Below are 56053 nucleotides of genomic sequence, written 5' to 3'. Positions count from 1 at the left end.
ACTCCGGCATCCGTCCATTGTGCCGTCCGGTACCTCTGTGGCCACCCGTTTCTCACGAACCGGGCGCGTCCGGGAGAGCGGCCGAGGTGGTGCGCGCCGGGCGTCGGTACGCCCACCGGCTCATGTCCTGACAATGTGACCTCTGGACTTCCCGTCATGGGCGCGGGCGGATACCCTCACCAGCGTGGGGAAACAAGATGCAGTCACCGAGGGCGCCGAGGGCCCTGTCCAGTTCAGCGTCGACCGGAGCAGCCCGGTCCCGCTGTACTTCCAGCTGTCCCAGCAGCTGGAGGCCGCGATCGAGACCGGCAAGCTGGCCCCGGGCAGTCTGCTCGGCAACGAGATCGAGCTGGCGGGCCGGCTGGGCCTGTCCCGGCCGACCGTCCGGCAGGCCATCCAGTCGCTGGTGGACAAGGGGCTGCTCGTCCGCCGCCGCGGCATCGGCACCCAGGTCGTGCACAGTCAGGTCAAGCGTCCGCTGGAGCTGAGCAGCCTCTACGACGACCTGGAGGCGGCCGGCCAGAAGCCCGCCACGAAGGTGCTGCTGAACACCACCACCGAGGCCACCGCCGAGGTCGCCGCCGCGCTCGGCGTCGCCGAGGGCGCGGAGGTCGCGCTCGTCGAACGGCTCCGCCTCACCCACGGCGAGCCCATGGCCCACCTGCGCAACCACCTCCCCCTCGGGCTGATCGACCTGGAGACCGAGCAGCTGGAGAGCACCGGCCTGTACCGCCTGATGCGCAACGCCGGAATCACCCTGCACAGCGCCCGCCAGGCGGTCGGCGCCCGGGTCGCCGACGCGGCCGAGGCCGAGCGCCTGGCCGAGGAGGAGGGCGCCCCGCTGCTCACCATGCAGCGCACGACCTTCGACGACACCGGCCGCCCCGTCGAATTCGGCTCCCACGTCTACCGCGCCTCGCGGTACGCCTTCGAGTTCCAGCTCCTCGTCCGCCCCTGAGCATGACGCACCGTCGGGTAAGGATGTTCTGACAAACCATTGACGTGGTGTGTCGTACGCCGCTAGAACTCCTCCTGCCGCACTCGGGCGGCGGGAGACCGGAGGCGGTTCACGATGCGTACCGTGCGCAGGGCCCGTACGACCCACCGGAGAGCACGCGCCGCCGCGGCCGTACTCTCCGCGCTCGCCCTCGCCGCCGGCTGCAGCGGCTCCGGTGGCAAGCGGTCCGAGGACGCCGCGGCCGGCTCTTCCGGCAAGGCCGCGAACACGCCCCGCATGACCATCGGGATGGTCAGCCACTCCGGGGAGGGCGACACCTTCTGGGACATCGTCCAGACCGGCGCCGAGCAGGCGGCGAAGAAGGACAATGTGAAATTTCTCTACGCCAACGACAAGGAAGGGTCGCGCCAGGCCGAGCTGGTCCGCAGCATGATCGACCAGAAGGTCGACGGGCTGATCGTGACGCTCGCCAAGCCGCAGGCCCTGAAGGCGTCGGTACGGGCCGCCGTCCGGGCCGGCATACCGGTGATCACCATCAACTCCGGCGGCGAGTTCTCGACGGCGTACGGCGCGCTCACGCACATCGGCCAGGACGAGTCCGTCGCGGGCCGGGCGGTCGGTGACGAGCTGAACGAGCGGCAGCGGAAGAAGGCCCTGTGCGTGATCCACGAGCAGGGGAACGTCTCCCTGGAGGACCGTTGCGCCGGAGTGAAGAAAGCATTCCGCGGTACGGTCGAGAATCTGAACGTCGACGGGACGAACGCACCGTCCTCCCAGTCGTCGGTCGAGGCCGAGCTCCAGTCGGACAAGGGCATCGACGCGATCGTCACGCTCGGCGCCCCCATGGCCGCGATCTCGGTCAAGGCCCGGGAGCAGGCCGGCAGCGCCGCGCAGATCGCGACCTTCGACCTGAACGCCGCCGTGGTGAAGAGCCTCAAGGCGAAGGACATCGCCTTCGCCGTCGACCAGCAGCCCTACCTCCAGGGGTACGAAGCGGTCGATCTGCTCTGGCTGAACCGGACCAATGCGAACGTACTGGGCGGCGGCCGTCCGGTGCTGACCGGCCCCGCCGTCGTCACCGGCACGGACGTACCGGCGCTGGAGAAGTACACCGCTCGCGGGACCCGCTGACCCCGGGGCGAACAGGCATAACGGATACTTGGCGGTTGGGTCCGACCCGTCGGACCCGGGAAATGACTACGGACAGTGAGATCCGCGGGATCCCATCGATTCAGCGGTCCAACGAGAAGGGCACGACCTCGTGGCAAGGGTTCGGACAGGGGCACGCGCGCTCGGCGCGGTGCTGGCAGGGGTGCTCGGCCTGGCCCTGGCGGGCTGCAGCGCCACCGGCGGCAAGCGGGCCGAGGAGGCCCGTAATGCCCAGGTGGCCGGCGGCAAGGCGGCCGTGAACACCCCCAAGTGGACCTTCGCCATGGTCAGCCACTCGGGCGACGGCGACACCTTCTGGGACATCGTGCAGAACGGCGCCAAGCAGGCCGCCGCCAAGGACAACATCAAGTTCGTCTACGGGCACGACGAGGAGGGCAGCCGCCAGGCGCAGCTCGTGCAGTCCTACATCGACCAGAAGGTCGACGGGCTGATCGTCACGCTCGCCAAGCCGGACGCCATGAAGGGCGCGCTCGCCAAGGCCGAGAAGGCCGGCATCCCGGTGATCACCGTGAACTCCGGCTCCGAGGTCTCCGAGAAGTACGGCGCGCTGTCGCACATCGGCCAGGACGAGTCGATCGCCGGCGAGGCGGTCGGCGAGGAGCTGAACAAGCGCCATCGGAAGAAGGCGCTGTGCGTCCTGCACGAGCAGGGCAACGTCGGCCACGAGCAGCGCTGCGACGGCGCCGAGAAGACCTTCGACGGCAAGCTGAAGCGGCTGTACGTCGAGGGCACCAACATGCCCGACGTGCAGTCCTCCATCGAGTCCCAGCTCCAGGCCGACCCGAAGATCGACTCCGTGGTCACGCTGGGCGCCCCCTTCGCGCCCACCGCCGTGAAGGCCAAGGAACAGGCGAACAGCAAGGCCGAGATCGACACCTTCGACCTGAACGCGCAGGTCGCCGACGGTCTCAAGGACGGCTCCCTGGGCTTCGCCGTCGACCAGCAGCCCTACCTCCAGGGTTACCAGGCGGTGGACCTGCTCTGGCTGTACAAGTACAACTCCGACGTCCTCGGCGGCGGCCGTCCCGTGCTCACCGGACCCCAGGTGGTCACCAAGAAGGACGCCGGCGCGCTGGCCGAATACACGAAGCGGGGGACCCGATGAGCACCGCAGCGCCACCCGCGGAACCGCACGACACGAAGCCGGCCGGCGGCCCGGACGAGCGCCTCGTGCACCGCTCGCTCGCCCGCCGCCTGATGGGCCGCCCCGAGCTGGGCGCGGTGGTCGGCGCGATCGCCGTCTTCGTGTTCTTCTCGTTCGCGGCGAACACCTTCCTGCAGGCCGACAGCCTCTCGACGGTGCTGTACGCGTCCTCGACGATCGGCATCATGGCCGTACCGGTCGCGCTGCTGATGATCGGCGGCGAGTTCGACCTGTCGGCCGGCGTGATGGTCGTCAGCTCCGCGCTGGTCTCGTCGATGTTCAGCTACCAGATGACCGCCAACACCTGGGTGGGCGTCGGGGTGTCCCTGCTGGTCACCCTCGCCATCGGCGTCTTCAACGGCTTCCTGCTGACGCGCACGAAGCTGCCCAGCTTCATCATCACGCTCGGCACGTTCTTCATGCTGACCGGCCTGAACCTCGGCTTCACCAAGCTGATCAGCGGCACGGTCTCCACGAAGACCATCGCCGACATGGAGGGCTTCGAGTCGGCGCGGGTGCTCTTCGCCTCCCACCTCACCATCGGCGGCGTGGACATCCAGGTCACGATCATCTGGTGGCTCGCGCTGATCGCGCTCGCCACCTGGGTTCTGCTGCGCACCCGCGTCGGCAACTGGATCTTCGCGGTGGGCGGCAACGCGGACGCGGCCCGCGCGGTCGGCGTCCCGGTCACCAAGACCAAGATCGGCCTGTACATGGGCGTCGCCTTCGCCGCCTGGATCTCGGGGCAGCACCTGCTGTTCTCCTACGACGCGATCCAGTCGGGCGACGGCGTCGGCAACGAATTCCTCTACATCATCGCGGCGGCCGTCGGCGGCTGCCTGATGACCGGCGGCTACGGCTCGGCCATCGGCGCCGCGGTCGGCGCCTTCATCTTCGGCATGACCAGCAAGGGCATCGTGTACGCCCAGTGGAACCCGGACTGGTACAAGTTCTTCCTCGGGGCGATGCTGCTGCTCGCCACGCTGCTGAACGCCTGGGTCCGCAAGCGCGCGGAGGCGAGCAAATGAGTACCGCGACCGACCGTGACCCCGGCACGGAATCCCGTACGCCGCTCGTCGAGCTGCGCGACGTCAGCAAGTTCTACGGCAACGTCAAGGCCCTCGAAGGCGTCTCGCTGGAGGTGCACCCGGGGGAGATCTCCTGTGTTCTCGGCGACAACGGCGCCGGCAAGTCCACCCTCATCAAGATCATCGCGGGGCTGCACCAGCACGACGCCGGCGCCTTCACCATCGAGGGCGAGGACGCCCGGCTCTCCTCCCCGCGCGAGGCCCTGGACCGCGGCATCGCCACCGTCTACCAGGACCTCGCCGTCGTCCCCCTGATGCCCGTCTGGCGGAACTTCTTCCTCGGCTCCGAGCCGACCAAGGGCTTCGGCCCCTTCAAGCACCTCGACGCCCGCGCGATGCGCGAGATCACCCGGTCCGAGCTGCTGCGGATGGGCATCGACCTGCGCGACGTGGACCAGCCCATCGGCACCCTCTCCGGCGGCGAGCGGCAGTGCGTGGCCATCGCCCGCGCCGTCTACTTCGGCGCCAAGGTCCTCGTCCTGGACGAGCCGACCGCCGCGCTCGGCGTCAAGCAGTCCGGCGTGGTCCTCAAGTACGTCGCCGCCGCCCGGGATGCGGGCCTCGGCGTCGTCCTGATCACCCACAACCCGCACCACGCCTACCTCGTCGGCGACCGCTTCGTCCTCCTCAAGCGCGGCACCATGGCGGGCAGCCACCTGAAGTCGGAGATCGCGCTGGAGGAGCTGACCCGCCAGATGGCGGGCGGCAGCGAGCTGGAACAGCTCAGCCACGAACTGGAGCGCGCCCCCGCCCCGGAGCATCTGGGCGGTCACCCCCGGCACTGAGCGGTTCCCGGACCCGGAGCGCGGTGGGAGAACGCGGTACGGGAGCGGCGCGCGGGGCGGCTTCCGCGGGGGCACCGGTTCCCGGCGGTAGCTTCACGGTGCGGGCGGTCGCACGTCGCGGCGCCCGCCCCGTACCGCCCACGCACAGGAGGCCCGAGATGACCAGCGCCCCGAGCGGCGAGAACACCATGCGCGCGATCAGCCAGGACGCACTCGGCGGGCCCGATGTGCTGCGGATGACCGAGGTGCCGCGGCCCGCGCCGCTGCCGACCGAGGTGCTCGTACGCGTGCACGCCGCGGGCGTGAACCCGGTGGACTGGAAGACCCGTCAGGGCGGCGGCATGGCGGCCGTGCTCGGGGACCCGCCGTTCACCGTGGGCTGGGACGTCTCCGGCGTGGTCGAGGAGGTCGGGTTCGGCGTGCACACCCTCGCCGTGGGCGACGAGGTGTACGGCATGCCGTGGTTCCCGCGCGAGGCCGCCGCGTACGCGGAGTACGTCACGGCCCCCTCCCGGCACTTCGCCCGCAAGCCCGCGCTGCTGGACCACGAGCACGCCGCGGCCGTTCCGCTCGCCGCGCTCACCGCCTGGCAGACGCTGGTCGACACGGCGCAGGTGACGGCCGGGCAGCGGGTGCTGATCCACGCGGCCGCCGGCGGCGTCGGCCACTTCGCCGTGCAGTTCGCCAAGTACCTCGGGGCCCATGTCATCGGCACGGCGAGCGCCGCCAAGCACGACTGGCTGCGCGGCCTGGGCGCCGACGAACTGGTCGACTACACCTCCGTCCGCTTCGAGGAGGTGGTGAGCGAGGCCGACGTCGTCATCGACCTGGTCGGCGACGACAAGGACGACACCAGCACCCGGTCGCTGGGCACGCTCCGCTCCGGCGGCCTGCTGATCGCCGTGCCCTCCGGCGTCGCGCCCGAACTGGTGGACACCGCCCGCCAGCTGGGGCTGCAGGCGTGCGGCTTCCTCGTGGAGCCGGACGGCGCAGCGCTCACCCGGATCGCCGAGCTGATCGACGAGGGCGTGGTGAAGGCCGAGGTGGAGGACGTGCTCCCGCTGGAGCACGCGGCCGAGGCGCACCGCCGCGGCGAGGCGGGCCATACCCGCGGCAAGCTCGTCCTGCGCGTCAGCGGCTGAGCGCCCGGCGTCCGGCCGGGGCGGCGGCCGCGCGGTGCGTCAGCGGGGTGTGCGTCCGCGCTTCGACAGCTCCAGCTCCCTGGCGTGCCGCGCCGCCGCCGCGGCCTCGCCCCGGTGCACCGGGCCGTGCCCGGGCAGCACGAAGTCGGCCTCCAGCTTCTCCACGATCGCCAGCGACTCCAGCGCCCGCGCGCGGTCGGTGTCGAACATCCGGGGGAGCAGCTGCGGGCCGCGCAACCGCGAGGTGGGATGGCCGGTCACCAGCCCGTCGCCGGTGATCAGCGCGCCGACGGCCGGCAGGTGGTACGCGCTGTGCCCGCCGGTGTGCCCCGGCGTGTGCACGGGCACGGGGCGGCCCGGCAGGTCGAGCGGACCCTCCTTCGGGAAGGGCTGCGGGTCGGTCATCTTCACGTCCGTGAGGCCGCCCGACCGTACGGCGTGCACGAGCCACGGGAGGACGCCGGGCCGCCAGGCGTTCTTCAGTACGTCGCCCACCGCCACCTGGTGCAGGAACTCGCGCCGGGCGTGCGGCACCTCCGCCTCGTGCATCAGCACCGGCACCTTGTGCTCGCGCGCGAACCGGTCGGCCGAGCCGATGTGGTCGCTGTGCGCGTGGGTGACCAGGATCGCCGCCACGGCCGCCGGCCGGTGCCCCAGTGCGGCAAGGGATGCCACCACCTGGTCGTGGTCACCGGGGTAGCCGGTGTCCACCAGCGTCACGGCGTCGCCGTCCTCCAGGATCACCCAGTTGGTGTTCGAGCCGTACACCAGATACGTACCGGTGCCGACCTGCACGAGCGCGTCGTCGCGCATCGCCCGCCCCTTCCTCGCCCCGAAGGCCGTGTGGATCTTGCAACCTCCCGAGCCTAGACGTCCGGCCGGCCACGCGGTAACCGGGACGGTGCGCACCCGGCCGTCCACCTGACGGCCGGTAAAACACGTACTCCCTATGGGTGATCGTTGGTACCGTCCGGGCATGTCCGACAGCCCCGGAACATCACCCGGCCCCGTCACCGCAGCCGACGTCGAGCAGGCCGTCCGGCTGGCCGTCACCACTCTGCGCGAGGGGGCCACCGCTGATTGGAGCGTGCCGGCCGGCGTCCTGGAGTGGGACTGCTGGGAGACCACCGAGCACCTCGCCGACGACCTCTTCTGCTACGCCGCCCAACTGGGCCCGGACGTCCCGCCGGTGGATACGCACGTGCCGTTGCAGTGGGCGCAGGCACGGCCCGGCGGCCCGGGGAACGCGTTCTTCGCCGATCGTGCGGCGGGCCCGGCCGGACTCCTCGTACTGCTGGAGGCGAGCGGCGCGATCCTGACGGCCGTCGTGCGTACGGCGTCGCCGGACAAGCGCGCCTTCCATGTCTTCGGGGTGTCGGATCCCGAGGGGTTCGCGGCGATGGGGGTCGTCGAGACGCTGGTCCATGTGCACGACATCGCCGCGGGGCTCGGCCTGGGCTGGACGCCGCCGGGGGACCTGTGCGACCGGGTGCTGGCGCGGCTCTTCCCGGACGCCCCCGGGGTCCCGGACCGCTGGGCGGCGTTGCTGTGGTGCACGGGCCGTACGGAGCTGCCGGGCCTCCCGCGGCGTACGGAGTGGCGCTGGTACGGCGCTCCGCAAAAGTAAGGGGTGCCGGCCCCCGAGGGGGCCGGCACCAGGAGGGGTACTGCGGTTACGTCACTTGTTGGCGCACTGCCCACTCGTGGGGTTGAGCAGCGACACCACGTGGACGCCCGTGCCGCAGACGTTCACCGGCACGTGGAGCGGCACCTGGATCGTGTTGCCGGACACGACACCCGGCGAGTGGCTGCTGCTTCCCTGAGCGCCCGAGTCGGCGGCGGCGGCGCCGGCGCCACCGACGATGGCGGCAGTGGCCAGGACGGCCGCGGCTGCGGTGGTACGGATGCGCATAGCGTTCTCCTCACAGAGGGCGGAACATCAACGGCTCCCATCAGAACCCAACTCCGCCGTGGCGGCCCGCCGGGTTCGTCCGTCAGGGGCACACCGCCCGGAAAAAAGGCGTGTGACCTGCACTTTTGTCGATTCCCCCAACCGAATGACAGTCCCGCTGGGCGAGTTCTTGCCCCTCGCGCCCGTACTTCTCCGTGCTCCCCGAGCCGCCGTCACCGGCCGGCCCGCCGTCTGTCGGTGCGGAGACAGGGGAAATAGTGCATTCGACGCCACACGCCCCTAAGGCGATTCTTATATATGTATTTGGTAGCGTACGAGGGTGCGGCTGACGAAGTTCACCGACCTGGCGCTCCGAGCCGTGATGCGCCTGGCGGTCTCCGAAGAGGACGCGTACCCGACCACCCGTGAGGTCGCGGACGCGATGAACGTTCCGTACACCCACACGGCGAAGGCCGTCACCCGTCTCCAGCATCTCGGCGTGGTCGAGGCCCGCCGGGGCCGCGGCGGCGGGCTCGGGCTCACCGAACTCGGCCGGCGGGCGTCGATCGGCTGGCTGGTACGCGAGTTGGAGGGTCCGGGCGAGGTCGTTACCTGCGAGGGGGACGCGCCCTGTCCGCTGCGTGGCGCCTGCCGGCTGCGGCGCGCGCTGCGCGAGGCGCAGGAGGCGTTCTACGCCACCCTCGACCCGGTCACCGTGACCGATCTGGTCTCCTCGCCGACCGGCCCCGTGCTCGTCGGTCTCGCGGGCCGTCCGCCGGAGTGACCCGGGCGCGGCGCGGTCCTGCAGTGCCACCGCAGTGATGCGGCCCCTCGCGCAGATAAATGCGAATCTAAAAAGCGAATTAAGGAGTCGTCGTGCTCTCGGAACAGTCCCGCCCCGTCATCCGCGCCACCCTGCCCGCGGTCGGCGCGGCCATCGGTGAGATCACCGAGCTCTTCTACCGCAAGCTCTTCGCCGACCGGCCGGAGCTGCTGCGCGACCTCTTCAACCGCGGGAACCAGGCCACCGGCGAGCAGCAGCAGGCCCTCGCCGGCTCGATCGCGGCCTTCGCGGGCCTGCTCCTGGAGCGCCCGGACGCACGCCCCGACGCGCTGCTCGGCCGCATCGCCCACAAGCACGCCTCCCTCGGCATCACCTCCGAGCAGTACAAACTCGTCCACCAGCACCTCTTCGCGGCCATCGCCGAGGTGCTCGGCGACGCTGTTACGTCCGAGGTGGCCGCCGCTTGGGACGAGGTCTACTGGCTGATGGCCAACGCCCTGATCGCCACCGAGACCCGCCTCTACCAGGAGACCGGCGTCCCCGAAGGCGCCACCTGGCGGCCCATGGAGATCACCGAGCGGCGCGAGGAGACCCCCGACGCGGTCTCCTTCCTCCTGCGGCCCGCCGACGGTGGCCCCGCCGCCCCCTTCGCCCCCGGCCAGTACGTCAGCGTCCGGGTGGAGCTGCCGGACGGCGCGCGCCAGATCCGCCAGTACAGCCTGTCCGCGGCGCCCGGCGGTCCGCAGTGGCGGATCACCGTCAAGCGCGCCGCGGGCGATCCGGCGGGCGAGGTCTCCTCCTGGCTGCACGCGCACGCGCGCCCCGGCGACGTCCTCTCCGTCTCCCGGCCCTTCGGCGACGTGGTGCTGCCGGAGGGTGACGGACCGCTGCTGCTGGCCTCCGCCGGCATCGGGACCACGCCCGTACTGGCGATTCTCGGCCACCTCGCCGCCACCGGGGCCACCCGCCCGGTGGCCGTCCTGCACGGTGACCGGACCCCGGCCGGCCACGCCCACCGGGACGAGCTGCGCGCACTGGTCCGCTCCCTCCCCGCCGCCGAGCTGCACCTCTGGTACGAGGAGCCCGGCGACACCGCACCCGAGGCCGCGCAGGGCCGCCCCACCGTCGCGGGCCTGGCCCTGCCGGCGGGCCTGACCGCCTACCTGTGCGGTCCGCTGCCCTTCCTGCGCGCCGTCCGCGGTGACCTGCTGAGCCGAGGGGTCCCCGCCGAGGCGGTGCACTACGAGGTCTTCGGCCCCGATCTCTGGCTCGGCCAGGACTGAAGGGCGGCCGTCGGAGCAGGCCGCGGCGCACCGGCGGGCATGGTTCCCGCAAACCCCGGACTTTGAGAAAGCCCACAGGTCAGAGGGTTGCGGTGCGCCGTAGGGCGGCTTTGATGCACAATCGCACGGCGGGTGGGCTGCGCCTGCCCGGACGTGACCCGAGGCCATGGCCTCCCGACATCGCACAGGGACGTGACGAGCCGAGCATGAGTACGTACCGGGACAGGGTGCACCGTGGATCGGCGCGGGCGACCGTGCTGCGCACGGTCGGCACCCGGGAACGCCGTTCGCACCTCAGCGCGCCCCGCGTGCCCACCGTCGGTATCGACATCGGCGGGACGAAGGTCATGGCGGGCGTGGTGGACGCCGACGGGAACATCCTGGAGAAGGTCCGCACCGAGACGCCGGACAAGTCCAAGAGCCCGAAGGTGGTCGAGGACACCATCACCGAGCTGGTGCTGGACCTCTCCGACCGGCACGACGTGCACGCCGTGGGCATCGGCGCGGCCGGCTGGGTCGACGCCGACCGCAGCCGGGTCCTCTTCGCCCCGCACCTGAACTGGCGCAACGAGCCGCTGCGCGAGCGCCTCGCGGGCCGCCTCGCCGTCCCCGTCATGGTGGACAACGACGCGAACACCGCGGCCTGGGCCGAGTGGCGCTTCGGCGCCGGGCGCAACGAGGACCACCTCGTGATGATCACGCTCGGTACCGGCATCGGCGGCGCGATCCTGGAGGACGGCCAGGTCAAGCGCGGCAAGTACGGCGTGGCCGGTGAGTTCGGGCACATGCAGGTGGTGCCGGCGGGGCACCGCTGCCCGTGCGGCAACCGCGGCTGCTGGGAGCAGTACAGCTCCGGCAACGCGCTGGTACGCGAGGCCCGCGAGCTGGCCGCCGCCGACTCCCCGGTCGCTTACAACATGATCGAGCGGGTCGGCGGGCACATCCCGGACATCACCGGGCCGCTGATCACCGAGCTGGCGCGCGAGGGCGACGCGATGTGCGTCGAGCTGTTCGCCGAGATCGGCCAGTGGCTGGGCGTGGGCATCGCCAACCTCGCCGCCGCGCTCGACCCGTCCTGCTTCGTCATCGGCGGCGGCGTCAGCGCCGCCGACGACCTGCTGCTCGGCCCGGCCCGGGACGCCTTCCGGCGCACCCTCACCGGCCGCGGCTACCGCCCCGAGGCCCGCATCGCCCTGGCCCAGCTCGGCCCCGAGGCCGGCATGGTCGGCGCCGCCGACCTCGCGCGGCTGGTGGCCCGCCGCTTCCGCCGCGCCAACCGCCGCCGGGTAGAGCGCTACGAACGCTATGAACGGGCCGGCCGCCGATGACCGACGTGGAACAGGCTCCCGTGAGCGAGCACCCCGAGCACCCCGAGCGCCCCGACCGCGCCGAGTCCGCCGACGATCCGGGCAGCCCCGGACCGGCCGAGCCCTCGGGCCCCGGCGGTCCCGCCGCCCCGGAGGCCGGGGCGCACGCGCCGCCCCCGAGCCGGCGCCGTCGCTGGCTCACCGGGTTCGTCGTCTTCCTGCTGATCGCCATCCCGGCCGGCTACCTCGCGATCTCCGCAGCGCAGAGCCGCGACAGTGGCCAGGAGAAGGAGGAGCGGGCGGCCATGGCGGGGCTCACCTGGCACTGGCCCTCGAAGGTGCAGCGCCGCATCTACGACGTGCGGATACCGGCCTACTCGTACCCGGTCGCCTTCTTCGAGACCAACTCCTTCAAGACCAGCTCGCTGTACGTGACGTTCCGTACCTCCCAGGACGGCCTGGACCAGTTCCTGAAGAACTACGGACGCACCCGTGCCGACCTGAAGAAGGACGCCGTCACGATCTCGCCGGAGCAGGCGAAGCGGGTCAAGTGGGACTTCTCGATCGGGGACGGCTACGCGGGCATGGTCCACAAGCAGAAGGCGCCGCGGCCCACGCAGCGGATCACGGTCGACTTCGCCGAGGACGGCCACCCCGTGGTGTACGTGCTCTCCACGACCCGGTTCTGAGGCGGCGGCCGGCCGCGTCGCACGGCCCGGACGGACGGGTTCCGGTGGCGAAACTCTGATGGAGAACGCCGACCGGATCACAGTCGGGCGTTCCGGGCCAGCCGGTTATGAGCCGAATCCGCCGCCATGACCGACTCTTCAGGCCGGAACGGCGTCCGATTGCTGACCCGGGTGTCAGGAGTGGGCGGTTTGATTGGGTAGCGTGGCCGGGTGAGCGAGAAGACCCTGCAGCACCGGATCGACGGCCCCGACGACGCGCCCGTACTTGTCCTGGGTGCCTCACTGGGCACCACCTGGCACATGTGGGACCGGCAGATACCCGAACTGACCCGCCAGTGGCGCGTCATCCGGTTCGACCTGCCGGGGCACGGCGGGTCCCCCGCGTACCCCGCCGCCTCGGTCGCCGAGCTCGCCGACCGCGTGATCGCCACCCTCGACGGCCTCGGCGTGGACCGCTTCGGCTACGCCGGCTGCGCCATGGGCTCGGCCATCGGCGCCCAGCTCGCGCTCGCCCACCCCCAGCGCCTCACCTCGCTCGCGCTGGTCTCGGCATCGCCCCGCTTCGGAACCGCCGACGCCTGGCGGCAGCGCGGCGTGGTGATCCGTACCAACGGCCTCGACCCGATCGCCCGCTCCGCCCCCGAGCGGTGGTTCACGCCCGGCTTCGCCGCCGCCCAGCCCGCCATCATCGAGTGGGCCGTGCAGATGGTGCGCACCACCGACCCCGGCTGCTACATCGCCGCCTGCGAGGCGTTGGCGGCCTTCGACATCCGGAGCGAGCTCGGCAGGATCTCCGCGCCCACCCTCGTCGTCGTGGGCTCCGAGGACCTGGTCACCCCGACCGCCGACGCCCGCACCCTCGTCGCCGGCATACAGGACGCGGGTCTCGCCCTGGTGCCCGGCACTTCGCACCTCGCCCCGGTCGAGCAGCCGTCCGCCGTCACCGAGCTGCTCATCCGGCACTTCTCCACCGCCTGGCAGGACAAGCCGGCCGGGCAGGCAGCCCTCGGCGCCACCCCGCCCAAGCCGGTCCTCGATCCGGCCCCGCCGCAGCCGCAGCCCCAGCCGCCGGCCGTCGCCATCGAGCCGGCCGCCGAGCAGCCGGAGATGGTGCGCACCGGCTCCTACGAAGCGGGCATGAAGGTCCGCCGCGAGGTGCTGGGCGACGCGTACGTGGACCGTGCCGAGGCCGCCGCCGACGACTTCACCGGCGACTTCCAGGACTTCGTCACCCGCAACACCTGGGGCGAGGTGTGGACCCGCTCCGGCCTGGACCGCCGCACCCGCAGCGTCATCACGCTCACCGCGCTGGTCACCAGCGGCCACCTGGACGACCTGGCCGTCCACGTCCGCGCCGCGCTCCGCAACGGCCTCACCCCGGCGGAGATCAAGGAGATCCTGATCCACACCGCGGTCTACTCCGGCATGCCGGCCGCGAGCGCCGCCTTCAAGGCCGCCCAGCGCGTCATCCGCGAGGAGACCACGCCGGAGGACTGAGAGCCGGTGTCATGACCTCTCCGGTCCGCCTGCCGCACAGGTCCGCGCGGCAGGATGGGGGTATGGAACTCGAACTCACCAAGAAGACCCACGCCTGTGTCCGGCTGGCCAAGGACGGGCGGACGCTGGTCATCGATCCCGGTGGTTTCAGCGAGGAGGACGCGGCCGTCGGCGCGGACGCGATCCTGATCACCCACGAGCACCCCGACCACTTCGCCGAGGACCGGCTGCGGGCCGCCATGGACGCGAACCCGGCCGCCGAGATCTGGACCCTGGCCTCGGTGGCCGAGCAGATCTCGGCCGCGTTCCCCGGCCGGGTGCACACCGTCGGCGAGGGCGACGCCTTCACCGCCGCCGGCTTCGAGGTCGAGGTGCACGGGCAGCTGCACGCCGTGATCCACCCCGACATCCCGCGGGTCACCAACGTCGGCTACTTCGTCGACGGATCGGTCTTCCACCCCGGCGACGCGCTCACCGTCCCGGGCCGCCCGGTCGACACCCTGCTGCTGCCCGTGCACGCGCCCTGGAACAAGGTCTCCGAGGTCATCGACTACGTGCGCGAGGTCCGGCCGCGACGCGCCATCGACGTCCACGACAGCCTGCTCCAGGAGCACGCCCGGCCGATCTACGACCGCATGATCGGCCGGCTCGGCGGCGCCGAGCACGGCCGCCTCACGCCTGGTCAGGCCGAGTCGCTGGGCTGAGGACGGCGACTGTCGGAGGCGGGCGGTAGGTTGGCACTCATGCGCATCGCGACCTGGAACGTCAATTCGATCACCGCCCGCCTTCCCCGGCTGCTGGCCTGGCTGGAGAACACCGGCACGGACGTGCTGTGCGTGCAGGAGACCAAGTGCTCCAAGGAGCAGTTCCCCTTCGACGAGCTGCGCGAGCTGGGGTACGAGGCGGCGGTGAACGCCACGGGCCGGTGGAACGGCGTGGCCATCCTCTCCAAGGTGGGCCTGGAGGACGTGGTCGAGGGCCTGCCCGGCGACCCGACGTACGACGGCGTGGCCGAGCCGCGTGCCGTCTCGGCCACCTGCGGCCCGGCCCGCGTCTGGTCGGTCTACGTCCCCAACGGCCGTGAGGTCGACCACCCGCACTACGCCTACAAGCTCCAGTGGTTCGAGGCGCTGAAGGCGGCCGTCGCGGGCGACGCGGCGGGCAGCCGCCCGTTCGCGGTGCTGGGGGACTACAACGTCGCGCCGACCGACGACGACGTCTACGACCTCGCCGCCTTCGAGGGCGCCACGCACGTCACCCCGGCCGAGCGCGCCGCCCTCGCCGACCTGCGCGGCGCCGGCCTGACCGACATCGTGCCGCGCCCCCTGAAGTACGACCACCCCTTCACGTACTGGGACTACCGCCAGCTCTGCTTCCCGAAAAACCGCGGCATGCGCATCGACCTGGTGTACGGCAACGAGCCGTTCGCCAAGGCCGTCTCCGACTCCTACGTCGACCGCGAGGAGCGCAAGGGCAAGGGCGCCTCGGACCACGCCCCGGTGGTCGTCGACCTGGACGTGTGAGGACCCGGGCGGGGCGCCGCTCGACGCCCCGCCCGCCGCCTCACGGCACGAGCTTGCGCAGCTCCACCGACTCGGCGAGCGCCTTGAGCCCCTCGTCGCCGGGGTGCAGGTGGTCGCCGCTGTCGTAGGCGGGCAGCATCCGCTGCGGCCGCTGCGGGTCGCGGATCACCGCGTCGAAGTCCAGTACGGCGTCCACGGCACCGCCGCTGTTCCGGATGAACGCGTTGACCGCCTGCCGCCGCTGGTCGACCTCCGGGTAGCAGTCGGCATACCCCTCGCAGGGCGCGACCGTCGCGGCCACCACCCGCAGCCCCCGCTCGTGGGCCCGCCGGGCGATGTTCCGCAAGCCCTCGATCACCTCGGCCGCCGAGGTCCCGGACCGCACGTCGTTGATGCCCTCGAAGACCACGACCGTACGGGCCGAGGTCTGCGCCAGGACGTCCCGCTCCAGCCGGTGCTGGGCGCTGACGCCGCCGGTGTCGGTGCTGATGCCGTCGCCCTTGTAGCGGTCGGTGACGATGCGGTTCGCTGAGATGCCGTGGTTGATCACGCCGTACTTGGGCAGCGTGTGCTGCTGCTGGAAGCGGCGCGCGAGGACGTCGGGCCAGCGTCGGTTGGCGCCGCTGGTGGACTTCACGCCGTCGGTGATCGAGTCGCCGAGCGCCACGATCGACCCGGGCCCGCCGGTGACGTCGACGCCGGAGAGGAACGGCCAGGTGGTGAGGGTGCCGGTGTAGGCCGCCGCGCCCGCGTCGCGGGTGCGGTCGCCGCTGCCGGCCGCGCTCACGTACGACTGCTGGATGGCCTCCTTGTGCACGGGTGCCGCGCCGACCGGGCCCGCGAGATGGAAGCTCACCAGGAGGTTGGTGTCGGCGGGGACGGTGAAGCGGACGGGGTCGCTGAAGGCCTGCGCCCCGGCGGGAATGCGGGTGGCGCGTTTGCCGCCGAAGGTGAGCGGTACGGGCTTGCCGGCCGCCTGCGCGCCGCTGCCCTGGACGGCGACGCTCGCCGCGCCGATGTCGACGGGCGTGGCCGCGAAGGTGTTCTCCAGCCGTACGCGGGCCTGCCGGCCGCCGGCGCCCGCGTGGACCACGAGCCGCAGGGTCTGGTCCCGCCACGGCCCGACCTTGGTGTAACCGGCGCTGCTGGCCGCCCAACTGCCGGTCCAGCCGGCGGTGTCGCGGCGCAGCGCCGCCGAGAAGACGTGCAGGTCGCGGTCGGGCCCTGGGTCCTCGGGGAGGGTGACCGAGCGGACCTGCCGGCCGGTGCTCACGGGCACCGTCACCGCGTACAGCCGGACCGTTTCGGTGCGCTGTCCGGTGGCGGAGTTCAGGTGGGGGAGGGCCACCGCCTTCGTGCTGAGCGGGCCCGTCCGCCAGTCCGGCGCGGTCAGTTCGTACGTGCTGCGCGAGCCGTCCCGGTACTGGACCGTGCCGGTGCCGGTGACGTCCCCGCCGGTCGCGGCGACGAGAAAGGTGAGCGCGGTGCCCTGCCCGGAGAGCCGGACCGCCTGGCCGTCGGCGCGTACGTTGTCGTGCTTGCCGTGGGCGGTGCGCGGCCAGGTCAGCCGGGTCGCGTCGAGGTCCAGCGCGCGGCCGGGCGTCCAGCCGGCAGCGGCGAGGTCCTGGGCCGAGAGGGAGTTGCCGGCGCCGTCGAAGTCGGCGCCGCCGGCTCTGGTGTCGTCGCTGACCGCGGTGTTGTCGAAGAGTCTCGTCAACGGCTGCGGCGAGGCGGTGGTTCGGGGGTCGGCGGCGGTCGCCGGAACGGCGGTTCCCGCGACCGTGAGGGCGAGAGCGAGCGGAACGGTGGTGCCCCATGGTCGTACGCGCATCAGTCGTCTCCTTGGGTGGCGGGTGAGCCAGGGGATGAGCGTGATCCGGTCGAGCCGACACGAGCGCCATGAACGTAGAGAGGCGGGTGGGGAGCGTCAAGGAAGCACGGAGTGACGACCGGATGACCCGGGCACCGCGCGCCTGTGGCCGCTGCCCGGGTGGGAGTGGGACGCTGCACTACATGAACATGTCTTTCCTGGACAAGTGGCGCAAGCACCCCGTGGCCCCCGGTGGGGTGAACGTCGACCCCGAGGCCACCGCCGAACTCCTGTCGGAGTGCGAGCTGCTGCGTGCCCAGGCCGAGTCGGAAGGCGTGGAACTGGACGATTCCCCGGGGTCGTTGGCCGACCTGGACCAGCTGCGTCCGGTCTGGCGGGAGGACCCGGAGGTGGAGCCCTGGCTCGGCAACGACGCCGGCCTCTACCTCGGCACCGTGCTCGTGCGCACGGTGCAGGGCGCCGCCTGGAAGATGTGGCCCGACGGGCAGCCCGTGGTGCGGATGCCGTCCGGGCGCGAGGTGGACGTCGTGGCCGCGGGCATGGAGTGGGCGGCCAGCGGCGCCCCCGAACTCTCCCGGCTCTACACGGAAGTCGCCGGCAGCTGAGCGGCCCGCGGGCCCGGCACGGTCCGGACGAGCGGCCCTAGACGAACGCGATGTCGTACGCCAGCCGCCAGCGGTCGGCCCGTACGACGATGTCCGAGGTCTCCACCGGCCGTCCGTCCGCGTCGAAGTGGGTGCGCTCGACCACCGTGACGCAGCTGCCCGGCGGGCAGCCCAGGGACTCCGCCTCGGGGCTGGAAGCGGATCGGGAGCCGACCCGCTCCTCGGCGCGCACCACCCGGATGCCGATGGCCGCCATCCGCCCGCGCACGCCGCGGCGGGCGTAGGGCCCGCACTCGGGGAACACCACGTCCGTGCCGTCGGTGATGGCCAGCGGCTCCCAGCTGGTCGCGAGCTGCACCGGCTGGCGGTCGGCGAGGTATTCGTACTGGGAGCACACCACCGTCTCGCCCTGCGCGATCCGCAGCCGCCGGGCCACCGGTGCCGTCGCCGGCACCGTCGTGGAGGTCGCCTCCCACGTCAATGGCGTGCCGTCCGGACACTTCGCAAGGGTGATGCTGGCCGCGAAGGGTGAATCGACCGCGCCGGTGGAGCGCAGCAGGGTGCCCAGCGGTGCCCGGTCCGCGACGAACACCCCGCGGCCGAACTGCCCTTCCGCGTACCCCGCCGTCTTCAGCAGCCGCACCGCCCGGTCCACGGTCTGGTCGCTGGCCTCGTACGCGCGCTTCAGCTCGGCGCGGGAGGGGATGCGGGCGCCGACCGCGAGGACCCCCTCGTCGATCTGCCGCCGCAGGTCGTCGGCGATGCGCTGGAAGACAGGCCGGTGCTCACCCATGCCCGACAGGCTAGGTACGCAGGCGCGTTCTGTGTACCTAGGGGCTCCGGGGAATTGCAGGCTGCCGGGGGAATGCCCGGTGCTGCTCCGGGCGTGTCCTCGATCGCCCGACCAGCGTTATTTGGGGTAGTTTGCGAGATCTCCGCTGGTACGGACGAGAGTGAGCAGGGCTGCATATGGCCGGTGACGCGCTGATCGAGATGCGCAGGGTCAACAAGTACTACGGGAAACTCCACGTCCTTCAGGACATCGACCTCACCGTCGGCCGCGGCGAGGTGGTCGTGGTCATCGGCCCCTCCGGCTCCGGCAAGTCGACCCTCTGCCGCACGATCAACCGCCTCGAACCGATCCAGTCCGGCACCATCTCGCTGGACGGCCGCCCGCTCCCCGAGGAGGGCCGCGAGCTGGCCCGGCTGCGCGCCGAGGTCGGCATGGTCTTCCAGTCCTTCAACCTCTTCGCGCACAAGTCGGTGCTGGCCAACGTGGCGCTCGCGCCGATGAAGGTGCGGAAGACGAGGAAGGAGGCGGCCGAGCAGCGGGCCCGCGAACTCCTGGACCGGGTCGGGCTCGCCGCGCACGCCGACAAGTACCCGGCCCAGCTCTCCGGCGGCCAGCAGCAGCGCGTGGCAATCGCCCGCGCGCTGGCCATGGACCCCAAGGCGCTCCTCTTCGACGAGCCGACCTCCGCGCTCGACCCGGAGATGATCAACGAGGTGCTGGAGGTCATGCGGCAGCTCGCCCGGGACGGCATGACGATGGTCGTCATCACCCACGAGATGGGCTTCGCCCGCTCGGCCGCCAACCGCGTGGTCTTCATGGCCGACGGCTGCATCGTCGAGGACCGCACTCCCGAGGACTTCTTCACGGCCCCGGAGAGCGACCGCGCCAAGGACTTCCTCTCCAAGATCCTCAAGCACTGAAGCGGGGGTGACCGCAGTGAAGACGTTCCCACGGGCGGCAGCGGCTGTGCTGCTCGCCCTGCTCGCCGTCCTCGCCGCCGCCTGCGGCAAGCCCGGCAGCCCGCCCGCCAAGGGGCCGCGCGGCGACGAGCTGCCGGACTACCCCGTACAGACCCGCTTCCAGCTGCCCGACTCGCCCACCTGGCAGAAGGCGAAGCGCCGCGGCCACTTCGTCGTCGGCGTCAAGGAGGACCAGCCCTACCTGGGCGAACGCGACCCGGCCTCCGGCGAGTACCGCGGCTTCGACATCGAGATCGCCAAGATGCTCTCCGCCGCGCTCGGCTTCGATCCCAAGGGCATCGCCTACAAGACGATCGCCTCGGCCAACCGCGAGACCGCCCTGCAGAACGGCCAGATCGACTACTACGTCGGCACGTACACCATCAACGCCCTGCGCAAGAAGCAGGTCGGCTTCGCGGGCCCGTACTACATGGCGGGCCAGGGCCTGCTGGTGCGCAAGGACGAGAAGGACATCAAGGGCCCGGAGGACCTGGCCGGCAAGCGGGTCTGCTCCGCCGCGGGCTCCACCCCGTACCAGCGCATCAAGGCCGACTACCCCAAGGCCGTGCTCGTCGCGTACGACACCTACTCCGTCTGCGTCGACAACCTGCTCACCTTCCAGGTCGACGCGGTCACCACCGACGACGCGATCCTGCTCGGCTACGCCGCCAAGGCGCCCGACGAGATGAAGCTCGTCGGCAAGCCGTTCTCCGAGGAGCCCTACGGCGTCGGCGTCCCGCTGAAAGACCCCGCGCTGCGCTTCGCGATGGACGACGCGCTCGCCGCCGACGAGAAGAACGGCACCTGGAAGAAGGCCTACGACGCCACCCTCGGGCTCTCCGGAGTGCCCGCGCCGAAGCCGCCCAGGATCGACCGCTACACGGTGAGCTGAGGGAGCCCCCGACACCCATGGACGTACTGACCCACAACTGGTCCCTCTACGGCAAGGGCATGCTCGGCACCGTCGAGCTCACCGTCTTCGCCTCGCTGCTCGCCCTCGTGCTCGGCGTGATCATGGCGGGCTTCCGGGTCGCCCCGGTCGGCTCGCTGCGCGTCTTCGGCACGGTGTGGGTGACGGTGCTCCGCAACACCCCGCTCACCCTGCTGTTCTTCGCCGTCCTGCTCGGCCTGCCGCGCTTCGGCCTGGCCCTGCCCTTCAACGTCTTCGCGATCCTCGCACTCGGCTGCTACACCTCGGCCTTCATCTGCGAGGCGGTGCGCTCCGGCATCAACACCGTGCCCGTGGGACAGGGCGAGGCGGCCCGGAGCCTGGGCATGACGTTCGGTCAGACGCTGGGCACGGTGGTCCTGCCGCAGGCGTTCCGTACGGTCATCCCGCCCGTCGGCTCCACGCTGATCGCGCTGGCCAAGAACTCCGCCATCGCGGGCTCCTTCAGCGTCGTCGAGCTGCTCGGCACCTACAAGACCCTCAACGAGCTGGGCTACAGCATCATCTGGTCCTTCATCTGGATCGCCGTCGGCTATCTGATCGTGACCCTGACCATCAGCGCGCTGTTCAACGTGCTGGAGAAGCGCTGGGGAGTCGCCCGATGAGCAGCACCGCCCTGTACGACGTCCCGGGCCCGAGAACCCGCGCCCGCCACCGCCTCTACGGGGTCGTGGCGACCGTGGTGATCCTCGCCCTGCTCGCCTGGGCCTGCTACCTCCTGTACGACACGGGGCAGTTCGAGGGGCAGAAGTGGACCCCCTTCGAGTACCAGGGCATCCAGGAGCTGCTGCTCAAGGGGCTGGGCAACACGCTCAAGGCGTTCGCCGTCGCGGCGGTGCTCTCGCTGGTGCTGGGCACGGTGCTGGCCGCCGGACGGCTCTCCTGGCACCGGCCGGTCCGCTGGCTGAGCACCCTGCTGGTGGAGTTCTTCCGCGCCATGCCCGTACTGGTGATGATCTTCTTCATCTATGTGGCGCTGCAGGCCGAGCCGCTGACCGCGCTGGTGGTCGGCCTGACGCTCTACAACGGCTCGGTGCTCGCCGAGGTCTTCCGCGCGGGCGTGCACTCCGTCGAGCGCGGCCAGCACGAGGCGGCGTACGCGCTGGGCATGCGCAAGACGCAGGTCATGACCCACGTACTGGTCCCGCAGGCGGTGCGCGCCATGCTGCCCACGATCATCAGCCAGCTGGTCGTCGCGCTGAAGGACACCTCGCTCGGCTTCCTGATCACCTACGAGGAGTTCCTGCACGCCGGCAAGCTGATCGCCTCCAACCTCGACTACGACCTGCCGTTCATCCCCGTCGTGCTGGTCATCTCGCCCATCTACATCGGGATGTGCATGCTGCTCTCCTGGTTCGCCAACTGGGTCGGCAAGCGGCAGCGGCGCAACCCGAAGGTCGAGGGCGAGGTCGGGGCCGCCGAGCCGGGCACGCTGCTGCCGGGCGGGCCGCAGCAGTGACCCGCCCGGCGGTGCCGCGCGGTCAGTCCCGCACCGGCACCGACACCCACGACGGGTCGCCGGCCGGCGAGGAGAAGGTGAGCTTCGCGCCGTCGGGGTTGTGCTCGATGTAGAGCGGGTCGACGGAGTCCGCGACGAGCGCCAGCCGGTGCCCGGCAGGCACGTCGTACGCGGTGGAGAAGAGGTCCAGGTCCATGGCGAAGGGCTTGCCCGGCTGCTTGTCGTGGAAGGTGAACGGCGCGTGGGTGACGAGCTTGCCGGTGCCGAGCGGGCCGACGTCGTAGAGGTAGGCGACGGCGGTGCCGCTCTCGGCGGTGCTGGTGAGCGTGGTGTGCAGCTTCGCCGTGCCGCGCACCCGCTGCTGGGTCTCGTACCGCTCGGACTGCCAGACGGCCGTGGCCGAGCGGGGCAGCAGCGGGATGGAAGCCATCGGCGGGACCTTGAAGAACTGGTCCAGCATGCTGGAGAGGAAGATCGTGCCGCCGTTCGCGCCGCTGTCGCGGTTGGTGGCGATCTCGTGGGTGCCGTTCAGCGGGATGCGCCGCTGGCCCGAGGGCACGTCCTTCCAGCTCGCGTACCCCTCGTACGCGCCCGTGGAGCGGGACTTGAGCCGCACCGGGGACTCGCGGTCGACGCCGTTGTCGGCGCCCTTGAGGTAGTGGTCGAACCAGCGCTTGGTGTCGGTCCAGGCATCATTGGGCAGCCCGAGCAGGCCCGTGGCCTCGGCCGTTGCGTGGTCGCCGGGCCGGAACTCCAGCCGCTTGGGCCCCGTGAGCTTCTCGAAGAAGTCGGCGTACTGGTTCGGCGGGAAGATCGAGTCGCCCCAGGCGTTGCCGAGCATGATGGCAGCGCCGTTCTTGTTGATCCGGTCGAGATAGGTCGCGGCGGAGCGCTTCTTGCCCCACGCGATCATCTCGTCCTCCTTGGCCAGGTTGGAGCCGAGGAAGTCCTTCATGATCGTCTGAAGCTCTGCGCTGGGCCGCCCGGTGAGCTGGCCCGCGCCCGCCAGCAGCCCGGCTGCCTGGGCGTGCTGGGTGCGTCCGCTGTAGATGGAGTCGATCAGGTTCGCCCAGCCGCTGAGCGCCCCGACCGCCTTGATGCGCGGGTCGAAGGCCGAGGCCAGCAGGGAGATCCCGGCGCCGTAACTCACCCCGGCCATGCCCACCTTGTCCGGGTCGGCCGGGGTGTGGGCCAGCGCCCAGTCGACGACCTTGCGGGCGTCGGCGACGTCCTGCGGGCCCGCGGTCTCGATGTTCCCGCCGGACTGCCAGAAGCCGCGCGAGTTGTAGCCGACGACGACGTACCCGGAGTCCGCCAGCTTCTTGGCCTGCGCCACGTACTCGATCTGCGGCATGCCCCAGCTGGTGGGCAGCACGATCACCGGGTAACGCTTGCTCCCGTCGGCGTCGCCGGGTGTGAAGACATTTGCCTTGAGCGTGATCCCGCCGTCGCCCTCGATGTCGACGAACTTCACCGAAGCGGTGGCGGTGGCCGGGGCCGCCTGCGCTGCGGGGGCCGTGGCGGTCAGGGTGGTGGCGAGAACGGCCGCGGAGACGGTACCGATCGCGGCGCGCAGCGTCGTGCGGGAGGGCGTCATCTACTGCTCCAGTCTCGGCGTGGGGGTACACCGGAGGGGTCGGTGCATTAAGTGACTGGAGAGTAAGGTGAGGTCGTTACCGAAGGTAACCCGTCGGTAGGTTACGCAAGCGTAAAGATCTCATGGCGCCTTCACCGCCGCCTTCCCCACAGCCTGCGCCACCGCCGCCTTGGTCACGTCCGCGACCTGCTCCACCATGTCCGGCCCGTACGACTGGGAGTTGACCACCTTCAGCAGCAGGCAGAACTGCCCCTCCGGGCCGTGCTTGCGGGCCAGCCGCGCCCGGTTGCGCACGAGGTGGCGGACGGCCGCGCGGTGCGTGACCGGCCGCTGGCCCGCCGCCAGGAACACCGGCCGGCCGCCCTCGCCCGCCGTCAGCCGCGCCAGCAGCACGTACTCCACGGCACCCGGCTCCATCGCGTAGCTCGTGCCGCCGATGGCGAAGGTGCCCCGCCCGGCGCCCGACGCGTCGCCCGGCTGCACCCGCACGCCCGGCAGCAGATTGGCCAGGTGGGCGGCGAGCCGCCGGTGCGCGGTCGGGTCGCCGACACAGAACTCCGTGCGGGCGCCGAAGCCCTGGAGCCCGGTGTCGTGCGGCGCTACCTCGGCGTGCGCGCCGCAGTTCTCGATCACCGAGGCGAGCCCGAGCATCGCCAGGGCGTCATGGCGCGGGATGCTCCAGTGCGCCGAGGAGCTGTCCCGGTGGGTGACCAGGACGCACTCGGCGCCGTCCGGCAGCCCGAAGAAGGCGCGCTCGCGGGCCAGTCGGCGGCGGGCTGCGGCGGACCGTAAGGTCCAGCCGCCCGCGAGACCGAGGAGCAGCGCGGCGGCGGCGATGGCGGGGAGGAGGGGGTTGTCCATGGGCCGGGAGGGTAGCGGCCGTTCGGGTGGGCATCGAGGGGCGGCCGGGTACTGGTGCGGTTGTCCTGGTTCGTCGCCCTGTCGCGGCCGAGGGGCCGCGGGTAGGCTCCGGCCCCTGGCGCGAATCCGCTGGAGGGTCCGATGGAGGGATGGCAGAGATGACGCATGTCCGACGCCTGTCGGTACTGGCCGTGACGGCCGTGCTGGCCGGTTCGCTGGCCTCCGTACCGGCCAGTGCCCGGCCCACGGCGGCCCCCGCGACCGACCCCCCGGCCAAGTCCCCGGTCGCGGTGGGCTCCGGCGGCGCGGTCTCCAGCGTCGACGCCGACGCCTCGGCGGCCGGCATCGAGGTGCTGAAGAAGGGCGGCAACGCCGTGGACGCCGCGGTCGCCACCGCGGCGGCCCTGGGTGTCACCGAGCCGTACTCCGCGGGCATCGGGGGCGGCGGCTACTTCGTCTACTACAACGCCAAGAAGCGCTCCGTGCAGACGATCGACGGCCGCGAGACCGCGCCGCTCACCGCCGGCAAGGACCTCTTCCTGGAGAACGGCAAGCCGGTCCCCTTCAGCGAGGCCGTCACCAGCGGCCTGAGCGTCGGCACCCCCGGCACCCCCGCCACCTGGGACACGGCCCTGGACAAGTGGGGCAGCCGCTCCCTGGGCCAGGTCCTGGCGCCCGCCACCCGGATCGCCCGCGACGGCTTCACCGTCGACGAGACCTTCCGGAAGCAGACCGCCGACAACGCCGACCGGTTCCGCGACTTCCCCGCGAGCGCGAAGCTGTTCCTGCCCGGCGGGCAGCCCCCGGCCGTCGGCTCCACCCTGCACAACCGCGATCTCGCCCGCACCTACGACGAGTTGGCGAAGAAGGGCGTGGACGCGCTGTACCGCGGACGGCTGGGTGAGGACATCACCCGCACCGTCGAGCAGCCGCCCGTACGGGAGGGCGCCACCCGCAAGGTGCGGCCCGGCGACCTGACCGCCGCGGACCTGGACGCGTACGAGACCAAGGTGCAGGCGCCGACGAAGGCGAAGTACCGCGGCCTCGACGTCTACGGCATGGCCCCCTCCTCCTCCGGCGGCACGAGCGTGGCCGAGGCGCTCAACATCCTGGAGAACTACGACGTAGCGAAGCTGAGTGAGAAGCAGTACCTGCACCGCTACATCGAGGCCAGCCGGATCGCGTTCGCCGACCGTGGGCGCTGGGTCGGCGACCCGTCGGCGGAGAAGGTGCCCACCGAGGGACTGACCTCGCAGAAGTTCGCCGACTCGCGCGCCTGCCTGATCAAGGACGACGCGGTCCTCAAGAGCCCCGTGGCGCCCGGTGACCCGCGCGACCCGAAGCCCTGCGCGGACGGCGGAAAGGCCGCGCCGACGACGTACGAGGGGGAGAACACCACCCACCTCACCGCCGCCGACAAGTGGGGCAACGTCGTCGCCTACACCCTCACCATCGAGCAGACCGGCGGCAGCGGCATCACCGTCCCCGGGCGTGGCTTCCTCCTCAACAACGAACTCACCGACTTCTCCTTCACCCCGGCGGCCCCCGGCGTCCCCGACCCGAACCTCCCCGGGCCCGCCAAGCGCCCCCGCTCCTCCATCTCGCCCACCGTCGTCCTCGACCACGGCAAGCCGGTACTGGCCGTCGGCTCGCCCGGCGGAGCCACCATCATCACGACAGTTCTGCAGACGCTTCTCGGCCACCTCGACCGCGGCCTGCCGCTCGTCGACGCCATCGCAGCGCCCCGCGCCAGCCAGCGCAACGCCGCGCAGACCGAACTCGAACCGGCGCTGTACGACAGCAAGCTGCGCAAGGAACTGGAGGCCCTCGGCCACTCCTTCAAGGAGAACCCCGAGATCGGCGCGGCCACCGGTATCCAGCGGCTGAAGGACGGCCGCTGGCTCGCGGCCGCCGAGAAGGTGCGCCGCGGCGGCGGCTCGGCCATGGTCGTCCACCCCCGCGGCCACGCGAACGGCCGCTGACCGTATACGGAACAGCCGTCTCCGGCACGTCTCGTCGTGCCGGAGACGGTTGAAACCGGCTCGAACACGTGGTTACTCTGCGCCCCTCTGTCGGAACGGACAGTCAGGGCGAGAGGCAGGCGTGAGGGCAATGGGGGACAGGTTCGAGGGACTGGCCGAACAGGCCAGAGCGCTTCGCGACGGTGACACCTCGTCGGCCGAGCTGGTGGGACGCTCGTTGGAGCGCATCGAGGCGACACGGGGCACCGTGAACGCCTTCCGGCTGGTACGCGCCGAGGCGGCGCTCGCCGAGGCCGAGGCGGCCGACCGCAGGCTCGCGGCGGGGGAGCGGCTGCCACTGCTCGGCGTGCCGGTCGCGGTCAAGGACGACACCGATGTGGCGGGCGAGCCCACCGCGTTCGGCTGTGCGGGCGCCTTCCCGCCCAAGGCCGAGGACGCCGAAGTGGTACGGCGGCTGCGCGCGGCCGGCGCGATCGTGGTCGGCAAGACCAACGCCTGCGAGCTGGGCCAGTGGCCGTTCACCGAGGGCCCCGCGTTCGGCGACACCCGCAACCCCTGGAGCCACGCGCACACCCCCGGCGGGTCCTCGGGCGGCTCGGCCGCCGCGGTCGCCGCCGGACTCGTCCCCGCCGCACTCGGCACGGACGGCGCGGGCTCGGTCCGCATACCCGCGGCCTGGACCCACCTGGTCGGCATCAAACCGCAGCGCGGCCGGATCTCCACCTGGCCCGAACCGGAGGCCTTCCAGGGCATCACCGGCATCGGCCCGCTGGCCCGCACGGTCGAGGACGCGGCGCTGCTCCTGGACGTGTCCAGTGGCAGCCACCGGCACGACCTGCACCGCCCGGCGCCGGTCGCGGTCCGCGCTGCGGTCGGCCGGGACCCGGGGCGGCTGCGCATCGCGCTGTCCTGGCAGGCCGCCTGGACCGGCACCCCGCGCCCGCTCCATCCCGAAGTGCGCGCCGCCGTCACCGACATCGCCCGTACGCTCGCCCGCCTCGGGCACCTCGTCGAGGAGGCCGAGCCGGACTACGGGCTGATCGGCCTCTCCTTCGTGCCGCGCGCGACCACGGGCGTGCGGGAGTGGACCGAACGGGTGCCGGACCGCTCTCTGCTGGACCGCAGGACGCGGGACGCCGCACGGCTGGGCCGGCTGCTCGGCGGGCGCGCCCTGAAGCTGGCGCGGGCCGCCGAGGCGCGCCAGCAGAAGCGGGTGGGCGCGGTCTTCGGCCGGTACGACGTGGTGCTCACGCCGACCACCGCCACCCCGCCGCCGCGGGTCGGCACGCTGGTTGCGATGAACGGCTGGCGCACCGACCGGGCGATGATCGCGGCCTGCCCGTACGCCTGGCCGTGGAACGTCCTCGGCTGGCCGGGCATCAGTGTCCCGGCCGGCTTCAGCTCGGCCGGACTCCCGCTCGGCGCCCAGCTCCTGGGCCCCGAGGGCGGCGAACCCCGCCTCGTCTCGCTCGCCTCCCAGCTGGAGGACGACCTCCGCTGGCACGAGAAGTGGCCGCGGCTGAGGGCGGGGGTCTGAGGCTCAGCCCAGCAGCTTGACGATCGCGTCGGTGGTGTCCGTCTCGCCCAGGCGCGGGAAGATCTTCTCGACGCTGTTGCGGTGCGCGTCGGCGTCCATGTCCGTGACGGCGTCGGTCGCGACGGTCACGTGGTAGCCGTGCTCGTAGGCGCTGCGCGCGGTGGACTCCACGCCGATGCTGGTCGCGATGCCGGCCAGCACGATCTGGGTGACGCCGCGGCGGCGCAGCTCCATGTCCAGCGGCGTGCCGTGGAAGGCGCCCCAGGTCTTCTTGGTGACCAGCACGTCCGAGGGCTGCCGGTCCAGCTCCGGGACCAGCTCGGCCCAGTCGGCGGGCGGGTTGCCGGCGCGCGCCGGGCCCTCCGTACGGCCGGGCGCGCCGCCGGTGACGTTGACCAGCACGACCGGCAGGTCGCGCGCGCGGAAGGCGGCGGCCAGCCGGGCGCCGCGCTCGATGACCTCGGCGGCGGGGTGGGCGGTGGGCAGCGCGGCGATGCCCTTCTGCAGGTCGATGAGGACCAGGGCGGTGTTCGGGTCGAGCGTGGTGGCGGTCATGGTCAGTTCTCCGTCAGTCGTTTGAGCAGCGCGGCGGCCTCGGCCAGTACGCGCTGCTCCTCGGGGGTGGTGTGCTCGGCGATGGCCACGGAGAGCCAGTTCTGCTTGGCCCGCCGGAGGCCGGCCAGTACCTCCCGGCCCTCCTCGGTGAGCGCGAAGACGACCTGGCGGCCGTCGGTGGGGTGCGGGCTGCGCGCGACGACGCCGCGTTCCTCCAGGGCGGCCAGCGTCACCCGCATCGACTGCGGGCGGACCAGCTCGGCCCTGGCCAGCGCCGCGGTGGTGGCGGGCCCTTCCAGGTCCAGCCGGGCGCAGACCGCCCGCTGGGTGGGGGTGATCCCGTCCCCCGGCGATTCGGCGCGCAGCCGGCGCATCAGCAGGCCGACGGCCGTACCGAGGTCCGTGACGAGCTGTTCGTGCTCCTTGCCCGGCATGGCACCAGCCTAGAAATTCGACAGGAAAACTTGCAAGTTTTCCTGTCGGCCATGGTGATCACGCCGTTGTTGCCGGATCTACGCCCCCGCGCCCCGCCGGGAGTGGAAAACTCGCTGTAGTCGTTGTGTCACACAGGACGCAACACGACCGGAGCGCAACTGCGGTACCGGCGCGGCGGCGCGCGGCACCACGGGGGAGAAGGGGACGGCATGGCAGAGGCACGGCTACGGGACTCCGTGGACGGTTTCGCGCGCTTCCTGGGCGAGCTGGTGGCGGCGCTGGACCCGGCCGAAGGCTGGTACGGCGTCTTCGCGCGGCGCGACCCCGAAGGGCTGCGGGCCTGCCTGGAAGGGCGCGAGGTGCCGCCCTGGGACGTGGTCGAGTCGCTTCTCCACGACCTGTCCGGGCGGTTCGGCGAGCAGGCGGCGGCGGAGACCGGGGCGCGCGCCCGCGAGCTGCACGGTGCGGCGGCCGCCGCGTACGACGCGCTCACCGGCGGCCCCGGGGCGCTCCGCGGCCGGCTCGACGCCATGCTCGACGAACTCCACCACGCCACCGGCCGCGAGCGCGAGCTGCGCGCCGCGCTGAAAGAGGCCGATCCGGCCACGGACGTGGCGGCGCTCGACGGCGAACTGGCCTGGGTCGCCGACGACGTGGCCCGTGCGCGGGCCCGCGTGCGCGAGCTCCAGCAGCGGATGGAGGGGAGCGCGGAGGCGGCCCCGGCGGCGCCCGCGCCCGGCGCCGGCGCCCCGCACAACTCCGCGCCGGACGCCGGCACTCCCTACAACTCCGCGCCTGGCGCCGGCGCCCCGTACGACCGCGCGACGCACGCGGGCACGTCGTACGACTCCCGGAACGAGGTCGTCGCGCCGTACGGGACCGCGGATCAGGCCCTCGCGCCGTACGAGTTCCCGGCGGAGGACTTCGAGGAGGCCCGGCCGGAGGAGTTGCGCGCCGCCCGAAGAAGGCCCCGTGGCGCCCGCTTCGCCGGCCTCGAACCGTCGGCGGAGGGGACGGAGACCGGCGCGCCCGTAGCCCCGCCCGCCCCGCGCGGTGCCCGCTTCGCCGGTGCGCAGGAGGGCGGCGAAGGGAGGAAATCGGCCAAGGCGGGGAAGGAGACGGCGGCCGGATCCGGTAGCGGACCGGCGTCGTCCCTGTCCGGCCTCCCGCCTCAGACCTCCCAGGCCGTCAGCAGCGCCGTGTCCCACCTCGCCGAGCTGCGGGCCGCCGGGCGCGGCGGCGAGGCGCACGCCGTCCTGTGCGCCGCGGCCCGCCGCCCCGCCGAGGAACTGCCGCACATCGCCGCGGAGCTGGAGCGGACCGGCCTGGCCGCCGATGTGGCCACGCTGCTGTGGGAGGTGGCCTGCCTGCCGCCCGGGCCGCTGGCCGCTGCGGCCGGCGCGCTGGCCGCAGCCGGCCGGGTCCAGGACTGTGTGAGCCTGCTGCGGCAGGGCGTGGCCCGACCGGTCGGCGAGGTGGGGGACGCCGCGCTGGCCCTGCGGCAGGCGGGCCGTACGGCCGAGGCGCGGGAGCTGCTGGCCGCGATGGTGCGGGCGCGGACCTCGGAGGAGGCGGCCGGGCTCGCGACGGCCACGGACGCCCCCGAGGTCCTGCTGCCGCTGCTGCTGGAGGCGGCGGACCAGGTCTCGGAGCACCGCCGGCGGGACCTCGTCCACGCGTTGCGGACGGCCGGGGTGTCGGACCGCCTCATAGGTGTCCGCTGACCCGTGCGCACCACGGCTCACGGCAGTTCGTACGGCCGTTCCCACCGTGCGGGGGATCGGCCGGGCGGCGCGGCCGAGATGGTCTTGCCACGGTGCGTGCGGCGTCCTACGGTCACCTCCACACGCGTAGAGCTCGCGCGGACCGGTTGTCTGACGCCCTGGCAAAGGAGCAGCTCATGGCCGATGTCGTACGTGCCGCACTGGTGCAGGCGACCTGGACGGGCGATACCGAGTCGATGATCGCCAAACACGAGGAGCACGCCCGCGCGGCGGCGGCTCAGGGCGCGAAGGTCATCGGCTTCCAGGAGGTCTTCAATGCCCCGTACTTCTGCCAGGTGCAGGAGCCGGAGCACTACCGCTGGGCGGAGCCCGTCCCGGACGGGCCGACCGTCCGCCGGATGCAGGACCTGGCCCGCGAGACCGGCATGGTCATCGTGGTCCCCGTCTTCGAGGTCGAGCAGTCCGGCTTCTACTACAACACCGCCGCCGTCATCGACGCCGACGGCACCGTCCTCGGCACCTACCGCAAGCACCACATCCCCCAGGTCAAGGGCTTCTGGGAGAAGTACTACTTCAAACCGGGCAACAAGGGCTGGCCGGTGTTCGACACCGCGGTCGGCAGGGTCGGCGTCTACATCTGCTACGACCGGCACTTCCCCGAGGGCTGGCGGCAGCTCGGCCTGAACGGCGCCCAGTTGGTCTTCAACCCCTCCGCGACCTCCCGCGGCCTGTCCGCCTACCTGTGGCAGCTGGAGCAGCCGGCCGCCGCGGTCGCCAACGAGTACTTCGTCGCCGCGATCAACCGTGTCGGCACCGAGGAGTACGGCGACAACGACTTCTACGGCACCAGCTACTTCGTCGACCCGCGCGGGCAGTTCGTCGGCGACGTGGCCAGCGACAGCAAGGAGGAACTGGTCGTCCGCGACCTGGACTTCGGGCTGATCGACGAGGTGCGGCAGCAGTGGGCGTTCTACCGCGACCGCCGTCCCGACGCCTACGAAGGGCTGGTCCAGCCGTGAGCAACCACTACACCGACGCCGCCCACCTGCACGACCGGCACCGCGCCGTCCTCCCCGAGTGGCTGACCCTGCTCTACGACCGCCCCATCGAGCTGACCCACGGCGAGGGCCGGCATGTCTGGGACTCCGACGGCAACCGCTACCTGGACTTCTTCGGCGGCATCCTCACCACGATGACCGCACACGCGCTGCCGGAGGTCACCAAGGCCGTCGCCGAGCAGGCCGGGCGCATCATCCACACCTCCACCCTCTACCTCTCCCGTCCGATGGTGGAACTGGCGGAGCGGATCGCGGCGCTCTCCGGCATCCCCGACGCGCGGGTCTTCTTCACCACCTCCGGTACGGAGGCCAACGACGCGGCGCTGCTGCTGGCGACGGCGTACCGGCGCTCCAACCAGATCCTGGCGATGCGCAACAGCTACCACGGCCGGTCCTTCTCGACCGTGGGCATCACCGGCAACCAGAGCTGGTCGCCGACCAGCCTCTCGCCGCTGCAGACGCTGTGGGTGCACGGCGGGGTGCGCAGCCGCGGCCCGTTCGCGCACCTCAGCGACGCGGAGTACATCGCGGCGTGCGTCGCCGATCTCAAGGACGTGCTCCAGCAGACATCGGGCGGGGTGGCCGCGCTGATCGCCGAGCCGGTCCAGGGTGTCGGCGGCTTCACGGCCCCGCCCGACGGGCTGTACGCGGCTTTCCGCGAGGTGCTGGCCGAGCGCGGCATCCTGTGGGTCAGCGACGAGGTGCAGACCGGCTGGGGCCGCACCGGCGAGCACTTCTGGGGCTGGCAGGCGCACGCCGCGAGCGGTCCGCCGGACATGCTGACCTTCGCCAAGGGCATCGGCAACGGCATGTCCATCGGTGGCGTGGTGGCCCGCGCCGAGGTGATGAACTGCCTCTCAGCCAACTCCATCTCCACCTTCGGCGGCAGCCCGGTCACCATGGCGGCGGGCCTGGCCAACCTCACCTACCTGCTCGAACACGACCTCCAGGGCAACGCCCGGCGCGTCGGCGGCCTGCTCATCGAGCGGCTGCGGGCGGTCTCCGCCGGCCTGGAGATGGTGCGCGAGGTCCGCGGGCGCGGCCTGATGATCGGCGTCGAGCTGGTCGACCCGGGCACGGACGAGCCGTCGCCCCGGGCCGCCGCTGCCGTCACGGAGGCGGCGCGGGAGCGCGGCCTGCTCATCGGCAAGGGCGGCCTGAACGGTGCAGCGCTGCGTATCGCGCCCCCGCTGTCGCTGACCGTCGCGGAGGCCGAGGAGGGCGCCGACCTGCTCGCCGACGCACTCCGCGCCGCGCAGAAGCGTCTCGCGGGGTGACGCCGCGCGCGGGCCCGACCTGCGCGGGCCCGCGCGACCGCTGATCATCGGAGGCATGGCACCGTCCGCACCCCGGCCCGCCGGCCTCCCCGTCCTTCGGCCCATGCTCGCCACGCCGGGTCCGCTGCCCGTCGACGGGGCGGAGCCGCGGTGGGCGTACGAGGTGAAGTGGGACGGGGTGCGCTGTGTCGTCAGCGTGCCGGGCGACGGCGGGGTCCGGCTGGTCACCCGCAGGGGCAACGACGTCACCGCCGTCTATCCCGAGCTGGCCGGGCTCGGCGACCGGCTGCGCGGCCGGCCCGCCGTCCTCGACGGGGAGATCGTGGTGCTCGACGAGCGGGGCCGGCCCGACTTCGGGCTGCTGCAGCAGCGCATGGGCGTGGCCGACCCGCGCCGGGCGGCGCGCCTGATGCACGAATACCCGGTGCACCTCGTGCTGTTCGACCTGCTGCACCTGGACGGCCGCTCGCTCCTGGACGCCTCGTACGAGGAGCGCCGGGCCGCCCTGTCGGGGCTGGACCTGGACGCCGCCGAGTGGTCGGTCCCCGGCTGTGTGGCTGGGCACGGCCAGGAGGTCTGGGAGACCACGCGCGCGAACGGCCTGGAAGGCGTCGTCGCCAAGGTGCTGTCCTCCCCGTACCTGCCCGGAGTCCGGTCCGCCGACTGGCGCAAGACGAAGCACGTGGTGACCCTCGACGTGGTCATCGGCGGCTGGTCGGAGGGGCGCGGCGGGATCGCGGGCCTGCCCGGCTCGGTGCTGGCCGGGCTGGACGGCCCCGAGGGGCTGCGGTACGTCGGCTCGGTGGGCTCCGGCCTGTCGGACCTGGAGCGCCGGGATCTCGCGCGCTACTTCGAGGTGCTCACGCGGGACCGTTCGCCGTTCACGGAACGGGTCGGCGTGGCCGCGGCGCACTGGGTCGAGCCGCGCCTGATCGCCGAGGTCGGGTACTCCGGCTGGACCACGGCGGGCCGCCTCCGCCACCCCACTTGGCACCGCCTCCGGCCCGATCTCACGCGGCTGGACTGACCACCGGCAGGCGCCTCACAGCCACCGGTCGAACGCTTCGAGGACGGCGATGATCCCGCTTTCCCAGGTCGGGAAGTGGCCCCGGATCCGGGTGAACGACACCGCCGCCTTGCGGCGTTCGCCGTCCATCACGTAGACGACGTGGAGGACGCCGCTCGTCGTGGCTCCGAGGCGAGCGGGACGAGGAACAGGCCCCGCCGCTCCACCGCGCGCCGCACGCGACGGTCGGTCCCGGACACGTCCGCGATCGTCATGGCAAGCCCCCGTGCTCACTCGGGACACCTCAGGGGTAGCCCGTCACAGTCACAGTTGGCGCGGCAGGTGTGGCGGCCACACGAAGGAGGAGACCTCAAGTCCCTTGATGCAGCGCGGGGTTGGGGTTCATCGCCGTCCGCGCGGCAGTGGCTTCGCGCGGTTGAGGTTGATCAGGGGGCCGAGCAGGTCGCCGTGGCGGGCGCGGCGGTCCGCGATGTCGCCGATGAGGAAGTGCAGGTCCGACGGGTCGTCGCAGGCGGCGATCTCGTCCCAGGTCACCGGGGTGGAGACGGCCGGTTCGGGCCGGGCGCGCACGGTGTACGGCGCCGCGGTGGTCTTCGCCGCGCTGTTCTGGCTGAAGTCGAGGAAGACCTTGCCGGGCCGCAGCGCCTTGGTCATCCGGTGCACCACCTGACCGGGCAGCTCGTGCTCGGCCTCCACGGCGATGTCCTTGGCGTACGCGGTGACGTCGTCCGACGGGGTGGGCTCGATCGGTACGAGCAGGTGCAGGCCCTTGGACCCGGAGGTCTTGGCGTACACGTTCAGCCCGTCCGCCGACAGCCGCTCGCGCAGCCACCCGGCCACCGCGCAGCAGTCGACGATCGTGGCGGGCGCGCCGGGGTCCAGGTCCCACACCATCCGGTCGGCCATGCCGGGGTCGTCCGTGCGCCACTGCGGCGTGTGCAGCTCGACGACGAGGTTCGCCGCCCACATCAGGGAGGCGGTGTCCTGGAGCACCACCTGGCGGCCGGTCCTGCCGCTGCGGCGGGTCAGGTCGACGGTCTTCACCCAGGCGGGCGTACCGGGCGGCACGTTCTTCGTGAAGAAGGTCTCGCCGTCCGGGCCGTCGGGGTAGCGCAGGAAGGAGACCGGGCGGTCGTAGAGGTGGGCGAGCATCGCGCCCGCGGTCACCGCGTAGTAGTGCAGCACCTCGCCCTTGGTCGTCCCGGTGGCCGGGTACAGCACCTTGTCCAGCCGGGTGACCGTCAGCCGGCGTCCCTCGATCTCCGTGATCGGCATACCCTGAGACTCCCATGAATCGGACATAAAGGACGGAAGTCGAGGGGTGCGCGCATGAGGTCCATCTGGAACGGGTCGATCTCCTTCGGCCTGGTTAGCATCCCGGTGAAGATGTACAGCGCGACGGACAGCGCCTCGGCGGTCTCCTTCGTCCAGATCCATGAGAAGGACGGCGGCCGCATCCGCTACCGCAAGGTGTGCGAGCTGGACGGCGAGGAGGTGTCCCAGGACGAGATCGGCAAGGGCTACCAGGCCGCCTCCGACCTGATCGTCCCGCTCACCGACGCCGACCTCGCCTCGCTGCCGCTGCCCACCACCAAGACGCTGACCATCCTGGCGTTCGTCGACGCCGCCGACATCGACCCGCTCCAGATGGACAAGGCGTACTACCTCGGCGCCAACGGCCCGTCCGCCGCCAAGCCGTACGTCCTGCTGCGCGACGCGCTCGTACACCACCAGAAGGTGGCCATCGGCAAGGTCGCGCTGCGCAACCGCGAGACGCTGGCCATGCTGCGGGTGCACGACGACGCGATCGTCATGCATGCGCTGCTGTGGCCGGACCAGATCCGCTCCCCGCAGGGGCTGGCCCCCAAGGAGGACGTCCAGATCCGGGACAACGAGCTGACCCTCGCCGAGACCCTGATGGACTCGCTCGGCGAGCTGGACCCGGCCGAGCTGCACGACGACTACCGGGACGCCGTCGAGGAGCTGGTCTCCGCGAAGCTGGAGGGCGGTGAGCCGGCCGTGCCCTCGGAGGGGCCCAAGCGCGGCAAGGTCATCGACCTGATGGCGGCCCTGGAGGACAGTGTGCGGGCGGCCCGGGAGGAGCGCGGCGGTACGGACGAGGCGGCGGGCTCGGGCGGCTCCGTCACCCGGCTGCGCCGCAAGGCCGCGGAGTCCGGGGAGGACGGTGCGGCGCCGCCGGCCCGTAAAACCCCGGCAGGGACGGCGAAGAAGACGACGGCCAAGCGGACCGCGGCCAAGAAGACGGCCGCGAAGTCCGCCGCGTCGAAGAAGAGCACGTCCGCCGGACAGGGCGGTGCGGCCAAGAAGGCGGCGGTGAAGAAGACCCCGGCGAAGCGGACCGCGGCACGCCGCAAGGCCGGCTGAGCGGCCGGGCGGGCGGCGCGGAGGCCGGTCGTGCGTGGCGGGGCGGGGTCCCGGCCCCGGTGGAGCATTCCGCGGTACGACGGCCGGCAGGGTGCCCGCCGCTCTTCACGTGCCCGCGAGGACTGCCCGTACGGTCTTGCCGCCGCCGCGGTCAGCGGTGATGTCGAGCTGCCGGGCCAGCAGTCCGACGATGGCCATGCCCCGGCCGCCGACCGCGTCCTCGGTGAGCGGCTTGACGGCGGGGGTGTGCGGATCGTCGTCGTGCACCTCGATGGTGACGCCGCTCGACGCGGCGCTGAGTCGCAGGCGGCAGCGGCTGTTGCCGTGCCGTACGGCGTTCGTGACCAGCTCGGACACGATCAGCACCGCTTCGTCCACCCGGCCCGACACTCCGTCGGGCATCGCTGGATGGCCGAGGAAGCCACTGGTCAACCTCCTGGCCCAGCGGGCCGACGCGGCCTCCCGCGGCAGCGCGTACTCGACGCGTGCGGCACGGTTCCTGTTGCTCGCGTGCATGGGGTCCCACTCCCTCCCGTGACGGTGGCGGAGGGACTACGGTCACTGCGTCGACCCCTCCACCCGTGGCCGTTGCGATCACGCACGGCCTGCCGACGGGAGCGGTCATTCCCGATCGTCGCCGCCCCAACCATCGGCAACCCGTTTGCCGACCCGCTGTGACGGAGTGAACACGGCCGGCCGGAGGGAGACCGGCGCTGACAGGCGTACCCGCGCCCGGACCGGGCACCAGCAAGACCACCGGCGTACGCCCGCAGCGGACCGGATCAAGCCGATCCCGGCGGCCGCGCGGCGCCGCCGCGAGGTCCCGTACGGCCGGATGCGGGGCGCGACCCGTCCCCCCGTGCCACCCGGCGACCCCGATTCGACCCGACGGCTAACGATGGTTTATTATTCAAGAGAAGTGAGGGACGGTAACGGCACCGCCGACGACCCCGCTCTCCGGCGCCCCGGCGGTCACCCGCGGCCGCGCCCCGCACACCAGCCCCGGCCGGCTTCCCCCGTCTGGCCGGGGCTTCCCCCTTTCCGGACGCGGTGCGCCGGGATTCCTACGCGCGCTCCCGCCGTACGGCCCATGCCCCCGCTGGCCGGGCGTCCTACGGCGCGTCGAACTCCAGGACCTCCTCGACCGGACGCCGGGGCGTCGCCGTACCCCGCGGCCCGTACCCGAAGCGCAGCACCATCTGGACCAGGCCGTGGCCGGACACCGGCTCCCGCAGCGGCCACCGCAGCTCCGGCCACTCCAGCGACTGGGTGACGAACGAACTGGAGAGCCCCTCCAGGGTGGCCGCGAGCAGGGTGCGCTGCATCGCCTGGCCCGCGCGCAGCCAGTCCTCCGGGCGGTCCCGCTCGGTGCTGAGCAGCGCGAGGTGCGGGTGGCTCTCGAAGGCGGCCGTCTCCCGGCCCGCCACCTCCCGCCCGGCCGCGAAGTCCCGTACCGGGGCCCGGCCGCCGCGCCGCCGCGGCCCGAAGGCGTAGGCGGGTACCCCGTCGTCCGCCGACTCCGCCGCCGGGCCGATCCGGGTCCACTCCGCGAGGTCCGGGCGGGCCGGGGCCGGTGTCCGGTCGCCGCCCGCGCCGCCGGCCAGCGGGTCCGTCCCGGCGCCGGGGGGTCCGGCCGTGTCGTCCGCCACCGCCGCGCGGTCCCGTTCCTCGCCCTCCTCGGCCAGCTCCAGCACCAGTTGCAGATGCCAGCCGACGGGGAAGGAGAGTGCGGCGCCCTCCTGCTCCGCGGCGTGCCGCAACCCGGTGAGCTGGGCGGCGGTCAGTCCGGTCTCCTCGAAGGGGTACCGGCTGGTGTGCCGTTCGTGGATCGCCGGGTGCAGCCGGCCCAGCCGTTCCGTGCCGCCGTCCGTCTCCCCTTCGGGGGCCAGCTCCACGGTCGCCAGCAGCGCGGGCCGCCCGGCGTCGGGCAGCAGTGCCGTACGGACCGGCAGGCCGGCGTGGGCCGCGGAGACCCGCAGGTTGAACAGGGCCGCGCCGCAGCCGATGTGCTGTGCGCGGCCGTCCGGGTCGGCCTGCGGCAGCGCGCGCTCGGGATCGGCCCACAGCTGGAGCTGGCGGCAGCCGGGCGAGCAGCGGAACCGCCAGGGCTGGGCGTTGTGCATGGACGGGGCGGCGATCGCGTCGGTCACCAGCGCCGTCACGGTCAGATCGTCGGCTGCCTGCGTGTCCACCGGGGCCTCCAGGGGGTGGGCGACCGGGCGTGTGGCCTCCTCCAGAGTGGCCCGGCCCGCCGCCGGTCGCATCGGGAACGGACGCAATTCCCGAGGCGATCCGGTATTCGGAAAACTATTTCCGTATCACGGGTGCTCGGTGTCACATGTGGGGGATCTTCAATGCCCTGCGCATGCCGCGGATGGCGTCCTACGCTGCCCGTATGAGTGCACACTTTGACGTCGTCGTCCTCGGCGCGGGCCCGGGTGGGTACGTCGCCGCGATCCGTGCGGCCCAGCTCGGGCGCAGCGTGGCGATCATCGAGGAGAAGTACTGGGGCGGGGTCTGCCTCAACGTGGGCTGCATCCCCTCCAAGGCCCTGCTGCGCAACGCCGAGCTGGCGCACCTGTTCACGCAGGAGGCGAAGGCCTTCGGCATCCGCTCCACCGGCGAGGTGTCCTTCGACTACGGCGCGGCCTTCACCCGCAGCCGCAAGGTCGCGGACGGGCGCGTCAAGGGCGTGCACTACCTCATGAAGAAGAACAAGATCACGCAGTACGAGGGCCGCGGCACCTTCACCGATCAGCACACGCTCCAGGTCGCGCGCTCCGACGGCGGCGCGGAGACCGTCACCTTCGACCACTGCATCATCGCCGCGGGCGCCACCACCAAGCTGCTGCCCGGCACCTCCCTCAGCGAGCGCGTGGTGACGTACGAGGAGCAGATCCTCAGCGAGGAGTTGCCCCGCAGCATCATCATCGCGGGCGCCGGCGCGATCGGCGTGGAGTTCGCCTACGTGCTGCGCAACTACGGCGTGGACGTCACGATCGTGGAGTTCCTGGACCGGCTGGTGCCCCTGGAGGACGCGGAGGTCTCCGCCGAACTGGCCAAGCGGTACAAGCGCCTCGGCGTCAAGCTGCTGACCGGCACCCGCGTCGAGGGCATCGACGACGACGGCAGCGGCAGCGTGAAGGTGCACGTCAGCACCGGCGGGCAGCAGCAGACCCTGGAGGCCGACAAGGTCCTCCAGGCGATCGGCTTCCAGCCGCGCGTCGAGGGCTACGGCCTGGAGAAGACCGGTGTGAAGCTCACCGAGCGCGGCGCCATCGACGTCGACGGCCGCTGCCGCACGAGCGTGCCCCACATCTTCGCCATCGGCGACGTCACCGCGAAGCTGATGCTCGCGCACGCCGCCGAGTCCATGGGCATCGTCGCCGCCGAGACCCTCGCGGACGCCGAGACCATGGAGCTGGACTACGTCATGATCCCGCGCGCCACGTACTGCCAGCCGCAGATCGCCAGCTTCGGCTGGACCGAGGAGCAGGCCCGCGAGCAGGGCTTCGACGTACAGGTCGCGAAGTTCCCGTTCACCGCGAACGGCAAGGCGCACGGCCTCGGCGACAGCACCGGCTTCGTCAAGATCCTCAGCGACGCCCGGTACGGCGAACTGCTCGGCGCCCACCTCATCGGGCCCGAAGTCACCGAGCTGCTGCCGGAGCTGACGCTCGCTCAGCAGTGGGACCTGACCGTCCACGAGGTCGCCCGGAACGTGCACGCGCACCCGACGCTCGGCGAGGCCGTCAAGGAAGCCGTGCATGGGCTCGCGGGGCACATGATCAATATGTGACGGGCCAGGCCACCCCTTGATCGCGGCACTCCGTGCCCCCATGCGCGCCGAGCCGAAAACAGGCGGCCGCCCCGCACGGCCCGGCGACAATGAAACGGGCGTCCGGTGAACGGTGCGGGACGGTTGTGGGTGTGGGGGTGGGGCCCGTGAGCCGAGGGAAGAGGCGCATCCGGCGACGGAAGCCGGATGCGCTGCCGGTGACGCGCAGCGAACGGCTGATGTTCGGTGGCGCGCTGCGGTACGACCTGTCGTTCACCCGGCACGAACAGCCGCTGCTGCGGCTGACGTTCTGGCAGATGGCGCGGCAGTTCCCCGCCATGGCGGGCCTCGTGGCGAAGGCCGCCTGGCGGGAGGACCCCCGCGCCCTGCTGGCGCTGCTCGGCGCCGAGGCCGGGCAGGGCCTGACCCGCGCGTTCGTCCTCGTGGCCACCAACCGGGTGCTGGTCGCGCTGTTCGCCGCCGGACCGACCGTGGAGCGATTACGCGAGGCGTTGCCGGCGCTGCTCGCCGGCTGCGCCGTCGCGGCCGTGGCCGCCCTCCTCTCCGCGGTGTCGGTCGCCGCCTCCGGACGGCTGGAGCCCAAGGTCGAACGGGCCTGCACCGCCCGCTTCTACCGCGGCGCCGTCCGGGTGGAGCTGGCGGCCCTGGAGGACAAGGACTTCCACCGCACGCTGGACGCCGGGCGCTTCGGCACCGACTCCGTCCGCATGATGCTCCGGTCCTCCGTCACGGTCGTCAACGCCCTGATCGCGCTGCTCGCCTCCGCCGCCGTACTGGCCCTCCTGCATCCGCTGCTCGTCCTGATGCTGGTACTGATCGCCGCACCCAAGGGCTGGGGTGCGGTCCTCTCGGCCCGCCGGCAGTACGCCTCGCGGCACGCCTGGATCGAGCACCGGCGCGCCATCTCCGTCGTCACCCAGAAGATCACCGACCACGACTGCGCACCCGAACTGCGCGTGCACGGCGCGGGCCGGATGCTGACCGACGCCTACGACGACATGTCGATGACGATGGAGAGGGAGCAGCAGCGGCTGGCCACCGCCGAGGCCGCCACCCAGACCGCCGCGGCCGCCGTCTCCGGCCTCGCCACGCTCGCCGCCTACGGCGTGCTGTGGCTGCTGCTCACCGGCGGCGGCATGCCGCTGGCCGTGGCCGGCACGGCGGTGATCGCGGTACGCAGCGCAGGCGCCGGCCTCACCGCCCTCGTCCTCCAGGTCAACCGCCTCTACGAGGAGGCCATGTACCTCAAGGACCTCCAGGAAGCGTGCGAGGGCGCCGAGCGGCAGGCCATCCCGGCCGGCGGCACCCCGGTCCCGCGGCCGCTCACCGAGATCCGCCTCGCGGACGTGACCTTCAGCTACCCCGGCGCGCCCGGGCCCGCGCTGCGCGACATCAGCCTGACCATTCCGCGCGGCCGGGTCGTCGCCCTGGTCGGCGCGAACGGCTCGGGCAAGACCACGCTCGCCAAGCTCGTCGCGGGCCTGTACCTGCCGACCGCCGGGCGGCTCACGTGGAACGGCGTCGACCTGCGCGAGGCGGACAGGGACGCGGTGTTCGACCAGGTCGCGGTGCTCGGGCAGGACTTCCCGCGCTGGCCGATGACCGCCCGCGCCAACGTCCACATCGGCCGCAGCGAACAGCCGCCCGACCAGGAGCGCATCGAGCGGGCCGCGGCGGAGGCGGGCGCCACCGAGGTCGTCGGGGGACTGCCGCACGGCTGGGACAGCCTGGTGGTCAAGGGCTTCGAGCGCGGCACGGACCTCTCCGGCGGCCAGTGGCAGCGCCTGGGCGGCGCCCGCGCCCGGTACCGCGGCGCCCCGCTGCTCATCGTCGACGAGCCGACCGCGGCCCTCGACCCGCAGGCCGAGGTGGAGGCCTTCCGGTCGCTGCGCTCGCTCGCCGACGACGGCACCACCGTCCTGCTGATCACCCACCGGCTGGCGGCCACCGCCACCGCAGACCTGATCTACGTACTGGACCGCGGCCGGCTGGCCGGCGCCGGCACCCACCGCGAGCTGATGTCCGTACCGGGCGGCCTGTACCGCGCCATGTACGAACTCCAGGCCGCGCAGTACGGCATGGACACCACGACGGACGGCACGCCGCGGACCAACGGCGTACCCCGGCCCAGGAACGCCGGCACCGGTCCGGACGCCTCCCATGTCGACCGCGTCCAGGGGTAGCGCCCCGCGCCGCCTGCCGTCCGCCCCGCTGCGCCCACGTCTCGGCCCGCTCGCGAGCACGCTGCGGGACGTCCTGGGGTGCCTCGGAGTGATCGTGGCCGCGGTGCTGGTCTCGCTGGTGTGCGTGCTGCTGTCGCAGGCGTTTCCGCAACTCGCTGAGATCTCGCCCTGAGCGGACGGGACCGGTTGTGCCGACTGCCGACCGCTCTACGCCTGTAGATCTCCACGTTCTTGACACATAATCACACCGTAATGGTCACCCAGTGGGAATTGTGGCGGTGGCAGGCTGCCTGCGGCCGGTCATTCGCCGGCCGGCCCCGGCCCGCACCCCCCACACTTCCGCGGTCCGGTCCACGCGCATGGGGGAGAGGACACACTCGTGGACATATCCCGTACCACCGCTCGGCGCAGAATCGTCACGGCACTCTCCGGTACCGCGCTGCTCGCGCTGGCCGTCCAGGTCCCGGCCACCGCGGCGCCCGACCCCGCCGCCCACCACGGCAGCACCGCCGCGTCCGCCACCACCGCGTACGACGACACGTACTACAAGGACGCGGAGGGCAAGACCGGCCAGGAGCTCAAGTCCGCGCTGCACGGCATCATCAGCTCCGGCGTCAGCAAGCTGAGCTACAGCCAGGTCTGGGACGCCCTGAAGGTCACCGACCAGGACCCCAAGAACTCCTCGAACGTCATCCTGCTCTACACCGGCCGCTCGCAGAGCAAGGACGACAACGGCGGCGACCCCGACCAGTGGAACCGCGAGCACGTCTGGGCCAAGTCGCACGGCGACTTCGGCACCTCCACCGGCCCCGGCACCGACATCCACCACCTCCGGCCGACCGACGTCTCGGTCAACAGCACCCGCGGCAACAAGGACTTCGACAACGGCGGCAGCGAGGTCGGCGAGGCCCCCGGCAACTACACCGACGGCGACTCCTTCGAGCCCCGCGACGCCGTCAAGGGCGATGTCGCCCGCATGATCCTCTACATGGCCGTGCGCTACGACGGCGACGACGGCTTCGCCGACCTGGAGCCCAACGACAAGGTGGACAACGGCTCGGCGCCCGCCATCGGCCGCCTCAGCGTCCTCAAGACCTGGAGCGAGCAGGACCCGCCGGACGACTTCGAGAAGAACCGCAACGAAGTCATCTTCGACAAGTACCAGCACAACCGGAACCCGTTCATCGACCACCCGGAGTGGGTCGACGCGATCTGGTGACCGTCCGCACAGTCACGGGTGGCCGCCCACCGCGGCGGCCACCGGTCGGCCGCCCGGCTCCGCGGATCTCGCGTGGAGCCGGGCGGTTTCGCGTATCCGCTTCGACCGCATCACGCCCCGTTCGCCCGCCCGAAGTTCGCGGCGCGGTGATCGCCGTTCGGATAACGGCCGGTCAAATTCACGTTACTGATCTGTCGGAAACGGTCAGAGGGTGGCACGCTTCCTCCGGCTCGCAGCATCCGCACGGCTGACGGGCCTGGTTCCGCCTGCGCGGTTCGGCGCCGTGGGCGGATCCGTCGTACGCACCGCAGCTCGGCCTCGTACCACCAGCACCACTCCTGTACCGGTGGACGGCCCCCACCCACGGCCGTCCGTTTCCCCCTCGACGGGCCGCCACCTCGCGGCCCCGTACCAAGGAGAACGCGTGAGAGGTTCCGACAGACGCCACCACACCGTCCGTGCCGCCGCCCTGGTCGCTTCCGCGGCCATGGTCGTCCTCGGCGTGCAGAGCGCGCCGGCCAACGCCCAGGCGGATCGCGAGGCCGGTGCCACCGCCGTCGCCCTGTCGGCCGGCCAGCGTGCCGCAGCGCTCAAGGACGCCCAGGCCGACGCCGCCACCACGGCCGAAGCGCTCGGCCTCGGCGGCAAGGAGAAGCTGGTCGCCCGCGACGTCGTCAAGGACGCCGACGGCACCGTTCACACCCGCTACGAGCGGACGTACGACGGCCTGCCCGTCCTCGGCGGCGATCTCGTCGTCCACGTCAAGAAGGACGGCGCGCGCAAGGTCACCAAGGCGACCAAGGCCCGGATAGCCGTGCCGGCCACCACGGCCGAACTCCCCGCCGCCAGCGCGAAGAAGGCCGCCCTCAAGGCCTCGGCGGCGGAGCAGAACACCAAGGCCGGCGCCGAGAAGGCGCCGCGTAAGGTGATCTGGGCCGCCACCGGCGAGCCGGTCCTCGCGTACGAGACCGTCGTCAAGGGTGTCCAGAAGGACGGCACCCCGAGCGAACTGCAGGTCGTCACCGACGCCGCCACCGGCAAGCGGCTCTTCGCCGACGAGCGCATCGAGACCGGCACCGGCACCGGCGTCTACAGCGGCACGGTCACCCTCGGTACCACGCTCAACGGCTCGTCCTACGAGCTCAGGGACGGCGCGCGCGGCGGGCACCGGACCTACGACCTGAACCAGGGCACCTCCGGCACCGGCACCCTCTTCAAGGACACCGACGACGTGTGGGGCGGCGGCCGCCAGTCCGCCGCCGTCGACGCCCACTACGGCGCCGCCACCGCCTGGGACTTCTACAAGAACGTGCTGGGCCGCAGCGGCATCAAGAACGACGGCGTCGCGTCCTACTCCCGCGTCCACTACGGCAACTCCTACGTCAACGCGTTCTGGTCCGACAGCTGCTTCTGCATGACGTACGGCGACGGCGCCGGCAACGCCAACCCGCTGACCTCCCTGGACGTCGCGGCGCACGAAATGAGCCACGGCGTCACCTCCAACACCGCGGGGCTGCGCTACAGCGGTGAGTCGGGCGGTCTGAACGAGGCCACCTCGGACATGTTCGGCACCTCCGTCGAGTGGTACGCCAACAACGCCAAGGACCCGGGCGACTACCTCATCGGCGAGCGGATCAACATCAACGGCGACGGCACCCCCCTGCGCTACATGGACAAGCCCAGCAAGGACGGCGCGTCCAGGGACTACTGGTCCTCGAACCTGAGCGGCATCGACGTCCACTACTCCTCGGGCCCGGCCAACCACTGGTACTACCTGCTCTCCGAGGGCAGCGGGGCCAAGACCATCAACGGCGTCAGCTACAACAGCCCGACCTACGACGGCAAGGCCGTCACCGGGATCGGCCGTGCCAAGGTCGAGAAGATCTGGTACAAGGCGCTCACCACGTACATGACCTCCACCACCAACTACAAGGCGGCCCGCACCGCCACGCTGTCGGCAGCCACCGACCTCTACGGCTCCGGCAGCGCGGAGTACAACGCGGTGAACGCGGCCTGGGCCGCGATCAACGTCCGCTGAGGCACCGACCGGCAGGGCCGTTTTTCGATCACTCGTCCGGGTGACTCCTCCGGTATCCCGCTTTTCGGGTCGCCGCGTGGGTAGCCACCCGGACGCACGCCGGGGGGCGACGGGCATCCGCGAGGGTGCCCGTCACGCCTGCCCCCCGGCACCGTCGAGAAAGGCCGGGGACCCGTGACACAGCCCTTCCACCTGCCGGACTTCTACACGCCGTATCCGGCACGCCTGAACCCGCACCTCGAAGCCGCCCGTACCCACAGCAGCGCGTGGGCGCGCGAGATGCAGATGCTCGAGGGGTCCGGCATCTGGGAGCAGCGGGACCTCGACGCGCACGACTACGCCCTGCTGTGCGCCTACACCCACCCCGACTGCTCCGCCGAAGACCTCGCCCTGGTCACCGACTGGTACGTCTGGGTCTTCTTCTTCGACGACCACTTCCTGGAGACCTTCAAGCGCTCCGGCGACCGCGAGGGCGGCAAGGCCTACCTCGACCGGCTGCCCGCCTTCATGCCGATGGACCTCGCCGAGGGCATGCCGGAGCCGGTCAACCCCGTCGAGGCCGGCCTCGCCGACCTGTGGACCCGCACCGTCCCCGCGATGTCCCCGAAGTGGCGTGAGCGCTTCGCGGAGAGCACGGTCAACCTCCTCAACGAATCCCTCTGGGAGCTGTCGAACATCAACGCCCGCCGGGTGGCCAACCCGGTGGAGTACATCGAGATGCGCCGCAAGGTCGGCGGCGCGCCCTGGTCGGCCGGGCTGATCGAGTACGCCGCCCGGGCCGAGGTCCCCGCCCGCATCGCGGCCTCCCGCCCGCTGCGGGTGCTGCGCGACGCCTTCTCCGACGCCGTGCATCTGCGCAACGACATCTTCTCCTACCAGCGCGAGGTGGAGGACGAGGGCGAGCTGAGCAACGGCATCCTCGTCCTGGAGCGGTTCCTGGACTGCTCGACCCAGGAGGCCGCCGAGGCCGTCAACGACCTGCTGACCTCCCGGCTCCAGCAGTTCGAGCACACCGCGCTCACCGAACTGGAGCCGCTCTTCGCCGAGTACGCCCTCGGCCCCGACGAGCGGGCCGCCGTCCTGGCGTACGTGAAGGGCCTCCAGGACTGGCAGTCCGGCGGCCAGGAATGGCACATGGTCTCCAGCCGGTACATGAACGGCGCGGGGGAGGACGGCGCGTCCGGCACCCCGCCGCGCTTCTTCTCGCTGCCGCTGGGCGCCCTGGGCCTGTCCGCGCTGAACGTCACGCAGGGCGTGCCGACGACGGCGCGCGCCGAGGCCGCCCGCGCCCGCACCTTCACGCACGTACCGTTCCAGAAGGTCGGGCCCTCCCGGCTGCCCGACTTCAAGCATCCGCTGCCCGGCCGGCTCTGCCCGCACCTGGACACCTCCCGGCGGAACGTCGTGGAGTGGGCGGACCGGATGGGCATCCTGGCGGAGCAGCCCGGCATCCCCGGTTCGCACGTCTGGACCGAGGAGAAGATCCTCGACTACGACCTGCCGCTGTGCGCCGCCGGCCTGGACCCGGACGCCACCCTGGCGGAGCTGGACCTCAGCTCGGCGTGGCTCGCCTGGGGCACGTACGGCGACGACTACTACCCCGCGGTGTTCGGCCGCCGCGGCGACCTCGCCGGCGCCAAGGCCATGGACGAGCGGCTGGCGGCCTGCATGCCGCTGGACTGCGCCCCGCCGCCGCCCGCCACCCACGCGCTGGAGCGCGGCCTGGCCGACCTCTGGCAGCGCACGGCGGGCCCGATGAGCCCGGAGAACCGCCGCCGCTTCCGCGACGCGGTGCGCGTGATGACCAGGAGCTGGCTCTGGGAGCTGGACAACATGGTCCAGAACCGCATCCCGGACCCGGTCGACTACATCGAGATGCGGCGGCACACCTTCGGCTCCGACCTGACGATGAGCCTCTCCCGGATCAGCCACGGCAGGAACGTGCCGGACGAGATGTACGCGAGCGGGCCGTGGCAGGCCCTGGAGAACGCCGTCATCGACTACGGCTGCCTGGTCAACGACGTCTTCTCGTACCAGAAGGAGATCGAGTACGAGGGCGAGGTGCACAACGCGATCCTCGTCGTGCAGAACTTCTTCGACGTCGACCACCCCACGGGCCTGCGCATCGTCGAGGACCTCATGAACGGCCGGCTGGACCAGTTCGAGCACATCGTGGCGAACGAACTCCCCGTGCTGTACGACGACTTCAAGCTGTCGGCGGAGGCCAGGCAGGGCGTCGCCGACTACATTTCCGAGCTGCGCGACTGGATGTCCGGCATCCTGCAGTGGCACTACGACTGCCGCCGTTACAGGGAGCAGGACCTCCGCCGCCACCACGGGACGGCGGAGCCGGCGTCCGCTGCCGTCCCCCGGAGCCTGTCGGCGCCCGGCGGAATCGGTACTGCGGCCTTCCGGGTGCCCCGGCCGGAGCCCGTGGGCTGACGCGTCCGGGCAGGAGAAAGGGCCTGCCCGGCGGTCCGCCGGGCAGGCCCGCACCTGATCCTCAGGGCAGGATCTTCTCGACGGCCGCGCGCCCCTCGTCGGCGAGCTTGCGGCGTGCCCATTCCAGATTCTTGGGCGTGACATCACGCCCGGTCGCCATTACCAGGTCCTCCGGGCTCACGTCCGCCGCCGGACCGCTGTGCAGACTGCGGTCCGGGGTTCGGAGATCGTCGGGCTCGGGCCGGGATTTTCTGTCCATGCCGCCTCCTCGCGCCTCACGGTTGCCCTCCATGTTCCCGGCATACCGCCTCATATGCACCCTGAAGCGCGGAGTGACCATGCGTACTCACCGGACACTTTGAGTGAGGAAGGGAGGGTGGTGTGTACGGGCAACACGCCGGTTCCCGCACGGTGGCGACGGCGGTATTGCCCGGTCGGGTGTCATGCTTCTACCGTCTGTGAATCCGGTCGCACTCTACGTGTGTAGAACGGCCGTGACGTGTGACGCGGTGTCAGGGACGGCAAGGCAGGTCGGTGCCCGGGTGACGATGCGCGCGGGCCCCTGCTCCCGTCCCGGCCGGTGCCGGGGAGCTGCTGGTGGAAGGGGACGGGACTGTGAGTCGTACGGTCATCCGCGGCGGGCTGGTCATCACCGCCGCCGACGAGATCCATGCCGATGTCCTGGTCGAGGGCGGCCGGGTGGCCGCGCTCGCCGCGCACGGGCAGGAGGCCGCGCTGGGCTGGACCGAGTCCGCCGACCGGGTCATCGACGCGACCGGGAAGTACGTGATCCCGGGCGGCGTCGACGCCCATACGCACATGGACTTCCCGTTCGGCGGGACCGCGTCCTCCGACACCTTCGAGACCGGCACCCGGGCCGCGGCGTGGGGCGGCACCACCACCATCATCGACTTCGCCGTGCAGTCCCGCGGCAAGTCGCTGCGCGAGGGGCTGGACCAGTGGCACGCCAAGTCCGACGCGCAGTGCGCCGTCGACTACGCGTTCCACATGATCCTCTCCGACGTGAACGAGAACAGCCTGAAGGAGATGGACCTCCTGGTGGCCGAGGGGGTCACCTCCTTCAAGCTCTTCACGGCCTACCCGGGCGTCTTCTACAGCGACGACGGCCAGATCCTCCGCGCGATGCAGCGGGCCGCCGGGAACGGCGGGCTGGTGATGATGCACGCCGAGAACGGCATCGCCATCGACGTCCTCGTCGAACAGGCGCTGGCCGAGGGCCGGACCGATCCGCGCTACCACGGCGAGGTGCGGCGCGCGCTGCTGGAGGCCGAGGCCACGCACCGCACGATCCAGCTCGCCCGGGTCGCCGGCGCGCCGCTCTACGTCGTCCACGTCTCGGCCGAGGAGGCCGTCGCCGAGCTGACGCAGGCCCGCGACAAGGGGCTCCCCGTCTTCGGCGAGACCTGCCCCCAGTACCTCTTCCTCTCCACCGACAACCTCGCCGAGCCGGACTTCGAGGGCGCGAAGTACGTCTGCAGCACGCCGCTGCGGCCGCGCGAACACCAGGCGGCGCTCTGGCGCGGGCTGCGCACCGACGACCTCCAGGTCGTCTCCACCGACCACTGCCCCTTCTGCTTCGTCGGCCAGAAGGAACTGGGTCGCGGCGACTTCTCGAAGATCCCGAACGGCATGCCGGGCGTCGAGAACCGCATGGACCTGCTCCACCAGGCCGTACTGGACGGCCACATCAGCCGCCGCCGCTGGATCGAGATCGCCTGCGCCGCGCCCGCGCGGATGTTCGGGCTGTATCCGAAGAAGGGCACGATCACGCCCGGCGCCGACGCGGACATCGTGATCTACGACCCGCACGCCGAACAAGTGATGTCGGCCGAAACCCACCACATGAACGTGGACTACTCCGCGTACGAGGGGCGGCGGGTCACCGGCCGGGTGGAGACTGTTCTCTCCCGCGGCGAACCCGTCATCGAGGACCGCGAGTTCACCGGCCAAGCGGGCCACGGCCAGTACACCCCGCGGGCCACCTGTCAGTTCCTCTCCTGACCGCGACCGGCCCCTCCGGGACGTCAGTCGTCATCACCGGCTCTACACCAGGGAGTTGAAGAGATGGACTTCGGAGTCGTCCTGCAGAACGATCCGCCCGCCTCCGCCGTGGTCGGGCTCATGCGCCGCGCCGAGCGGCAGGGCTTCCGCTACGGCTGGACCTTCGACTCCGCCGTGCTCTGGCAGGAGCCGTTCGTCATTTACAGCCGCGTCCTGGAGCACACCGACCGGCTGATCGTCGGCCCGATGGTCACCAACCCCGGCACCCGCACCTGGGAGGTCACCGCCTCCACCTTCGCCACCCTCAACGACATGTACGGCAACCGCACCGTCTGCGGCATCGGCCGCGGCGACTCGGCGATGCGGGTCGCCGGGCGGAAGCCGAACACCCTCGCCCGCCTCGGCGAGGCCATCACCGTCATCCGCGACCTCGCCGAGGGCCGCGAGGCCACCGTGGACGGCAACCCCGTCCGGCTGCCGTGGGTCCGCGACGGCAGGCTGCCGGTCTGGATGGCCGCGTACGGGCCCAAGGCCCTGGCCATGGCGGGCCGGGTCGCCGACGGCTTCATCCTGCAGCTCGCCGACCCGTTCCTCACCGAGTGGATGGTCAAGGCGGTACGGGACGCCGCCGCCGAGGCCGGACGCGATCCGGACGCGCTGACGATCTGCGTGGCGGCGCCCGCGTACGTCGGCACGGACCTGGCGCACGCCCGCGAACAGTGCCGCTGGTTCGGCGGCATGGTCGGCAACCACGTCGCCGACCTGGTGAGCCGCTACGGCGAGCACTCCGGCATGGTCCCGGAGGAGCTGACCGCGTACATCAAGACCCGCGAGAAGTACGACTACGCGCACCACGGCCGGGCCGGGAACCCGGACACCGCCTTCGTCCCCGACGAGATCGTCGACCGCTTCTGCGTCCTCGGCCCGCCCGAGGCCCACATCGAGAAGCTGCGCGCCCTCCGCGCCCTCGGCGTCGACCAGTTCGCCCTCTACGCCATGCACGACAGCAAGGAAGCCACCATCGACACGTACGGCACCGAGGTCATCCCGGCCCTGGCGGCGGAGTGAGAACCCCCGCCGTGTCCTCGGACGGCCGCGACGAAGGGCCGCCGGACACGGGCGGCCGGGTCGAACTCCCCCCGGACGAGATACCCGCCGACGGCCGCTTCAGCAACGCCGACCTGCGCCCCGTGCCCGCCGCCGACCGGCACTGGACCACGTACAACTTCGCCGCCCTCTGGGTCGGCATGGCCCACAACATCCCGTCCTGGACGCTCGCCTCAGGCCTGGTCGCGCTCGGCATGGACTGGAAGCAGGCGGTGTTCACCATCGCCCTCGCCAACGTCATCGTGCTGTTCCCGATGCTGCTCACAGGGCACGCGGGACCCAAGTACGGCATACCCTTCCCGGTCCTGGCCCGCGCCTCCTTCGGGCTGCGCGGGGCCAACCTCCCGGCGCTGCTGCGGGCCGCCGTGGCCTGCTGCTGGTTCGGCATCCAGACCTGGATCGGCGGCCAGGGCATCTACATCCTGCTCGGCAAGATCTTCGGCGGCGGCTGGGAGAAGGCGACGCCGGTCGCCGGGTACCCCTGGACGCTCTGGCTCTGCTTCGTCGTCTTCTGGGCCCTCGAACTGGCCATCATCGCGCGCGGCATGGAGACCCTGCGCCGCTTCGAGAACTGGGCGGCGCCCTTCGTGCTGGTCGGCGCGGCCGCCCTGCTGGTCTGGATCGCCGCGAAGGCGGGCGGCCTCGGCCCCCTCCTGGACCAGCCGAGCAGGCTGGGCTGGGGCGCGGACTTCTGGCCGGTCTTCTTCCCGTCCCTCATGGGCATGATCGGCTTCTGGGCGACGCTGTCCCTGAACATCCCCGACTTCACCCGCTTCGGGGCCGGGCAGCGCGCACAGGTCTGGGGCCAGACGCTCGGCCTGCCCACCACGATGACGGCCTTCGCGCTCCTCTCCGTCCTGGTCACCTCCGGCTCCCAGGCGGTGTACGGCGTGCCGGTCTGGGACCCGGTGGCCCTGGCGGGCAAGGCCGACAATGTCTTCGGGCTGCTCTTCGCGCTGGTCACGGTCCTGATCGCGACGATCAGCGTCAACATCGCGGCCAATGTCGTCTCCCCGGCCTATGACCTGGCCAACCTCGCCCCGCGCGTCCTGACCTTCCGCGGCGGCGCGCTGATCACCGGCGTGATCGGCGTCCTCGTCCTTCCGTGGAAACTCACCGCCACGCCCGAGCTGTACATCTTCACCTGGCTCGGGGTGGTCGGCGGACTCCTCGGCACCGTCGCCGGCATCCTCATCGCCGACTACTGGATCATCCGCCGCACCGTCCTGGACCTCGCCGGCCTCTACCGGCCGGGCGGCCGCTACTGGTACACGGCCGGCTGGAACCGGCGTGCCCTCGTGGCGTTCGGCCTGGGCGGGCTGCTCGCCGTGGGCGGCTCGTACTCGCAGCCGGGGAAGGGCCCCTTCCCGGCGGACGGACTGATCCCCTTTCTCCGGCCGCTGGCGGACTACGGCTGGGCGGTGGGCCTGACGGCGTCGCTGGCCGTGTACGCGGTGCTGATGGCGGGGGCGAGGGGCACCCGGGAACCGGCCGGCGTCACGGCACCCGCGCCGTCCACTCCGGGGAGCTGAACTTCTCCGTCGCCAGCTCGCGTGCGCGCGCGAACTCCTCGTCCGTCACCGTGCCGTCCGTGCCGCCGTAGCGGGTCCGGAAGGAGGTGATCATGCGGGCGATGACCTCGGCGCGGGGCAGGCCGGTCTGGCGGCGGAGCGGGTCGACGCGCTTCTTGGCGACCATCTTGTCCGCGTCGATGTCGTAGGACATCGTCACGTGGTGGAGCACGGCCCCGGAGCCGGTGACCATCCGCTTCTGGGCCGCGCCGGTGATCTTCCCGAAACGTTGCGCTTCGGATAATCAATATCTGTGCCCGCGGGACGAGGGTTTGGCGGGCCGTGCGGAGAGGGTTTTTATCCCAATGGGCGGGATGAAATTATTCGACGTACGCAGGCCGTTGTGGCGTGCTACTGTCGATCTCGGTTGCAGTTGTGGTTCCCAAACCTCAAGCACTCTCCGGTCTGATTCTGAGCCGTTGCGAGGGCTTTTGTATTCCGGTCTTTTCCGGTCGGGTTAATCATCGCGGCGGCATGGTGTCCGCGCAGCGCGGATCCCTGTGTACTGACCCAAAGGAGAGATCGCATGGCTGCTGGCACTGTGAAGTGGTTCAACGCGGGAAAGGGCTTCGGCTTCATCGAGCAGGAGGGTGGCGGCGCCGACGTGTTCGCCCACTACTCGAACATCGCCGACCAGAGTTTCCGTGAGCTGCTCGAAGGCCAGAAGGTGAACTTCGACATCGCACATGGCCAGAAGGGGCCGATGGCCGAGAACATCGTTCCCGCCTGACGCCGAGCGCGACTCCGCGCCTGGGGCCCGCATTCTTCGGGGTGCGGGCCCCATCTGCGAGCTTCTCCCGCGCCGTGTTCACCGGTCGATGCCTGCGCCGCACGGCGTTCCTGTCCGGCGCACTCGTATTTCGCATTTCATTCGGCTCATTCTTGCGATTCTCCATGCTGCTCATTGCTGTGAGAATTCCTTGATATGTGTCGTATCGAGGAAGGTTCCGCATGAACCGCACACACACGAACGACCGCTTCGCACGCACCCGTAACGGCAGTGCCGAATCCGGTAAGGGCAGGAGCCGATTCGGCTCATCAGCTCCGTGCCGTTCCGGTGGTTCCCGCAGTCGGCCCGTCGCACCCCAGGGTGAGTTCGCGCTCCCCGAGACGATCACGCCGGCACTGCCTGCCGTGGAGAACTTCGCCGACCTCGACATGCCCGAGCAGTTGCTGGCCGCGCTCGGCTCGGAGGGCGTGACCGTCCCGTTTCCGATCCAGGGCGCGACGCTGCCGAACTCCCTCGCGGGCCGCGACGTACTGGGCCGCGGGCGTACCGGTTCCGGTAAGACCCTCGCCTTCGGGCTGGCGCTGCTGGCCCGCACGGCCGGACAGCGCGCCGAGCCCCGCCGGCCGCTGGGGTTGATTCTCGTACCGACGCGTGAGTTGGCGCAGCAGGTGACGGACGCGCTGGCCCCGTACGCCCGCGCGGTGAAACTGCGGTTGGCCACGGTCGTCGGCGGGATGTCGATCGGCAGACAGGCCGGTGCCCTGCGCGGCGGCGCGGAGGTGGTCGTCGCGACGCCCGGGCGCCTGAAGGACCTCATCGAGCGGGGTGACTGCCGGCTGGACCAGGTGGGCATCACGGTGCTGGACGAGGCCGACCAGATGGCCGACATGGGCTTCATGCCGCAGGTCACCGCGCTGCTCGACCAGGTACGCCCCGATGGCGAGCGGATGCTGTTCTCCGCGACCCTGGACCGTAACGTAGACCTTCTGGTCCGCCGCTACCTGACCGACCCCGTGGTCCACTCCGTCGACCCCTCCGCCGGCGCGGTCACGACAATGGAGCACCACGTGCTGCATGTCCACGGTGCTGACAAGCACACGGCCACCACGGAGATCGCGGCCCGCGACGGCCGGGTGATCATGTTCCTGGACACCAGACACGCCGTCGACCGCCTCACCGGGCACCTGCTGAACAGCGGTGTACGCGCCGCCGCCCTGCACGGCGGAAAGTCCCAGTCCCAGCGCACTCGCACGTTGGAACAGTTCAAGACCGGCCACGTCACCGTGCTCGTCGCCACGAACGTCGCGGCACGCGGCATCCACGTCGACAACCTCGACCTCGTCGTCAACGTCGACCCGCCGACCGACCACAAGGACTACCTGCACCGCGGCGGACGCACCGCCCGGGCCGGCGAGTTCGGCAGCGTCGTCACACTGGTCACTCCGAACCAGCGCCGCGGCATGACCCGCCTCATGGCGGCCGCGGGCATCACCCCGCAGACCACGCAAATCCACTCCGGCGCAGCGGCGCTCAGTCGCATCACCGGCGCTCGGACCCCCTCCGGCGTCCCGGTCGTCATCACCGCACCGGTGGCCGAGCGCCCCAAGCGCAGAGCCGCCTCTCGCGGCCGACGCCGGCCTGCTTCGGCACCCCGGCGCGCGTCCGCGACGTCTTCCGTCACCGGAGCGACGGCCTAGAACCGTCGTACTCAGAAGACCGACCCATCTCTGCAGGAGACACCTTTTGACACCGGTTCAGATGCAGCACCGCCCGGCGAAAGCCACCCCGATGTTGGTCGAGGCCATGAACGAGGTCGGACCGCAGGTCTGCGACGACATGACCGTCGAGGTGGCACTGTGCGTCATGGCCGCCGCCCGCACGGGGCATCTGCTCGTCTGTGACGCGGACGGCCGGTGCACCGGCCTGGTCATCCAGGCCCAGCTCACCGCCGTCCGCGACGGCTGCGCGTACACGGACCAGATCCGCCTGCGCGACATCCTCGGTGCTGCCTCCTGCACCACGATGGCCGAAGCCGTGCATGCGACGCCCGGTCGTCGGCTCGCGGCATCTTCCGTGACCGCCGAGCACGGCAGCGCCCCGGACGTCCCGGCCTTCTCCCGCTGAACCGTCTCGCCCGGCCGAACCGCTTCCCTTCTCCCCTGTGAGGCACCATGCGCTGTGTCATCGCCCGCTTTCCCTTCGACCTCACCAGGAGTGGCGTGCTGCAATCGATGGAGGGTGTCGAGCCCGAGCCGGTCACCGGCGAGTCCGTGATCATCGGGCGGCGCACCTACCCCGTCAAGCAGGTGGGTGGGGTGATCACCAGGCAGGACCGCCGTGATTTCAGCGCCGGCGAAGTCGTCCGGGCTATGACCCGACTCGGCTTCACCTGTGCCGGCCTTCCCCAGCCGGTGGCCCCCACGCACACCCTCAGTCCCTTCCAGCGCGCTTCCGCCATGCTTGGCAGCCCCCTGTCCGGCTGACCCACGGACGGGCGCAAGCCGACACCACAACGACAGTGAGGGTTGGGCCCGCCCCCCCCCGGGGGCCCCCCCCCGGGGGGGGGGGGGGGGGGGGGGGGGGGGCCGGGGGGGGGGGGGGGGCCCGGGGGGGGGGGGGGTGTGGGTGGGGGGGGGGCCGGGGGCCG

At 71.8% G+C, this 56053-nt stretch carries 52 protein-coding genes and 1 pseudogene (1 of these 53 cut by a window edge); 39 read left to right on the top strand and 14 right to left on the bottom strand.

The annotated features are described in order from the left end of the window. Nucleotides 1–10, bottom strand: the start of a protein-coding gene (locus ACIGQF_RS23750; RefSeq protein WP_399713535.1) for a CU044_2847 family protein. 383 nt of this gene lie to the left of the window's left edge; only the first 10 of its 393 coding nucleotides appear in the window; its start codon is at nucleotides 8–10; the stop codon falls past the left edge of the window. Between the two features lie 174 nt (nucleotides 11–184). Here ACIGQF_RS23750 and ACIGQF_RS23745 point away from each other — a divergent pair, with 174 nt between their 5' ends. The 6 genes from ACIGQF_RS23745 (at nucleotide 185) to ACIGQF_RS23720 (ending at nucleotide 6287) form a co-directional block, all read left to right on the top strand. Next, nucleotides 185–958: a GntR family transcriptional regulator gene (locus ACIGQF_RS23745; protein ID WP_399713533.1), complete on the top strand. Its 774-nt coding sequence runs from the start codon at nucleotides 185–187 to the stop codon at nucleotides 956–958. 114 nt (nucleotides 959–1072) lie between these two features. Continuing rightward, entirely contained in the window at nucleotides 1073–2089 is a 1017-nt protein-coding gene (locus ACIGQF_RS23740) for a sugar ABC transporter substrate-binding protein (protein WP_399713530.1), read from the top strand. Between the two features lie 130 nt (nucleotides 2090–2219). Continuing rightward, a complete protein-coding gene (locus ACIGQF_RS23735; protein WP_399713527.1) occupies nucleotides 2220–3233 on the top strand; it encodes a sugar ABC transporter substrate-binding protein in 1014 nt (337 codons plus the stop codon). Further along, a complete protein-coding gene (locus ACIGQF_RS23730; protein WP_399713525.1) occupies nucleotides 3230–4300 on the top strand; it encodes an ABC transporter permease in 1071 nt (356 codons plus the stop codon). The genes ACIGQF_RS23735 and ACIGQF_RS23730 overlap by 4 nt, the downstream gene beginning before the upstream one ends. Continuing rightward, on the top strand, nucleotides 4297–5145 hold the full coding sequence (locus ACIGQF_RS23725) for an ATP-binding cassette domain-containing protein (RefSeq protein ID WP_361566894.1): 849 nt from the start codon (nucleotides 4297–4299) through the stop codon (nucleotides 5143–5145). The genes ACIGQF_RS23730 and ACIGQF_RS23725 overlap by 4 nt, the downstream gene beginning before the upstream one ends. 158 nt (nucleotides 5146–5303) lie before the next feature. Beyond that, nucleotides 5304–6287, top strand: a complete 984-nt coding sequence (locus ACIGQF_RS23720; protein WP_399713522.1) for an NADP-dependent oxidoreductase — start codon at nucleotides 5304–5306, stop codon at nucleotides 6285–6287. A 39-nt stretch (nucleotides 6288–6326) separates the two neighbouring features. On the opposite strand, the gene ACIGQF_RS23715 is transcribed toward ACIGQF_RS23720, so the two are convergent. After that, nucleotides 6327–7100, bottom strand: a complete 774-nt coding sequence (locus ACIGQF_RS23715) for an MBL fold metallo-hydrolase (RefSeq protein ID WP_399713519.1) — start codon at nucleotides 7098–7100, stop codon at nucleotides 6327–6329. A 163-nt stretch (nucleotides 7101–7263) separates the two neighbouring features. Between ACIGQF_RS23715 and ACIGQF_RS23710 the strand changes: the two genes are divergently transcribed. Further along, on the top strand, nucleotides 7264–7914 hold the full coding sequence (locus ACIGQF_RS23710; RefSeq protein ID WP_399713517.1) for a hypothetical protein: 651 nt from the start codon (nucleotides 7264–7266) through the stop codon (nucleotides 7912–7914). Between the two features lie 51 nt (nucleotides 7915–7965). Here the strand turns inward: ACIGQF_RS23710 and ACIGQF_RS23705 are convergent, their stop codons facing one another. After that, nucleotides 7966–8199 carry a chaplin gene (locus tag ACIGQF_RS23705; protein WP_399713514.1) on the bottom strand — a complete coding sequence of 78 codons (234 nt, stop codon included), beginning with the start codon at nucleotides 8197–8199 and terminating at the stop codon, nucleotides 7966–7968. Between the two features lie 319 nt (nucleotides 8200–8518). On the opposite strand from ACIGQF_RS23705, the gene ACIGQF_RS23700 reads away from it, so the two are divergent. The 7 genes from ACIGQF_RS23700 to ACIGQF_RS23670 all read left to right on the top strand — a co-directional run bounded on the left by ACIGQF_RS23700 (nucleotide 8519) and on the right by ACIGQF_RS23670 (nucleotide 15261). After that, nucleotides 8519–8962, top strand: coding sequence for an RrF2 family transcriptional regulator (locus tag ACIGQF_RS23700; protein ID WP_399713511.1), 444 nt, complete (start codon nucleotides 8519–8521; stop codon nucleotides 8960–8962). 92 nt (nucleotides 8963–9054) lie between these two features. Beyond that, nucleotides 9055–10245 (top strand): globin domain-containing protein, encoded by a 1191-nt coding sequence (locus ACIGQF_RS23695; protein ID WP_399713509.1) that lies wholly within the window; start codon nucleotides 9055–9057, stop codon nucleotides 10243–10245. Nucleotides 10246–10451: 206 nt separating this feature from the next. Next, nucleotides 10452–11573 (top strand): ROK family glucokinase, encoded by a 1122-nt coding sequence (locus ACIGQF_RS23690; RefSeq protein ID WP_361566915.1) that lies wholly within the window; start codon nucleotides 10452–10454, stop codon nucleotides 11571–11573. A gap of 20 nt (nucleotides 11574–11593) precedes the next feature. After that, nucleotides 11594–12241, top strand: a complete 648-nt coding sequence (locus ACIGQF_RS23685) for a hypothetical protein (RefSeq protein ID WP_399713506.1) — start codon at nucleotides 11594–11596, stop codon at nucleotides 12239–12241. A gap of 210 nt (nucleotides 12242–12451) precedes the next feature. Next, complete coding sequence (locus tag ACIGQF_RS23680) at nucleotides 12452–13738, top strand: alpha/beta fold hydrolase (RefSeq protein WP_399713503.1); 1287 nt, start codon at nucleotides 12452–12454, stop codon at nucleotides 13736–13738. A gap of 62 nt (nucleotides 13739–13800) precedes the next feature. Then, nucleotides 13801–14442 (top strand): MBL fold metallo-hydrolase, encoded by a 642-nt coding sequence (locus ACIGQF_RS23675; RefSeq protein ID WP_399713500.1) that lies wholly within the window; start codon nucleotides 13801–13803, stop codon nucleotides 14440–14442. Between the two features lie 39 nt (nucleotides 14443–14481). Further along, a complete protein-coding gene (locus ACIGQF_RS23670; protein WP_362215273.1) occupies nucleotides 14482–15261 on the top strand; it encodes an exodeoxyribonuclease III in 780 nt (259 codons plus the stop codon). A 40-nt stretch (nucleotides 15262–15301) separates the two neighbouring features. Here ACIGQF_RS23670 and ACIGQF_RS23665 read toward each other — a convergent pair whose 3' ends face one another. Beyond that, nucleotides 15302–17092 (bottom strand): SGNH/GDSL hydrolase family protein, encoded by a 1791-nt coding sequence (locus ACIGQF_RS23665; RefSeq protein WP_399713496.1) that lies wholly within the window; start codon nucleotides 17090–17092, stop codon nucleotides 15302–15304. A 182-nt stretch (nucleotides 17093–17274) separates the two neighbouring features. Between ACIGQF_RS23665 and ACIGQF_RS23660 the strand changes: the two genes are divergently transcribed. After that, on the top strand, nucleotides 17275–17697 hold the full coding sequence (locus ACIGQF_RS23660; RefSeq protein WP_399713493.1) for a DUF6278 family protein: 423 nt from the start codon (nucleotides 17275–17277) through the stop codon (nucleotides 17695–17697). 37 nt (nucleotides 17698–17734) lie between these two features. Here the strand turns inward: ACIGQF_RS23660 and ACIGQF_RS23655 are convergent, their stop codons facing one another. Beyond that, entirely contained in the window at nucleotides 17735–18490 is a 756-nt protein-coding gene (locus ACIGQF_RS23655) for a GntR family transcriptional regulator (protein WP_399713490.1), read from the bottom strand. Between the two features lie 176 nt (nucleotides 18491–18666). Here ACIGQF_RS23655 and ACIGQF_RS23650 point away from each other — a divergent pair, with 176 nt between their 5' ends. Genes ACIGQF_RS23650 through ACIGQF_RS23635 form a run of 4 tightly spaced genes read left to right on the top strand, consistent with a single transcriptional unit; the run spans nucleotide 18667 to nucleotide 21857 of the window. After that, entirely contained in the window at nucleotides 18667–19410 is a 744-nt protein-coding gene (locus ACIGQF_RS23650) for an amino acid ABC transporter ATP-binding protein (protein WP_399713488.1), read from the top strand. Between the two features lie 16 nt (nucleotides 19411–19426). Beyond that, entirely contained in the window at nucleotides 19427–20341 is a 915-nt protein-coding gene (locus tag ACIGQF_RS23645; protein WP_399713485.1) for a glutamate ABC transporter substrate-binding protein, read from the top strand. 17 nt (nucleotides 20342–20358) lie between these two features. Next, on the top strand, nucleotides 20359–21003 hold the full coding sequence (locus ACIGQF_RS23640) for an amino acid ABC transporter permease (protein WP_361566941.1): 645 nt from the start codon (nucleotides 20359–20361) through the stop codon (nucleotides 21001–21003). Further along, nucleotides 21000–21857: an amino acid ABC transporter permease gene (locus ACIGQF_RS23635; protein WP_399713482.1), complete on the top strand. Its 858-nt coding sequence runs from the start codon at nucleotides 21000–21002 to the stop codon at nucleotides 21855–21857. The genes ACIGQF_RS23640 and ACIGQF_RS23635 overlap by 4 nt, the downstream gene beginning before the upstream one ends. A gap of 22 nt (nucleotides 21858–21879) precedes the next feature. Here the strand turns inward: ACIGQF_RS23635 and ACIGQF_RS23630 are convergent, their stop codons facing one another. Together ACIGQF_RS23630 and ACIGQF_RS23625 are read right to left on the bottom strand one after the other, a co-directional pair. Beyond that, the gene (locus ACIGQF_RS23630) at nucleotides 21880–23454 is read right to left on the bottom strand and encodes a CocE/NonD family hydrolase (protein ID WP_399713479.1); all 1575 of its coding nucleotides are present in this window, start codon (nucleotides 23452–23454) and stop codon (nucleotides 21880–21882) included. Between the two features lie 120 nt (nucleotides 23455–23574). Then, the gene (locus tag ACIGQF_RS23625; RefSeq protein ID WP_399713477.1) at nucleotides 23575–24315 is read right to left on the bottom strand and encodes a hypothetical protein; all 741 of its coding nucleotides are present in this window, start codon (nucleotides 24313–24315) and stop codon (nucleotides 23575–23577) included. Nucleotides 24316–24473: 158 nt separating this feature from the next. On the opposite strand from ACIGQF_RS23625, the gene ggt reads away from it, so the two are divergent. Both ggt and ACIGQF_RS23615 read left to right on the top strand, forming a co-directional pair. After that, entirely contained in the window at nucleotides 24474–26297 is a 1824-nt protein-coding gene (gene ggt / locus ACIGQF_RS23620; RefSeq protein WP_399713475.1) for a gamma-glutamyltransferase, read from the top strand. Nucleotides 26298–26427: 130 nt separating this feature from the next. After that, on the top strand, nucleotides 26428–27834 hold the full coding sequence (locus ACIGQF_RS23615; protein WP_399713473.1) for an amidase: 1407 nt from the start codon (nucleotides 26428–26430) through the stop codon (nucleotides 27832–27834). A gap of 3 nt (nucleotides 27835–27837) precedes the next feature. On the opposite strand, the gene ACIGQF_RS23610 is transcribed toward ACIGQF_RS23615, so the two are convergent. Together ACIGQF_RS23610 and ACIGQF_RS23605 are read right to left on the bottom strand one after the other, a co-directional pair. Then, nucleotides 27838–28389 carry an isochorismatase family protein gene (locus ACIGQF_RS23610; protein WP_399713471.1) on the bottom strand — a complete coding sequence of 184 codons (552 nt, stop codon included), beginning with the start codon at nucleotides 28387–28389 and terminating at the stop codon, nucleotides 27838–27840. Nucleotides 28390–28391: 2 nt separating this feature from the next. Next, nucleotides 28392–28823 (bottom strand): MarR family transcriptional regulator, encoded by a 432-nt coding sequence (locus tag ACIGQF_RS23605; protein ID WP_361566960.1) that lies wholly within the window; start codon nucleotides 28821–28823, stop codon nucleotides 28392–28394. 210 nt (nucleotides 28824–29033) lie between these two features. Here ACIGQF_RS23605 and ACIGQF_RS23600 point away from each other — a divergent pair, with 210 nt between their 5' ends. The 4 genes from ACIGQF_RS23600 to ligD (ACIGQF_RS23585) all read left to right on the top strand — a co-directional run bounded on the left by ACIGQF_RS23600 (nucleotide 29034) and on the right by ligD (ACIGQF_RS23585) (nucleotide 33910). After that, complete coding sequence (locus ACIGQF_RS23600) at nucleotides 29034–30548, top strand: hypothetical protein (RefSeq protein ID WP_399713468.1); 1515 nt, start codon at nucleotides 29034–29036, stop codon at nucleotides 30546–30548. A 176-nt stretch (nucleotides 30549–30724) separates the two neighbouring features. After that, nucleotides 30725–31567, top strand: a complete 843-nt coding sequence (locus tag ACIGQF_RS23595; protein WP_361566965.1) for a nitrilase-related carbon-nitrogen hydrolase — start codon at nucleotides 30725–30727, stop codon at nucleotides 31565–31567. Then, entirely contained in the window at nucleotides 31564–32883 is a 1320-nt protein-coding gene (locus tag ACIGQF_RS23590) for an aspartate aminotransferase family protein (protein ID WP_399713465.1), read from the top strand. Before ACIGQF_RS23595 ends, ACIGQF_RS23590 begins: the two co-directional genes overlap by 4 nt. 55 nt (nucleotides 32884–32938) lie before the next feature. Further along, nucleotides 32939–33910, top strand: a complete 972-nt coding sequence (gene ligD, locus ACIGQF_RS23585) for a non-homologous end-joining DNA ligase (RefSeq protein WP_399713463.1) — start codon at nucleotides 32939–32941, stop codon at nucleotides 33908–33910. A gap of 381 nt (nucleotides 33911–34291) precedes the next feature. Here the strand turns inward: ligD (ACIGQF_RS23585) and ligD (ACIGQF_RS23580) are convergent, their stop codons facing one another. After that, nucleotides 34292–35185, bottom strand: a complete 894-nt coding sequence (gene ligD / locus ACIGQF_RS23580; RefSeq protein ID WP_399713461.1) for a non-homologous end-joining DNA ligase — start codon at nucleotides 35183–35185, stop codon at nucleotides 34292–34294. 54 nt (nucleotides 35186–35239) lie between these two features. Here ligD (ACIGQF_RS23580) and ACIGQF_RS23575 point away from each other — a divergent pair, with 54 nt between their 5' ends. Then, nucleotides 35240–36295: a Ku protein gene (locus ACIGQF_RS23575; protein WP_399713457.1), complete on the top strand. Its 1056-nt coding sequence runs from the start codon at nucleotides 35240–35242 to the stop codon at nucleotides 36293–36295. Between the two features lie 105 nt (nucleotides 36296–36400). Here ACIGQF_RS23575 and ACIGQF_RS23570 read toward each other — a convergent pair whose 3' ends face one another. After that, complete coding sequence (locus ACIGQF_RS23570) at nucleotides 36401–36811, bottom strand: ATP-binding protein (protein ID WP_399713453.1); 411 nt, start codon at nucleotides 36809–36811, stop codon at nucleotides 36401–36403. Between the two features lie 596 nt (nucleotides 36812–37407). Continuing rightward, on the bottom strand, nucleotides 37408–38487 hold the full coding sequence (locus tag ACIGQF_RS23565; RefSeq protein WP_399713450.1) for a nitroreductase: 1080 nt from the start codon (nucleotides 38485–38487) through the stop codon (nucleotides 37408–37410). Between the two features lie 203 nt (nucleotides 38488–38690). On the opposite strand from ACIGQF_RS23565, the gene lpdA reads away from it, so the two are divergent. The 6 genes from lpdA to ACIGQF_RS23535 all read left to right on the top strand — a co-directional run bounded on the left by lpdA (nucleotide 38691) and on the right by ACIGQF_RS23535 (nucleotide 47976). Next, entirely contained in the window at nucleotides 38691–40094 is a 1404-nt protein-coding gene (lpdA, locus tag ACIGQF_RS23560; RefSeq protein ID WP_399713447.1) for a dihydrolipoyl dehydrogenase, read from the top strand. Nucleotides 40095–40291: 197 nt separating this feature from the next. Next, nucleotides 40292–42277, top strand: a complete 1986-nt coding sequence (locus ACIGQF_RS23555) for an ABC transporter ATP-binding protein (protein ID WP_399713443.1) — start codon at nucleotides 40292–40294, stop codon at nucleotides 42275–42277. Continuing rightward, nucleotides 42255–42449, top strand: coding sequence for a hypothetical protein (locus ACIGQF_RS23550; RefSeq protein ID WP_399713440.1), 195 nt, complete (start codon nucleotides 42255–42257; stop codon nucleotides 42447–42449). The genes ACIGQF_RS23555 and ACIGQF_RS23550 overlap by 23 nt, the downstream gene beginning before the upstream one ends. A 207-nt stretch (nucleotides 42450–42656) precedes the next feature. After that, the gene (locus ACIGQF_RS23545; protein WP_399713437.1) at nucleotides 42657–43496 is read left to right on the top strand and encodes an endonuclease I family protein; all 840 of its coding nucleotides are present in this window, start codon (nucleotides 42657–42659) and stop codon (nucleotides 43494–43496) included. Between the two features lie 487 nt (nucleotides 43497–43983). Next, nucleotides 43984–45534: a M4 family metallopeptidase gene (locus tag ACIGQF_RS23540; RefSeq protein ID WP_399713627.1), complete on the top strand. Its 1551-nt coding sequence runs from the start codon at nucleotides 43984–43986 to the stop codon at nucleotides 45532–45534. A gap of 174 nt (nucleotides 45535–45708) precedes the next feature. After that, nucleotides 45709–47976 (top strand): germacradienol/geosmin synthase, encoded by a 2268-nt coding sequence (locus ACIGQF_RS23535; RefSeq protein ID WP_399713435.1) that lies wholly within the window; start codon nucleotides 45709–45711, stop codon nucleotides 47974–47976. Nucleotides 47977–48037: 61 nt separating this feature from the next. Here the strand turns inward: ACIGQF_RS23535 and ACIGQF_RS23530 are convergent, their stop codons facing one another. Then, nucleotides 48038–48235, bottom strand: a complete 198-nt coding sequence (locus tag ACIGQF_RS23530; RefSeq protein ID WP_361566993.1) for a hypothetical protein — start codon at nucleotides 48233–48235, stop codon at nucleotides 48038–48040. Nucleotides 48236–48591: 356 nt separating this feature from the next. Between ACIGQF_RS23530 and hydA the strand changes: the two genes are divergently transcribed. From hydA to ACIGQF_RS23515, 3 genes are all read left to right on the top strand, one after another. Continuing rightward, on the top strand, nucleotides 48592–49998 hold the full coding sequence (hydA, locus tag ACIGQF_RS23525; protein ID WP_399713431.1) for a dihydropyrimidinase: 1407 nt from the start codon (nucleotides 48592–48594) through the stop codon (nucleotides 49996–49998). A gap of 63 nt (nucleotides 49999–50061) precedes the next feature. Beyond that, complete coding sequence (locus tag ACIGQF_RS23520) at nucleotides 50062–51066, top strand: TIGR03842 family LLM class F420-dependent oxidoreductase (protein WP_399713429.1); 1005 nt, start codon at nucleotides 50062–50064, stop codon at nucleotides 51064–51066. A gap of 11 nt (nucleotides 51067–51077) precedes the next feature. Next, on the top strand, nucleotides 51078–52637 hold the full coding sequence (locus ACIGQF_RS23515) for an NCS1 family nucleobase:cation symporter-1 (protein WP_399713427.1): 1560 nt from the start codon (nucleotides 51078–51080) through the stop codon (nucleotides 52635–52637). On the opposite strand, the pseudogene ACIGQF_RS23510 reads toward ACIGQF_RS23515, so the two are convergent. Next, nucleotides 52603–52899 (bottom strand): annotated as a pseudogene (locus ACIGQF_RS23510) (biotin/lipoate A/B protein ligase family protein); the annotation flags it as partial. The gene ACIGQF_RS23515 and the pseudogene ACIGQF_RS23510 overlap by 35 nt on opposite strands. Before the next feature lie 303 nt (nucleotides 52900–53202). Between ACIGQF_RS23510 and ACIGQF_RS23505 the strand changes: the two are divergent. The 4 genes from ACIGQF_RS23505 (at nucleotide 53203) to ACIGQF_RS23490 (ending at nucleotide 55889) form a co-directional block, all read left to right on the top strand. Then, nucleotides 53203–53406 (top strand): cold-shock protein, encoded by a 204-nt coding sequence (locus tag ACIGQF_RS23505; RefSeq protein ID WP_399713424.1) that lies wholly within the window; start codon nucleotides 53203–53205, stop codon nucleotides 53404–53406. A 221-nt stretch (nucleotides 53407–53627) separates the two neighbouring features. Then, nucleotides 53628–55103 (top strand): DEAD/DEAH box helicase, encoded by a 1476-nt coding sequence (locus ACIGQF_RS23500; RefSeq protein ID WP_399713422.1) that lies wholly within the window; start codon nucleotides 53628–53630, stop codon nucleotides 55101–55103. Between the two features lie 46 nt (nucleotides 55104–55149). Further along, nucleotides 55150–55530: a hypothetical protein gene (locus ACIGQF_RS23495; RefSeq protein ID WP_399713419.1), complete on the top strand. Its 381-nt coding sequence runs from the start codon at nucleotides 55150–55152 to the stop codon at nucleotides 55528–55530. 47 nt (nucleotides 55531–55577) lie between these two features. Further along, nucleotides 55578–55889 carry an SCO5918 family protein gene (locus tag ACIGQF_RS23490; protein WP_399713416.1) on the top strand — a complete coding sequence of 104 codons (312 nt, stop codon included), beginning with the start codon at nucleotides 55578–55580 and terminating at the stop codon, nucleotides 55887–55889. Nucleotides 55890–56053 lie beyond the last annotated feature (164 nt).

The organism is Streptomyces sp. NPDC053560 (genome assembly GCF_044544605.1).
Classification (GTDB): Bacteria; Actinomycetota; Actinomycetes; order Streptomycetales; family Streptomycetaceae; genus Streptomyces.
This window is presented reverse-complemented; position numbering and strand designations above follow the sequence as displayed.

Bases quoted from the DNA above. Each gene is read 5' to 3' on its own strand.
- ligD (WP_399713463.1), top strand. From the start codon at position 32,939: ATGGCACCGTCCGCACCCCGGCCCGCCGGCCTCCCCGTCCTTCGGCCC.
- ACIGQF_RS23550 (WP_399713440.1), top strand. From the start codon at position 42,255: ATGTCGACCGCGTCCAGGGGTAGCGCCCCGCGCCGCCTGCCGTCCGCC.
- ACIGQF_RS23665 (WP_399713496.1), bottom strand. From the start codon at position 17,092: ATGCGCGTACGACCATGGGGCACCACCGTTCCGCTCGCTCTCGCCCTC.
- ACIGQF_RS23520 (WP_399713429.1), top strand. From the start codon at position 50,062: ATGGACTTCGGAGTCGTCCTGCAGAACGATCCGCCCGCCTCCGCCGTG.
- ACIGQF_RS23655 (WP_399713490.1), bottom strand. From the start codon at position 18,490: ATGGGTGAGCACCGGCCTGTCTTCCAGCGCATCGCCGACGACCTGCGG.
- ACIGQF_RS23570 (WP_399713453.1), bottom strand. From the start codon at position 36,811: ATGCACGCGAGCAACAGGAACCGTGCCGCACGCGTCGAGTACGCGCTG.
- ACIGQF_RS23705 (WP_399713514.1), bottom strand. From the start codon at position 8,199: ATGCGCATCCGTACCACCGCAGCCGCGGCCGTCCTGGCCACTGCCGCC.
- ACIGQF_RS23500 (WP_399713422.1), top strand. From the start codon at position 53,628: ATGAACCGCACACACACGAACGACCGCTTCGCACGCACCCGTAACGGC.
- ACIGQF_RS23730 (WP_399713525.1), top strand. From the start codon at position 3,230: ATGAGCACCGCAGCGCCACCCGCGGAACCGCACGACACGAAGCCGGCC.
- ACIGQF_RS23615 (WP_399713473.1), top strand. From the start codon at position 26,428: ATGGGGGACAGGTTCGAGGGACTGGCCGAACAGGCCAGAGCGCTTCGC.
- ACIGQF_RS23740 (WP_399713530.1), top strand. From the start codon at position 1,073: ATGCGTACCGTGCGCAGGGCCCGTACGACCCACCGGAGAGCACGCGCC.
- lpdA (WP_399713447.1), top strand. From the start codon at position 38,691: ATGAGTGCACACTTTGACGTCGTCGTCCTCGGCGCGGGCCCGGGTGGG.
- ACIGQF_RS23605 (WP_361566960.1), bottom strand. From the start codon at position 28,823: ATGCCGGGCAAGGAGCACGAACAGCTCGTCACGGACCTCGGTACGGCC.
- ggt (WP_399713475.1), top strand. From the start codon at position 24,474: ATGACGCATGTCCGACGCCTGTCGGTACTGGCCGTGACGGCCGTGCTG.
- ACIGQF_RS23720 (WP_399713522.1), top strand. From the start codon at position 5,304: ATGACCAGCGCCCCGAGCGGCGAGAACACCATGCGCGCGATCAGCCAG.
- ACIGQF_RS23725 (WP_361566894.1), top strand. From the start codon at position 4,297: ATGAGTACCGCGACCGACCGTGACCCCGGCACGGAATCCCGTACGCCG.
- ACIGQF_RS23610 (WP_399713471.1), bottom strand. From the start codon at position 28,389: ATGACCGCCACCACGCTCGACCCGAACACCGCCCTGGTCCTCATCGAC.
- ACIGQF_RS23675 (WP_399713500.1), top strand. From the start codon at position 13,801: ATGGAACTCGAACTCACCAAGAAGACCCACGCCTGTGTCCGGCTGGCC.
- ACIGQF_RS23625 (WP_399713477.1), bottom strand. From the start codon at position 24,315: ATGGACAACCCCCTCCTCCCCGCCATCGCCGCCGCCGCGCTGCTCCTC.
- ACIGQF_RS23600 (WP_399713468.1), top strand. From the start codon at position 29,034: ATGGCAGAGGCACGGCTACGGGACTCCGTGGACGGTTTCGCGCGCTTC.
- ACIGQF_RS23660 (WP_399713493.1), top strand. From the start codon at position 17,275: ATGAACATGTCTTTCCTGGACAAGTGGCGCAAGCACCCCGTGGCCCCC.
- ACIGQF_RS23530 (WP_361566993.1), bottom strand. From the start codon at position 48,235: ATGGACAGAAAATCCCGGCCCGAGCCCGACGATCTCCGAACCCCGGAC.
- ACIGQF_RS23490 (WP_399713416.1), top strand. From the start codon at position 55,578: ATGCGCTGTGTCATCGCCCGCTTTCCCTTCGACCTCACCAGGAGTGGC.
- ACIGQF_RS23635 (WP_399713482.1), top strand. From the start codon at position 21,000: ATGAGCAGCACCGCCCTGTACGACGTCCCGGGCCCGAGAACCCGCGCC.
- ACIGQF_RS23715 (WP_399713519.1), bottom strand. From the start codon at position 7,100: ATGCGCGACGACGCGCTCGTGCAGGTCGGCACCGGTACGTATCTGGTG.
- ACIGQF_RS23540 (WP_399713627.1), top strand. From the start codon at position 43,984: ATGGTCGTCCTCGGCGTGCAGAGCGCGCCGGCCAACGCCCAGGCGGAT.
- ACIGQF_RS23710 (WP_399713517.1), top strand. From the start codon at position 7,264: ATGTCCGACAGCCCCGGAACATCACCCGGCCCCGTCACCGCAGCCGAC.
- ACIGQF_RS23595 (WP_361566965.1), top strand. From the start codon at position 30,725: ATGGCCGATGTCGTACGTGCCGCACTGGTGCAGGCGACCTGGACGGGC.
- ACIGQF_RS23690 (WP_361566915.1), top strand. From the start codon at position 10,452: ATGAGTACGTACCGGGACAGGGTGCACCGTGGATCGGCGCGGGCGACC.
- ligD (WP_399713461.1), bottom strand. From the start codon at position 35,185: ATGCCGATCACGGAGATCGAGGGACGCCGGCTGACGGTCACCCGGCTG.
- ACIGQF_RS23670 (WP_362215273.1), top strand. From the start codon at position 14,482: ATGCGCATCGCGACCTGGAACGTCAATTCGATCACCGCCCGCCTTCCC.
- ACIGQF_RS23630 (WP_399713479.1), bottom strand. From the start codon at position 23,454: ATGACGCCCTCCCGCACGACGCTGCGCGCCGCGATCGGTACCGTCTCC.
- ACIGQF_RS23650 (WP_399713488.1), top strand. From the start codon at position 18,667: ATGGCCGGTGACGCGCTGATCGAGATGCGCAGGGTCAACAAGTACTAC.
- ACIGQF_RS23575 (WP_399713457.1), top strand. From the start codon at position 35,240: ATGAGGTCCATCTGGAACGGGTCGATCTCCTTCGGCCTGGTTAGCATC.
- ACIGQF_RS23505 (WP_399713424.1), top strand. From the start codon at position 53,203: ATGGCTGCTGGCACTGTGAAGTGGTTCAACGCGGGAAAGGGCTTCGGC.
- ACIGQF_RS23640 (WP_361566941.1), top strand. From the start codon at position 20,359: ATGGACGTACTGACCCACAACTGGTCCCTCTACGGCAAGGGCATGCTC.